Genomic DNA, 57671 nt, shown 5'->3' on the forward strand with positions numbered 1-57671 from the left:
GCCGCAACAGTTTCTTCTACCGCTTGCAGACTGTGAATGAAAAACTGCTGTGCTTTTTCTTTGCCAATAGAAGCTGCAAGCCGGGTTTTGACTGGCGAAAGTGAGGGTGTTTTGACAAAAATAGCAATGGCCGTGTTCATTAGTGGTCACTCCTGTACTTATTGATCAGGTGCTTTATTGTCAGGCATAACCAACGTTTTTGGTAAGTTAAGGTCAGCTTCAGCCATCCTTGTTGTCGGTATTTACGCGCACTGGTGACTAACTTTGAAGGTATACGGTTAAGCCGTATACCTTGTCGCTGAGCACGCCAGACAAAAAAGAGGTCTTCAGCATAGGCGACATCTTCTGCAAAACCGCCGCTTTTTTTGAACTGATCGCGATGAATGCAAAAGCCCTGATCTCCATAAGGGGCTTTGAACAGGCGTGAACGTATGTTGGCACCCCAGGCATTGAGCCGGGGTAGAACACCCTGGTCAAAACGCAGGTCAAAATAATGCAGAGCCTGAGGGAAACGCTGTAACTGTTTTTGAAGCTGAATCAGGTTGTCCTGACTCACCCGGCTGTCTGCGTGCAGAAACCACAAAAACTCTCCCTGTGCCTGCTGCGCACCCCAGTTCAGGCTAAGGGCCCGGGTACCTTCTGAGCAAATAATAATGTCCTTGCTGGCCCCTTGCAGGTCGGGTAACAGATTTTGCACCGACTGCTCGCCTTCGGCGACCGGAATAATAATGCTTAGCTTATTAAGCACGTAAGATATCCAGCCAGGCTTTTTGTGCCGTGCTTAAGCTGTCATCTGCAGTCAGTACTGCGTTGCTCAGCGCCTGTTTTATGTTGTCAGGCGTTTCACTAAATGGATGATTAACCAGTTCAGTCAGTACGGCTTTTGCTTCATTAACAGCTCCGCCATAGACTTCAAAAAACTTTTCCACGCTGACATGCATTGCCGGATCTTCCATCCAGCAGTCGTAATCTGTGACCAGGCAAAGTGTGCAATAAGCCAGCTGGGCTTCGCGGGCAAGAAATGCCTCAGGAACATTGGTCATGCCCACCAGGTCACAGTTTGCAGCATCGCGTAAAAAGAAGCTTTCGGCCTGAGTACCTAAACGAGGGCCTTCTACACAGGCGTAGGTTTTATTTGCATGCAGCGGCTGCTGTATACGTTTTGCTGCCGCTTCAATGTCGTGTTGTAGTGCAGGGCAGGCGGGGTGAGCGGTGGAAACGTGAGCGGCTATGCCGTCGCCGAAGAAGCTATAAGCTCGCTTGCCCCGGGTGTGGTCGAAATACTGCGAGACCAGTGCCAGATCACCGGGTTTTAACTCTTCACGTAAGCTGCCAGCAGCTGAAACGGCAAAAATACGTGTGGCGCCCAGTTTTTTCAGTGCAAAAATATTGGCGCGATAATTTACTTCATGGGGAAGAAACTTGTGACCAGCACCGTGGCGGGCCAGAAAAAGAATACTTTGTCCCTGATAACGCCCCTGAATAATTGGTGCTGAAGTTGCGCCAAAGGGAGTTTCAAGCTGATGTTCCTGTTCTGTTTCCAGACCGTCCAGCTGATATAAGCCGGAACCACCAATAACTGCTAACATGCGGGTTCCTCCTGAGTGCCTACGATTTTTTGGCCTTTTTCGGCGGCCCTTTAATGGTTGTAATTTCAACCCAGTTATTACTAATAGCTTTTGCTAAGTCAGATGCCAGGGCTTCACGTACTTGAGCATAGGGCACGTTAATGCCGAGTACTCCGGTGATTTGATTGCGGCCCTGAGACTTTCCGATATAGAGCGACATATCTGCAATTTGCAGAGCTCTTTCCCAATCCAGTTCAGTTTCGTCTAATCCAGCGAAAGGCAATGTAATAAAGCCACCGGTGGCAGATACTTTAATCTCACGTTGTTGATAGATTATGGGCTCCGAAGCGATAATATCGAGTACACGTCGTGCGAATTCGGGAAGTGCTTCGCAGTTGGTACCGCGTAAGTAAATCAAAAATTCCTCACCACCCCAGCGAATCACCATATCAGTACCACGAGATGTTTTTGTTAGACGCGCAGCTAGTTCAACCAACACAGCATCACCAGCGGCATGCCCTTCACGGTCATTAATTTGTTTGAATAAATCAATATCAAGCAATAAAAGTGCGTCTTGCTCGCCAGGTAAACGTTTACGTTCAGTTAAGGCTTGTTGCAGTGAACGTCGATTCTGTAAGCCAGTTAAGGGATCTTTTAGCGACTGGTCCTGTAATTTTTCATTGGCTTCATTCAGTTTTTGGTTAGTTTTTCGTGCCGCCCGATAGGCGATATATACCAGGCATAACGCCATGATTACGACAATAATGAAAAGTACTACGACACGCTGTTGTAGCTGCTTATTTTCCAGCAAACGGGTTTGTAGTTCTCCCCGCTGTTCAAGCAAGAGTATCTGTTGTTTTTGTTCTTCAGCTTCATAACGAATCTGTAATTCGCTGATCGCCTGATCGCGTTCACTACGAAAAATAGCGTTGCGCAGACTTTGTTGTTCTATCAGAGTCTGCGCCTGCTGCTGGTAATCTTCAGCGATCTCGTAAGCATCGGCGAGGTGACTGAGTACGTGAGCTAATTCAGCATCCCTGGAGTAATTGCGAATATCTTCTACCGCAGCTTCCATCGCTGCCAGGCCTTCGACTTCATTGCCCCGACGAACCTCTATATAGCCAAGATTAAATTCCATAATAGCACGGGGTAAGGCTCGGTTAAGCTCGCGGGCTAATTGCTGGCCTTCCGTAAGCACCATTGATGCCTCAGATAGACGGTCCATTAGTATAAGTACTGAGCCGGTATTATTGCGCCCTATGAGGCGAACTCTGTCATCGTTTACCTCTTCAGCCCAGGCTGTTGCTTCAGCGTAGGTGTCTAAAACTTCCTGTGAAGGTCCTTCCTGGCCCAGGATATAGCCTTTAAGCAGATAAAGATCAGGTAAGCGTGAATGCAAACCGTACTCGAGGGACTCTTTAATAGTTTGTTCTGTTAAGGATAAGGCGGCGCTGTTATTTTCCAGATCTGAGTGCAAACGACCAATGTGTAAATTTACAAACTGGCGGCGACGCTGAGTGTTGAGATCGTCGGTTTTGGAAATTACGTCGTGGGCTGTAAACAGATACTCTAATGCAGATTCGTACTGTGAACTTTCACGTAGAATTCGGCCTATTAAGTGATTGGCATAAAATAAAATACGGGGGTTTCGAGCCTGCTCCATTAAAACTTCAATATCAGGTACCAGCCTGAGAGCTTCAGCAGTGTCGCTGGAGCGTAAAAAAAGTTCCGCGCGGATAGCCAGTGCCTCCAGCTGTCCGTTAGCGGGCGCTTGAGCTTTAGCCAGGTTTATAAGTTCTTCACTTTGGCTAAATGCAAGTTCGAAGTTATCTTTTCTTAGCGCCATATCCAGAATGCGATAACTTTCCGCCCTGATACGCGTAGCTATGGGGGTATTTTCGTCCAGCTCTTGCAATATTTGTTGGAAAGCTTGCTGGTCCCGGGGATAAAAACCAACATCCAGTACATCATCCAGACGCCTTTCAAGGGCGGGATCCAGTTCAGCCACAAAATTATCATTCAGGGCGCTATTTGTATCAGCGTGGGCACTGGAATAGCTTATTAATATAATCAGACACAGGAAAAACCGCTGCAAGTTACCTGTATTCATAAAATCATTAGTGCCCGTATTGTTTAATTATTGTTATTGTTCTAATAATAAACGATTGTTAGCAAAGCTACAATATGGATGTGCTGGACTGTTTACAAAAAGAACAGTTTAAGGGCCTGCGGGCATCAGGGGCAGTGCAGTTACGCAGGAAGTATGCAGGAAAACAGGGTCTAGGGCTTATTAATACGCAGGGCACCTGGCTGAATGCTTATTTGCGCCGGAGTAACCCCGAGGTATTCGCCGTCGGCCTGAATCGGAATGCCGGGAGTGGTGACAGTAATCTCGCTGAGTTGCCCGGTTTGCACATTAACTGCATTCAGATGTTTTTGAAAAACCATACGGGCTAAACGCCAGATGGTGCCCAGCCGATTGCCTTCTTTGAGGTGGCAATAAGCGAGTAAACCGTCGTTCACCCGGGCGTGGGGGGTAATAGGTAAGCCTGCACCAAAGTAACGGCCATTGCCTAAAGTCAGCATAAAGCTGCGCCGTGAGCTACCGCTATTAACCTTGGCACTGGCATCTTCCACCGCTATTTCGCGCGCTTTATATAAAGGGAGTAGGGGCAGGGCTTTTAAGATGTAACTAAAACCCCGCGGCCAGGTTTTGTGGCGCAGGCTTTCTATGAGATGGGCATCAAAACCAATGCCTGCAATATTTAAAAAGTAGCGTTCGTTGACCTTGCCTAAATCAATGCTCATCGGGTTACCATTGAGCGCGGTGTCTATGCGGTCATCGGTGCTTAAACCCGCAACCCAGATACGGGCAAAATCATTGCCGCTGCCAGCAGGTAATACGCCAAGAACCGTCGAAGTACCGGCAATGGCATTCACGGCCAGGTTCAAAGTGCCGTCACCTCCAACTGAGATCAGCAGGTCGGCATCCTTACAGGCCTCTTTTAAGTGCACTAAATCGGCAGCGTAGTCGCCGCTGCTGTCGATAATAAGCGCAGATTTCGGCAATTTTTTCTGCAACCTTTTAAACAACAGCTGACGACGCAGGTGTAATGCTGGATTGTGCAGAACCACGATTTTCCGTTCAGAGTTCATAAATTTAACTTCATATTTGCCTGGTTAGTTAGGATATTTGCATAGTGTGCGGGTTAATGACAAATGAGTAACCGTATTAAAAATGCAAAATAATCCGGTTAACCTTGAAATTGTGCAGCCGACCACCAACATACTTTAGTCGTAAGCGGAAAAATCTCTTTACTTAGCAATGGCTTCAGCCTTGCGGTTGCATATAGGCCTGACAACCGCTGACTGCTATAATCATTACCGATTCAAATTCTAATACGTGCTTTGATAAACAGGAATTATTATGTCTGACCACTCAAAAATTATTTACACCGAAACAGATGAAGCGCCACGACTGGCAACTTATTCGCTACTTCCCATCGTCCAGGCGTTTACTAAAGCGGCCGGTGTCTCTATTGAAACACGTGATATTTCCCTGGCTGGCCGTATCATTGCAAACTTTTCTGAGTACCTGAAAGAAGACCAGCGTCAGTCCGACGCATTAGCCGAACTGGGTGAACTGGCGAAGACTCCTGAAGCCAATATCATTAAGTTACCTAATATTAGCGCTTCTATTCCCCAATTGCAGGCGGCTATCAAAGAATTACAAGCGCAGGGTTTTGCCCTTCCTGATTATCCGCACAATCCGCAAACTGATGAAGAAAAAGATATTCGTGCTCGCTATGATCGGGTCAAAGGCAGTGCAGTAAATCCTGTCTTGCGTGAAGGTAACTCAGATCGTCGTGCACCTGCGGCTGTTAAAAACTTTGTTAAAAAACATCCGCACAAAATGGGCGTCTGGAGCAAAGATTCAAAAACCCATGTTGCGCATATGCAGGATGGCGATTTCTACAGTAGTGAACAATCGAAGACTTTTGGCGGTGAAGACGAGCTTAAAATTGTCTTTAACAGCAACGGTCAGCAAACCGTATTAAAAGAGTCCGTTAAAGTATTGGCAGGCGAAGTGGCTGATGCTGCTGTCATGAGCAAAAACAAGCTGCAGGCGTTCTTCGAAAAAGAAACCAAAGCCGCTAAAGAAGAGGGTGTATTGTTGTCACTGCACCTGAAGGCCACCATGATGAAGGTTTCAGACCCTATTATGTTTGGCCATGCGGTGCGCGTTTATTATAAAGAAGCCCTGGCTAAACATGCTGATGCTTTAAAAGATATCGATTTTGACCCGACTAATGGCATTGGTGATGTTTACAGTAAGCTGGACAAGTTACCCACAGATAAGCGCGAAGCGCTGGAAGCGGATCTGAAAGCGGTTTACAACAGTAATCCGGCACTGGCCATGGTCAATTCAGATAAGGGCATCACTAACTTGCATGTGCCAAGCGACATCATTGTCGATGCCTCTATGCCAGCAATGATCCGTGACTCAGGTAAAATGTGGACTCCTGAGAACACTCAGGATGATACCAAAGCCATGATTCCGGACCGCAGCTATGCGGGCGTTTATCAGGAAACTATTAACTTCTGTAAAGAGCACGGCGCTTTTGATCCAGCCACTATGGGTACAGTACCCAACGTTGGCCTGATGGCACAAAAAGCAGAAGAATACGGTTCACACGATAAAACTTTTGAAATCCCTGCGGACGGCACAGTACAGGTTGTTAATCAGGGCGACGACGTTATTTTTGAGCATAAAGTTGAGAAGGGCGATATCTGGCGCATGTGCCAGGTAAAAGACGCACCTATCCGCGACTGGGTAAAACTGGCGGTTAACCGTTCACGCCTGAGTGGCATGCCTGCGGTATTCTGGCTGGACAACAACCGGGCGCACGACCGTGAGCTGATTGTTAAAGTTAAAGAGTACTTAAAAGAGCATGACACCGATGGCCTGGATATCCAGATCATGAACCCGGTGGATGCCACTCGTCACACTTTGCAGCGCTTGAAAGACGGCAAAGACACCATTTCAGTAACGGGCAATGTGTTACGTGACTATCTGACCGATCTGTTCCCGATTCTGGAACTGAACACCAGTGCTAAAATGCTTTCGATAGTGCCACTGATGAACGGCGGTGGTTTATTTGAAACCGGTGCTGGCGGTTCAGCACCTAAGCACGTGCAGCAGTTTGTGGAAGAAAACCATCTACGTTGGGACTCGTTGGGCGAATTCCTGGCCTTAGCCGCGTCGCTGGAACACCTGGGTCGCGCTACGGACAATGAGCGTGCTCTGATCCTGGCAGAAACCCTGGATAAGGCGACTGCCAAGTTCCTTGAGAACAATAAGTCACCGTCACGTAAAGCTGGTGAACTGGACAACCGTGGCAGCCATTTCTACCTGGGCATGTACTGGGCAGAAGCGCTGGCTAACCAGGATAAAGACAGTGAACTTAAAGCACGCTTTAGTAAGCTGGCCGAAGCACTGACTGGTAACGAAGCGGCTATCGTTAAAGAGCTTAACGAAGTGCAGGGCAAGGCAGTTGAAATTGGTGGCTACTTTGAACCGAACACCGACCTGGTTTCTAAAGCTATGCGTCCAAGCAAGTTACTGAATGATACTTTAGCATCATTGTAAGCGAACCGGATTTTCCCGGTATATAGTAAAAGGCCCGCAACGCGGGCCTTTTTCGTAGGGCAGGCTCGGCCTGCCGTGTAAACCCCAAAAAATCACCAACAGCTCCCGGTGGCAGGAGATTTGGCCTTGCCAGGCCGCCGTGAACCGACTTTCGAGCAGGTCGGTAGGGCAGGCTGGGCCTGCCGTGTAGGCATCCAGATATCCTGCAGGGCCGGCGGCAGGTGAAACCTGCCCTACCAAAACCAGCAACACCGTACCTCTGGTGGAACCTGCTTAATTCCGCGTAGGGCAGGCTCGGCCTGCCATGTAAGCCTTCCGGTTTTCTGCAGGGCCGGCGGCAGGTGAAACCTGCCCTACCAAAACCAGCAACACCGTACCTCTGGTGGAACCTGCTTAATTCCGCGTAGGGCAGGCTCGGCCTGCCGTGTAAGCGTTCCGGTTTTCTGCAGGGCCGGCGGCAGGTGAAACCTGCCCTACCAAAACCAGCAACACCGTACCTCTGGTGGAACCTGCTTAATTCCGCGTAGGGCAGGCTGGGCCTGCCGTGTAAGCGTTCCGGTTTTCTGCAGGGCCGGCGGCAGGTGAAACCTGCCCTACCAAAACCAGCAACACCGTACCTCTGGTGGAACCTGCCCTACAATCCATTCCTGTCATTTATTTTGGGCATTAACGTGAGCCTGGCTCGGCCCAGCGCTCTACCCAATCCTGTACTTCGTTGTACCAGTACACTGAGTTATTAGGTTTTAAGATCCAGTGGTTCTCATCCGGGAAGTAGATCAACTCAGACTCTACACCACGCGACTGCAGCGTGCGGAAGAGTTCGAAGCTCTGACCAACCGGAACACGCAGATCCTGTTGTCCGTGGATCAACAGTGCTGGTGTTTCAAAATCACCGGCAAAATAATGCGGAGAAATATCCTGGTAAATTTCAGGCTGGTCCCAGTAATCGCCGAAGCGTTCTGAGTGCACTGCGAAATCCGCTGACATTTGCGAATACATGTTGTAGACCGGCGCGTGGATTACCAGTGACTTGAACGGATGTTCCCGGCCCAGCAAAATAGTGCTCAGGTAACCACCATAACTGCCACCGCCAGCGACCATGCGTTCACTATCTACCCATGACTGTTCTTTAAACCAGTCAGCGGCAGCAATAGTGTCGGCATAAGGAGCCGTTATCCAGTCTGGATTGATCGCATCAGTGAAGTCCTGACCAAAACCACTGGAACCGTGGAAATTGTGCCATGCGGTCACATAACCCCAGGAAGCAAAAGTCTGCGCGTTCCAGCGATAATGAAAACCGTCCGTGATTGCACTGTGGGGGCCACCATGAATCAGTAGAAACAGCGGGTATTCTTTGCTGTCATCGAAACCAGGAGGGTAATGCACCCACATCTGAATTTCCTGGCCATCATGGCCTTCATAAGTGACCGACTCGTAGGTACCCAGTGACACATCAGCTAACAGCTCATCATTGATGCTATCCAGGCGGGTAACGCTACCTGAATTCGGGTTTATACGAACCAGTCGTGCAGGGTGCAGAAAGCTCTCGTTGGAGGCTATCAGAGTGCCGTTGTCGGCAACGCTCAGCCCTGAAAAGTTAGTCTCTTCAGTAATAGCACTGACATGGCCTTGTTGAGCATCAATATGATAAACCCGGGAGGTACCGGCGTCGTCAATTGCGGCATAAAAACCACTGCTGTCAGGCAACCAGACCAGGCCTCGTGCTGAACGATCCCAGTCGCCGCTGATCTCACGTTGCTCGCGGCTGTCCATGTCCATCAGCACAATATTTGCGGTATCAGCGTAGAAACCAGCGATTTGCTGACGCGTATACGCCAAAGTCTGGCCGTCTGGACTGAATAGCGGGTTGCCATCGGGGGCGGTGTTTTCCGCGGTCAGGTTTTCAGCACTGTCGCTACCAATGCGCGCCAGAAAGATATCAATTTCCGGGTTTACCTGGTTGTCACTGCTGTTGGAGTTAAAAGCAATCCAGCTTTCATCGGGTGACACGTCATAACTGCTAGTGCCTTGTGAAGAGCGTGGCAGCTCTATGCCCATAGGCTGAGTAATAGCTTCGATCGCATCGGTGCTGTCGCCATCTTCGACTGGAATGCGAAATACATGGGCCTGACGGTTTTCATCCAGATAATGGTCAAACTGAGAATAGGGCAGGGCCGTCCATTTCATGGCTGAAACGTTAGAGTCTTTTTCGTGTTGTCTGCGCTCCTTAATTTCATCCCAGTCTTTATCTGGCCAGACCCGGCTGATGAAATAAAAGTGCTCGCCGACCCATTTCATGCCGTACGCCTCCGTAGGTACATCACTGACACGGTAAGCTTCGCCCGGCTCGTCGATAGGCAGGACATAGATTTGTCCCTCTTCGTCCTTGTGGCGTTGGCTGATAAAAGCCAGCTTGCTGCCATCAGGCGAAAATACGGCGTTGCTCACCCGCTGACCTTCAGCGGTTAACGGACGTTGTACTTCACCATCTTCAGAAAATAACCAAAGGCGTGTTGCGCCTTCATCGCTATCCATATCGTAACTAGTGACAGGAGCTACAATATGACCACCCTGAGGGGAAATCAGCGGCGAACCTATGCGTTCAATTTCCCAGATGAGTTCCTGGGTTAATAATTTTTCTTCCGCCTGTACTGCACTAAAAGGCAGCAACAGAAGGCAGAACATAATGCTGAGTCTTTTCATAGTTTATCTCATTACATTTGGGTTAAGAGTTCATAAATATCATAGAGAAAAATATTGTTACTGTATAACAATAAATGAAATCCGCGATATTCTCGGGCAGCATCTTTGCAAAGGTCAAACAATTAACATATTTTTGACATTGTTCTGACATGATACAGAACTAAGCTTCAGTTTTGTATACAAGCCAGGAGCAGAAGAATATGAAAATCTTTCTCGCCGTATTAATGCTATTAACTGCGGCGCCCGTATGGGCGCAGCAACCTATTGCCTACTGGGCACAGAACGACAATCAGCTTGCCGATGGCAGTGCTGGTTTTGAGCCTGCCTCTTTTCCGCAGTATGCGGACCTGGGTTATGGCGAACTTTATGTGCAGGATTTCAATGACGAACTGGACGCTGACGGTGCATACCGCTGGTTACAAAGCTTTGCCGGAAGCACGGCCAACGCGGTCTCCGGTTTCCCCGCGGGGGGTTCTCTTTCTATTCAGGGGGCGACGAACAACACAAACAATGGCGTTTCTGTTGTATTGCGCGTAGACACCCGTGAATATCAGGATATTCAGGTCAGCTGGGCGCAGCGCGGTACGGGCACCGGATTTGATAGTCGTCAATTCTCCTGGTCGACCGATGGTGCCAGTTACAACTTAGTGGATGTAGATGAAGGCAGCCTGGGGTCCTCCTGGCAAGTGCAGTCCTATGATTTGTCGTCAGTAAGCGCGATTAATGACAATCCCGTGGTGTACTTTCGCATAACACTGGATGGTGCCAGCAGTGCAAATGGTAACAACCGACTAGATAATATTCGGGTGCAGGGTGTACGAATAGCGGATGCGTCGCGTGTTGGTGTTTATGACAATGACTTCCCAAGCAATCCTTTTTACCGGGGCTGGAGTCAGTTTGTTGTCAGTGGTGAATCAAGCTGGGAGTGGGATGAATCCTTCAATAACATTAGTTATACACCTTTCCTTGATGGCAATTGTCAGCCAGGCGAGAGCTGGCTGGTTTCACCTGGATTTGACCTGGATTCACAGCAGGACGAGCGGGTTGCTTTTGAAATTGCCCGCGGTTTCGCTGGAGATAATGACCTTGAGGTGCTGTATTCGACGGATTACCAGGGTGGGGACGTTTCATCGGCAAGCTGGTCTCTGCTGAGTGTGATTACCAGCGCTGATTTTGATAACAACAATGTGCCGCAGCGTTTTGACGGCTTTGAGCAATTACAGAACGAACAGGGGCATGCGCATATTGCCTTTCGTTTTGTTTATTCTTCGGGTGAATGCGGTACCTGGCGGCTCAACAAACTGCAGCTAACTGCCGAGCTGGCGGAGTCAGACCCCGTTGATTTTGCATGTGGTGCTCCGACAACCCCTGTTCACAGAGTACAGGGAAGCAACTTTCAAAGCCCCATGCAGGGCGCTGAAGTGCAACTGGAAGCTATAGTGACCACAGCTTTTTTAGCCACTGACGAGAGCCAGATTGGCGGTTTTTATATGCAGGCAGCCGATCATGAACATGATTCGGATCCCTATACTTCAGAAGGTATATTTGTGGATGCTTCGGGACAATACCTGAGCCTGAACGAGGGGGACCGGGTCCGTGTTCAGGGTGAGGTAGAAGAGTCTTTTGAGCAGACTCAGATAAGTAACCTGAGTGATTTTGAAGTCTGTACCACGGGTCAGTCAGATCAAGTCACTGCATTGCCTCTGGAATTACCGATAAGCGATTTTCTTCAGTTTGAGGCAGTCGAGGGAATGTTAGTCGAGCTGCCACAGGAGTTGACCGTCACCGACGTTTTTAATGCAGTTCGGTTCGCTGAAATTCAGGTATCAAAGGGTCCTTTATTTATCCCGACTCAGGTCGCAACCCCAGGCCCTGAAGCCCAGGCTGTAAAGCGTGCTAATCAGCATAATAGACTCGTTCTGGATGATGGTCGTACAGGCTCCAACCGCACTCCATTTTTAATCGGCGAGGATGGAGTATCGCCGTTATCGGCGCACAACCCAATACGTAACGGATACCGAATTGAGCAGGGCCATCAGGGCGTTATGGGTTACAGTTTTGCTGAATACCGGGTACGTTCGCAGCAGCTGCCTGACTATTTAAGCCAGGCCAATCCAAGAACCGCTCAACCTGGAATCGCCTCCGGAGGCAACCTGCGAGTGGCCAGTTATAATCTGGAAAACCTGTTTGCGACCTTAGGCGATTCAGGTGAAACCTGCGGCCCGAATCAGTTGTCCTGTCGAGGTGCTGCAGATGAAGAGGAACTGCAACGTCAGCTGCAGAAAATTGTCTCTGCCATTATCGCACTGGACGCGCAGGTAGTGGCCCTGGCTGAAGTTGAAAATGATGCCGACGACGCCACTTTGCAAATGCTGGTAGATGCTTTAAATCAAGCGGACAGACTGGGTCGCTGGGACTACATTGCAACCGGCTGGTTAGGCACTGACGCGATAAAGCCTGGCTTTATATACCAGTCATTGCGGGCACGACCTATAGGTGACTATGCGGTGCTGGATTCGAGTGTGGATCCTGATTTTGATACGTCCCGTCAACGGCCTGCGCTGGCACAAAGCTTTCGTGCCAATAACAGTGGTCGTTTCACTGCGGTAGCCCTGCATTTAAGAGCTAAGGCGTCATGCCCTGACAGTGGTCCGGACTCTGACCAGGGCGATGGACAGGGCTGTTGGAATGACTGGCGAACCCGCTCAACAGGTGCTCTGGCGCGCTGGTTAGAAGAGGATCCTACCGGTAATGGTGTGGCTGCGGTTCTGTTGCTGGGCGATTTTAATGCCTATGCACAGGAAGATCCGATGCGTTTGCTGGAGAGCGAGGGCTACAGCAACCTGGCGATTGCAGCCAATAATGGTAACCCGGAAGTTTACAGTTATACCTTCTTCGGTGAGTCAGGAAGCCTGGACCATGGTCTGGCAAACCCGGTACTGGCAGAACAGGTGGTAGATGCAGGTTACTGGCCAATTAATGCGGATGAGCTTCCCGTATTTAACTACAATACCGGGACGCTGCCAGGCGGTTTCTTAGAAAAGCCGGATAACTTTTACAGTACGCAACCGTTTCGTTCTTCCGATCATGATCCCATGGTTATCGAACTGAACCTGCGGCGCTGTACTCCAGGATTACGTAATTTACCCAGACATTCTTTAGGTAAAGAGCTAAACAGCCCTGAGTGTTAGAATGGCAAAAGAAAACAGGCACCGTGAGGTGCCTGTTTTTATGGCTTTACGAGTTTATTCAGTTTCGGGTTTGTTTTTAGCAGTGGCCAGGCGCTCGACGTTGAGGGCAATAGAAAGCAGTAAAATAAGGCTTTCTTTAAAAAATGACATCAGTATCACAGCGAAATAGCTGTATACAAGCACACCAATGGCGGCAGCTATCCCTGAAAATAAACCGAGATTAAAAATACCGCCGAGTAGCGTTATGACGGCGATCAAGGCACCGACAAACCAGGATAAAAAGATGACGCCGTCCCAGGCGGCACGAAACCAATCGAAAACCGGGAATTCAGTGGTAGTCGACTTGTCAGTTTCACTGCCAGCGTGCTCCCGCATAGTTGCCAGCCGGTAGGCTGCACCTTTCCAGATTCGCCATGGTATGGTGAAGAAGCGAACTATGCACAGAATAAGCGCCTGAATTACTGCTGGGCCAATTTGACTTTGTATTTGTGACATTTCTAATTCCTTGTTTTAGTTATTTTTCCTACGCATGTGTTGCGTACCAGCCGAATATAACAATAATCTCACAAAAGAATCTAGCGGAGTCTGAATCTCTGTTTCAGATCAATAATGTTTCAGATCAATAGCTTTTCTGGCGTAGCTGCTACTCTAATAGGCAAACAAACAGGGATTTTTTATGTTTAAGGTTCTTCTCGGTGTCGCTCGGGTTAACTTCTTAACTCTGAGCCTGGTCTGCGTGGCGCTTGCTGCGGCATTAGGCTGGCTGCAACAGGGTATTTTGTTGTGGTCAAATCTGCTACTCGTGCTGGTGATGGCATTAGCGGCTCATATCAGTGTGAATGCATTTAATGAATACTTTGATTTTCGTTCAGGGCTCGACTTTCTCACTCCAAAAACACCATTTAGCGGTGGCAGCGGCAGCCTGGTTGCGAATCCGGAAGGAGCCTATCCTGCTCTGACTCTGGCTATACTGACATTGGTTATGGTGACACTTATCGGTCTTTGGCTGGCTGCGCAGGTAAGCTGGCTGTTGCTGTTACTAGGTATCCCCGGTGTGTTTATTATTTACGCCTATACCAATCATATTAATCGTTTTCCCTTTCTTTGCCTGTTGGCTCCGGGCGTTGGTTTTGGTTTGTTAATGACCCTGGGCGCCAGTTGGGTGTTATCGGTGGGCGTAACCCCAGGTGCTGTGGTACTGGCTGTGATTATGACGCTGCTGGTAAGTAATCTGTTATTACTGAATCAGTTTCCGGACGTAGAAGCCGACCGTCAAGTTGGGCGAAGGCATCTGCCTATTTTGTGGGGGCGCCGTAAAAGCGCGGTTGTTTTTATGGCTATTCATATACTTAGCTATCTAACGCTGCTACTGGGCGTCATGGCAGGCTGGTTGCCTGAGCATACCTTGCTGGGCTTATTTAGCGGCTTATTACTCATTAAGTTGCTGCCCGGCGTGTGGCGTTATGCGGACGAGCCGCAGCTTCTGCCTCCTTATCTTGGGCTGAATGTAATGCTCATTCATTTTTTTCCTTTATTGATCATAGCGGGTTTATTATGGGCAGCAGCATGAAACAACTGGATTTTGATCTGGTAGTTATTGGCGGTGGCGGCGCCGGTTTGCGCGCTGCTATTGCCGCGGCCGAAAGCGCTGCGGACAATTTCAGTATTGCCTTAGTTTCTAAAGTCTATCCCATGCGTTCGCATACCGTTGCTGCCGAAGGTGGAGCGGCCGCAGTGACCCGTGAAGATGACAGTCTTGAAGCTCACTTTGACGACACCGTAGCGGGCGGAGACTGGCTGGCTGAACAATCCGTAGTGGATTATTTTGTCCGTCATGCGCATCAGGAGCTGGTGCAAATGGAGCACTGGGGTTGCCCATGGAGCCGCGACAAAGAAGGTAATGTGCAAGTGCGGCGCTTTGGTGGCATGCGCACAGAACGAACCTGGTTTGCCGCCGATAAAACCGGTTTTCATATGTTACACACCTTATTTCAGACCTCATTGAAATATGCCCAGATTCAGCGCCTGGACGAGTATTTTGTACTGGATATAGTGGTGCACGAGGGCCAGGTGGCGGGGGTGATCGCGCTTGAAGTAGCAACGGGCGAATTGACCCTGCTGCGGGCTAAGACGGTCATTATGGCAACGGGCGGTGCAGGGCGTCTATTTCGTTTTAATACCAACGGCGGCATAGTTACTGGCGACGGCATGGCCATCGCGTTTCGCCAGGGCGTAGCGTTGCGCGATATGGAATTTGTCCAGTACCACCCAACCGGGCTGCCAGGTTCGGGTATTTTAATTACGGAAGCCTGCCGCGGTGAAGGTGGTATCCTGCTCAATAACCAGGGCTATCGATATTTACAGGACTACGGGCTGGGTCCGGAAACCGAACTGGGCAAGCCGCAAAATAAATACATGGAGCTGGGGCCAAGGGATAAACTCTCGCAGGCTTTCTGGCACGAGCAACAGGCGGGCAGAACTGCAAAATATGGCGACAGCGATGTGGTCTATCTGGACTTACGTCACTTGGGTAAAGACTACCTGCACGAACGACTGCCTTTTATCTGCGAACTGGCCAAATCTTACGTCAATATAGATCCTGTCAAAGAACCCATTCCCATACGACCCGCGGTGCATTACACCATGGGTGGCATTGAAACCGATGCCCATTGTGAAACCTCAGTTACCGGGTTATATGCCGTTGGTGAGTGCGCTTCAGTAGGTCTGCACGGAGCCAACCGATTAGGTTCTAATTCATTGACTGAATTGCTGGTGTTTGGGCGCCTGGCGGGAGAAACCGCGGTCAGGCAGGCTGCGCACTGTACTTTCATAGAAAGCGAACAGCTCAGTTTGCAGGCACAGCAACATGCACAGCGTTTAGATAAGTTACGTCAGGGCAAAGGCAGTGAAAACTGGGTGGTGCTGAAGCGGGAACTGGTTTGCGTAATGGAGCAGGGCTGTGGCATTTACCGTACAGAGCAGGGCATGCAGGAGGCGCTTAACAGCATCCATCAGCTGCAACAGGCCTATACACAGGTGGGCCTGGGCGATACCAGCAAAGCTTATAATACCGACCTGCTGCAATGCCTTGAGTTTGGTTTCGCTTTGGATGTGGCTGAAGCCATCTGCCTTGCGGCGCTGGAGCGGCGTGAATCCAGAGGCGCTCATCAGCGCCTCGACGAAGGCTTTACCGAGCGCAATGATGAGAAGTATTTAAAACACAGCCTGGTGCATTATATGGGTCCGGATCAGGTGGCCCGTCTGTCCTGGCAGTCGGTAGATACCAGTCTTTCAAAGCCTGCTGCACGTCTGTACGGCGATGCGGGCAAGGAGGCTAAGTCATGAGCACTCAAGAACTAATTACCCAGGAACTAATTACCCAGGTAAAGATTCAGCGCTATTTGCCCGAGCAGCATAACGAGCCTTACTGGCAGACTTTTACCGTGCCCATGGATGAAAGCACGTCGATTCTGGATGCTTTAAACCACATCAAGGAAGAGCAGGACCCCAGCTTAAGTTACCGCTGGTCCTGTCGTATGGCGATTTGCGGCTCCTGCGGCGTGATGGTCAATGGCATTCCTAAGCTAGGCTGTAAAACTTTTCTACGTGATTACAGTGGCCCCTTGAAAATAGAGCCCTTGGCTCATTTTCCTATAGAAAAAGATCTCATGGTCGACATGGATACTTTTCTGCAGCATCTGACCGCGGTCCAACCTTATCTTATCCCTGATTTTATCAACGAACAGCCAGCATCCACGGAACCCTATAAACAAACACCGGCTCAGCTAGCTAAATATCGCCAGTTCGCTAACTGCATTAACTGTGGTTTATGTTATTCGGCCTGCCCTCAGTTTGGCCTGAATGCGGAATTTTTAGGACCGGCCGCTTTGACCCTGGCGCACCGATATAATCTGGACAGCCGGGATACAGGAAAAGACCAGCGTATGGCGCAATTAAACAGCCATGAAGGCGTCTGGGGCTGCACTTTTGTGGGGTTTTGTTCTGAAGTCTGCCCTAAAGGCGTGGATCCGGCGGCGGCAGTCAATCAGGGTAAAGTCGAGGCGGCTAAAAGCACGCTCATCGCTTTATTTAAAGGGTAACCTTATGCATAACAAAGCCGGTTTCGAGAAGCCACTAAATGCTCTCTGGTGGTTAAAACACCGTTTTTTTAAAGCTTACATGCTGCGTGAAGCGACCGTCATCCCGCTGCTCTTTTTTATTGGCTGCATGCTGGCGGGCATCTACAGCCTGCTGCAGGGGGAAAACCAATGGCTGGCCTGGTTGGGTTTTATGCAACAGAGCTGGGTGGTAGGGCTGAATATACTGGCATTGCTTGCCAGTCTTTATCATGCATTGACCTTCTTTGTGTTATTTCCACGGGTTATGCCCTTAAGCCTGGGTGATTATAGGATACCTGCATGGGCCATAGTGGCCGGGCAGTGGATGGCCGTGGTAGCAGTACTGTTGTTTTTTGGATGGTTATTCTTATGAAAAAATTCAAACTGAATGCTGAACCCTTATGGTGGGTGCTTTTCAGTGCCGGAGGTGTATGTTTTGCAGTGGTGGTGCCTGCCGCTATTTTGTTTATAGCTATCCTGCAGCCCTTAGGCCTGCTACCTCAGGGCGCCCTGGACGCAAATCGGGCAGATGTTTTGCTGTTCAGTCTGGGCGGTTTTGTGTTTATTGGCGCTGTTATTTGTCTGCCGTTATTTCATGCCGCACACCGGCTACGACATGGGCTTTATGATTTAAAGCTAGGTCGGGATAACATTAATAAATATATTTGTTATGGCAGTGCCGCTTTGCTTAGCGCGTTGGCTCTTTATTGGTTTATTTCTGGCCTGCTCTGATTTCTCCTATTGGCCTCATGCTCGGGCAGCTGGCTGTGTTATGATTTGCTTATAGAAAGTTGAATGTTAAAAATTAACGGAGAAAAACAGAAATGCGTGTGTGTGGAGTAGAGATAAAAGGTAGCGAGGCGATGATATGCCTGATGGAACTGGAAGAAGGTCTGTTTCAGCTGCCTGACTGTCGCCAGATTCGCTTTCAATTAAGTAAAGATCAGGAAACTGAAAACATGCGTAAGTTTCAGTTTGCTTTTGCTAAATTCCTGGAAGACTACCAGGTAGAGCAGGTTGTTATTAAAGAGCGCCCACAGAAAGGAAAATTTGCCGGTGGCGCTGTGGGTTTTAAAATGGAAGCGGCTATGCAGCTGATTGAAGATCGCGAAGTTAGTATCATGACGGGCACTGAGCTGAAAGAAAAGCTCAAGCGAAACCCTATGCCGGTAGAGTTTGAGGATACCGGTTTAAAAGCTTTTCAGAAAACAGCATTCACTGTGGCCTATGCGTTCTTAGCACATTAAATAGCACATTAAAGCGGACAGAAACCAAAAAGGGTGGCTATTCATTAAGCCACCCTTTTTGGTTGCAGCGAAGTCAGTTACATCAGGTAACTAATATGCTGATAGAAGCGTACCACGACGTCGTCTTTTTCTTCGCGCAGTGCCAGCTTTTTAGCAAAGGTATGCAGCGCAGATTCAACCCGGTTCATAAATAGGCCATAACCTACTTCAGTTTTATCCTGCTGGCTGGCGACAATAATAAAGTGAGCGGCTTCAACCAGATTATCAGGCTGCCAGAAGCTGAGTAACTGGGGATCAGATGCTGCGGGGTCAAAGCTTATTTTTTGCAGTTCACTGTTTTCTTCTGAAACATCAACCTGACTGTTACGCACTAAGGGTGTTTTGCCATTGGCGACCATTGCCAGCCGATCTAATTCTTTGCCTTCACAAGCCTTACTGAAGGCGTCCTGCAGTGATTGGTAAAGGTCAGCAGTGGAATGATGGACTTTAAGGTTATGCTTCAATCTGCGGGTTAACGGCAGCGTCACCGTCACGTAGGTGATTTCGCTGTGTTTCTCCGGCATATCACACTTACGTGCCTGATAACGTGGGTACAGTGCTCTGAGCTTGTAGGCATAGGTCTCTTTATGCCCTTTGCTTTTAGCAAAGAGATCATAGGACAGGTGCTGGTGGTCACGTACTTTTATATCCAGTTTAATATTAGGCAGTTCAGCTTTGAACTTGACTAAGAAACGTCTGACCCGGGAATGGAACGTGGCGGCATTAGCACGTAGCTCAGAACCGGTAGCCAGAAACAGCATGCGGATTTTACGGGCTTTGTAGTCCGGCTTAATAAAAGCATTTTGTGCTTCATGGAAGTTGGGATTGTAGAAAAACAGAATCTGTTTATCGGTCTGGAAAGTCAGGGCTTCGGTATGAAAACGCACTACGGGCAGTTTATCATTCGCTATGAAATGCACATTCGTCAGTTGTTCATCTTCGGCTAGACGGAAAAACAATCGACTTAGCTTGTCGTAACAATGGTCGCTGCTGTTGAAAGCCTCATAGAACTCATCGCTGGGTTTGATTTCAGCCAGAAGATACTGATTAGAATGGGCATTGGTAGGTAAATAGGCGCGATGTTTACTACTCATTGTGAGCTCCCTGTTAACTTAAAAAACTAAGTCTAGGACATCGGCGCCTGTTTTATATTGTTCTGGGATAAATAATTAAGCAGTAGTAGGGGGCTTTTTCGGTTTAGCCGTCTTCTTGGCGTTTAAAGCAATAAGCAGCTCCTCACGTTCACGGGCCAGAAACAGCGCCAGATCTTCAACTTCTTTCTCTGATTGTAAAGCTCCGCTTTTTTGCAGCAGTGGAAACAGCTTCTCAGCCATATCCAGCATCTTGTCATGGGCGTCAGCTTCGGCTTTTGAGGTAAAGGTCATTTTCTCTTCTCCGTCGCGAACAACTACGTACTGAGTGATCACAGTCATGGTGATGTCCTTGTTTTGATAAGTTTAAACACTGTGATTTTATACAGTATTGAGATTTTGTTTGCAATCAAGGATTTATAACTGACCAGTGTAAATAAATAATTCCATACTACTGCGTCGGGTATAACCCTCTCTTTACAAGGGACATAGCAATAATTGAGTTCTCATTTTTTGAACTATGTAAGGGGGATTATACGCAAAAATCGAACATGAATAGAAAGGTACGGTTGAATGTGATGCCAACTGTACTAATGTTTATTAGGTATGTGTAGAACAACGGCGAGCGACTATGCAAACTGACAAGGTATCAGAATTAATGAATATTAAGCTGAAAATACCGGACCCGGAAGACGGTCTGGCACTTAACGAACTCGTCGAACAGAACCCTCCTCTTGACCCCAATTCTCTCTATTGCAACTTATTGCAGACCAGTCATTTTGCGAAGACCGCAGTAGCAGCTGAACATGAGGGGAGTTTAGTAGGTTTTGTTTCCGGCTACATCAAACCCGAGCAGCCAGATACTTATTTTCTCTGGCAGGTGGTAGTTGGCGAGGCAGCCCGGGGGCAGGGGCTGGCAAAGAGAATGGTGCAGCATCTGTTTGACCGCGATTTTTTTAAAAGCGTTAAATGGCTGGAAACTACCATTACTCCTGACAACGAGGCCTCGCAAAAACTATTTAAGTCATTAGCAAGAGACTGGGATGCAGGGATAGAAACCAAGGTTATGTTTGACCGGGAGCGACATTTTGGTGGTCACCATAACAGTGAAGAGTTGTATCGGATTGGCCCAATAAATAACTAGTCCGATAAGCAGCAGAATTTATTAGCAAGACAGATTTTTAATTGTTGAAACGGAGTACCGAATGAATATTTTTGAGCAGGTAGAGTCTCAAGTACGTTCTTATTCACGTTCATTTCCGACTGTTTTCAGTACGGCGAAAAACGCACGTTTGCAAAGCCGTGATGGCCGCAGCTATATCGACTTTCTGGCTGGCGCCGGTACCCTGAACTATGGCCACAATAACGATCTATTGAAGCAGCCATTGCTGGACTATATTCAGGCGGATGGCATTACCCATGGCCTGGATATGTATACCGAAGCAAAAGAAGGTTTTCTGCAAGCTTTTCAGAAGATCATTATGAAGCCACGCGACATGAACTATAAAGTTCAGTTCACCGGCCCAACTGGCACCAACGCGGTGGAAGTGGCACTGAAAATAGCCCGTAAAGCGAAAGAGCGTACCGGCATTGTGTCTTTTACCAATGGTTATCATGGTTGCACCCTGGGTTCTCAGGCGGTGACAGGTAACAAGGGTCAGCGTAAAGGCGCAGTGGTGTCTTTGGGTGATGTGACACGCATTCCCTATGACGACTATGGCGATGAAGACGATGATTTTATGGGTCTTAAATTACTCGATCAGATGCTGAGCGATCCGGGTAGTGGTGTTGAAGTACCTGCAGGCGTTATTGCGGAAACTGTGCAGGGCGAAGGTGGCATGACAGCCGCTCGTATGAGCTGGTTACAACAGCTGGAAAGCTTATGCCGCAAACACGACATGCTGCTTATCATCGATGATATTCAGGCAGGTTGTGGCCGTACCGGAACCTTCTTTAGTTTTGAACCGGCTGGCATCAAGCCGGACATTGTAACCCTGTCTAAATCGTTAAGCGGTTACGGTTTGCCGTTTGCGGTGACCCTGCTACGCCCTGATCTGGATCTATGGGACCCGGCCGAGCACAACGGTACTTTCCGTGGTAATAACCTGGCTTTTGTTACAGCCCGGGTTGCCCTGGAAGAGTACTGGCAGGATGACAAGTTTGCCCAGCAGATTAAGCAAAAAGCAGAGATCCTGGAAAAACGCTTTAGCGGTATCGTTGATCGTTTTGATGCGGATATGAAATTAAAAGGCCGCGGCATGATGCGCGGTATTGCAACGCCAAGCGGTGAAATTGCAGGGCAAATTTGTAAAGAAGCCTTTGCCAATGGCCTGGCGGTAGAAACCAGCGGTTCCTGGAGCGAGGTGGTCAAATGCTTGTGTCCATTGACCATCCCGGAAGAAGATCTGAACGAAGGCCTGGATATACTTGAAAATGCCTTTGCCAGTGTATTGTCTGAAAAAGAAGCGAAAGCTAGTTAATAACAGGAGATAATAAATGATAGTTCGTACTCTTGATGATTGCCGTAAATCAGGTCGTAAAGTAGATGGTGAGACCTGGAATAGCGTTCGCTTGTCACTGAAAGACGACAACATGGGGTATTCGTTTCACATCACTACGATTTATGCGAATACGGAAACCCCTATTCATTATAAGAATCATCTGGAAACCGTGTACTGCGTATACGGTGAAGGTTCCATTTTAGACAAAGCTACGGGTATCGAGCATCCGATAAAACCGGGTACTGTTTATATGCTGAACAAACATGATGATCATATTTTAAAAGCTAAATCAGAAATGCAGATGGCCTGTGTGTTTAATCCACCGTTGAACGGTAAAGAAACACATGGGCCGGACGGCGCTTATCCGCTGGAAGCGGAAGCGGTAACTGATTAAAGCTTAACATTAAGGGGGTACCCGTTATGCAGGGCCATACGGTCGAAAAAATTGGTGGTACTTCGATGAGTGATTACGCCGCAGTGCGCGATAACATCATCAAGTGCGATGGATCCAAAGAAGAGATCTATAATCGCATCTTTGTAGTGTCTGCGTACTCGGGTATCACCAATGGCTTGCTGGAAGATGCCAGCAACAATAAACCAGGCGTGTATGCGCTCTTTGCCAATAATGATTCAGACTGGCAATGGAGCGAGCGCCTGAGCGAAGTTGCAGAAGAAATGATGCAACACAACGCTAAACTTTTTGACCGCGAGCATACTCGCAAGCAAGCCGACCATCTGGTGACAGAAAGGGTGGAAGGCATTCGTAACTGTTTGCATGATTTGCAGCGTGTCTGTTCTTACGGTCATTTTCAGATTGGCGAACACTTGTCCACAGTGCGCGAGATGATTGCCGGGTTGGGTGAGGCCAATAGTGCCTTTAACCTGGCCCTGCTTTTACAGTCGGAAGGGATCAACGCGCGGTTTGTTGACCTGACCGGTTGGCGTGAAGCCGACGATTTACCGATTGATGAAAAGATTAAGAACATTTTCAGCAAATATGACTTTAGTGAAGAACTGCTGATCGTGACTGGATATATTCAGTGTAAAGAAGCCATGATGAGTACCTTCGGGCGAGGTTACAGCGAAATTACCTTTAGTAAAATCGCTGAAATCACCGGCGCTCGTGAAGCGGTTATACATAAGGAATATCATTTATCCAGTGCCGACCCTAAAGTGGTAGGTGACGATAAGGTGCGGCCCATAGGGCGTACCAATTATGATGTTGCTGACCAGCTGTCGCTGATGGGGATGGAAGCTATTCATCCTAAAGCGGCACGGGGTCTGCGCCAGAAAGAAATTCCTTTACGCGTTAAAAACACCTTCCAGCCTGATCATGATGGCACTTTGATTACTAATGACTATATTAGTGAAGAGCCTTGTGTAGAAATAGTGGCTGGCAAGCGTCGCGTTTTTGCTTTGGATGTGTTCGACCAGGACATGACGGGTGAACAGGTCCATTTTCTGAATATCCAGAAAACGGTACAGGACTGTGATGTCTCGCTGGTGGCCAGAGAGCACAATGCCAATACAGTCACTCTGTACACAAACAGTGGTTTGAAAGGCATTAACCGACTCAAAACACGGCTCAAAGAAGAGTATCCCAATGCAGATATATCCAGCCGTAAGGTGGCTATCATTTCGGTGATTGGCAGCGATATGAACGTACCGGGCATTCTGGCCGATGTCAGCAACGCGCTGGCTGAGCATGATATCAGTATCCTGGCGACCCAGCAGGGCATGCGCCAGGTTGATATTCGTGTCGTAGTTGACGATGAAAACTACGAAGAAGCCACACGAGCTCTACATGCGAAATTCTTCGAAACGGAGGCTACAGAAAGCAGTAAAGAAGACGTAGCCTGATTAAGGAGGAAGTAATCATGAAACGTTTTTTGCTTTGTTCAGTCTTATCGGGGCTGGCAATAACGCCAGCCTTAGCTGACCCGGGGGATCGCGTCCGTGTGGCTGAAAGCGTTGTAAGTTCCGGAATTGAGAGCGAAAAGGCGCATTTTCGGGTGGTGCAGGTGGTGGAAGCGTTAGAGCACCCCTGGGCCATGGCCTGGTTGCCGGATGGCCGTATGTTAATTACAGAACGAGGCGGTAACCTGGTCCTGGCAGGCCCTGATGACGTAACCTCTATTGGCGGATTACCTGAAATCGATGCTGAAGAAGACCAATTATCGGCTCCGGATGGCGGCAATCAGGGCGGCTTAATGGATTTGGTTTTGCACCCTGATTACGATCAGAATGGCTGGATTTATTTTACGTATTCAAGCCCTGGTGATGATGACGGGGTGGCTGAAGAAGACCGTGGTACCGGCACTGCTTTAGCCCGCGCTCGTTTAAGTGATGACGGCTCAGAGTTAGTCGACCTGGAAACCATATACGCACAAACACCCCGTCACGTACCTGGCCGCCATTATGGTTCCCGCATTGTATTTCCTGATGACGGTAGTGTTATTTTCTCCATAGGTGACCGTGGTTTGCGGTGGCCGTCGCAGGACCTGACCGACCCGGGTGGTTCCATGATCCGCTTGTATGAAAGTGGCGGTGCTCATGAAGAAAATCCTTTTGTACGCCAGGCTCCGGGCAATTTACGCCCAGAGATTTATTCCTATGGTCATCGTAATAATCAGAGCATGGCGCTACATCCTGATACCGGTGAGTTATGGACTGCAGAACATGGTCCTTATGGTGGTGACATATTACATAGGGTCGAAAAAGGTAAAAACTACGGCTGGCCGCAGGTTGCCTTTGGCGTCGAATATTCGACCAAAGAAAAAATAGGCATTGGTGAGTCCGCACCTGGTGTTCAGGCTCCTTTGCATGTATGGGAAGACTCTATGGCGCCTTCGGGTATGGCTTTTTACACAGCCGCTCATTTCCCTGGGTGGCAGAACAGCCTTTTTGTCGGTTCACTCTATCGTGAAGAACTGCATCGCCTGGAAATTACAGATGGCGAGGTGACGCACCGGGAAGAGCTACTGGATGAAACGGTAGGTCGAATCCGTGACGTAAGGCAGGGGCCGGATGGCTATCTGTACTTGCTTACGGACGAAGGTGAAGCGGGCGTTTATCGTCTGGAACCTGTCGAATAAGTTTTTATTTTTCAACTCTGATTTATGAGTATTGTCGACAATATAGCGGTTGCCACCCTTGGCAACCGCTATATTTTTCTTTAAAATGCTTATTCTTTCTATTTATGTCGACAATCTATGACGTTGCCTATGACAACGAACAATCCGATTTTACGCAGCCCAGTGACCGCTTCTGACCGCTTATTGCTGGAGATTCAGCGCGCGATAGTCGAAGGCGATATTGCTGCGGGCAGTAAAATCAGTGAACCTGAGCTGGCACGACGTTTTAATGTCAGCCGGGCACCTTTGCGTGAAGCGTTGGCACGATTGGAACGTTGTCATCTGATTGAACGAATCCCGAATGCGGGAGCCCGGGTAGTGACCCTCTCAGCTCAGGGTTTGCTGTCGCTTTATCAGTTACGTGAAGAGCTGGAAGGGCTCGCCTGCAGGCTGGCTGCCGAAAACATGGCTGAGCAGGAAATTGAAGAACTGCGCGGTCTGCTGGATCAGCATTTGTCGTCACAACGAGTGCGTGAAGGGGAAAGTTACTATCAGGAAGCCGGTGACCTGGATTTCCATTACCGCATTATTCTGGGCAGCAAGAATTCATATTTGATCAATATACTCTGTGACGAGCTCTACTTTCTGGTACGTATGTACCGGGTGCAACTGGGTATGAACGGGCCGCGTGTGTCGCGGGCCTTTGATGAACACAAAGCTATTATCAGTGCTATTGCCAGTCGCGATGGTGAACTGGCCGATTTATTGATGCGCCGTCATATCAGTGCATCACGTCGAAATATCGAATTACAACTTCAACAGATGGGGAACTAACATGACTCAAGTACAGAGTGCAGGCGCTAAACTGCGTCAGGCTATCGCCGCGGAAAATCCATTGCAAATCGTGGGTACTATTAACGCCTACACAGCCATGATGGCTGAGCGTGTGGGGCATAAGGCCCTGTACCTGTCCGGCGCTGGTGTGGCAAATGCCTCTTTTGGTTTACCGGATCTGGGCATGACCTCTTTGAACGATGTCTGTGAAGATATCCGTCGCATTACCGGTGCTACTGATGTGCCTTTGCTGGTCGACGCAGACACCGGTTGGGGCGGTGCTTTTAATATCTCACGTACAGTGAAAGAAATGACTCGCGCGGGCGCTGCAGGTTTCCATATTGAAGATCAGGTCGCGCAAAAACGCTGTGGCCACCGTCCGAATAAAGAAATTGTTTCCCAGGAAGAAATGGTGGATCGCGTAAAGGCTTCAGTAGACGCCCGTACCGACGACCAGTTCTTAATCATGGCGCGTACCGACGCGCTGCAGCAGGAAGGCCTGCAATCTGCTATCGAACGTTCTCAGGCTTGCGTAGAAGCTGGCGCCGATGCGATTTTTGCTGAAGCGGTAACTACACTGGAAGAGTACAAGGCATTTACGGACGCGCTGAATGTACCAGTACTGGCCAACATTACTGAGTTCGGTGCCACGCCGTTGTTTAATAAAGAAGAGCTGGCCGGCGTAGGCGTCGACCTGGTGCTCTATCCGTTAAGCGCATTCCGGGCGATGAATAAAGCAGCGCTGAATGTATATCAGAATATTCTGCAGGACGGCGATCAGAAAGCGGTAGTGGACAGCATGCAGACTCGTGCCGAGCTGTATGACTTCCTGAACTACCACGATTTTGAAGAAAAGCTGGATGCACTATTTAAGAAGTAAAACTGAAAGCAGTCTGCCTTCCCGGGTAAACAAATAGCCGGGCACATAAACAGGCAGGCAAATAAACTGAATACGACACGAGGAATAGTATTATGGCTGAGAAAGCATTAGGCGGCGCAGGTTTGCGCGGACAGGTAGCTGGCGAAACAGCATTATGCACAGTGGGCCAGAGCGGTTCAGGATTAACGTACTGTGGTTATGACATTAAAGAGCTGGCTGACAAAGTAAGCTTTGAAGAAGTGGCTTATCTGCTGGCGCACAATGAATTGCCCAACCAGAGTCAGTTAAGCGAATATAAAGCACGCCTTAAATCCATGCGTGCGTTACCACAGGAACTGAAAGATGTACTGGAACGCATTCCGGCTGAAGCCCATCCAATGGATGTTATGCGTACTGGTTGTTCGTTCCTGGGTAACCTGGAAACTGAGCAGAGTTTTGACGAAGCAGACAGCCACATTGAGCGCTTGCTAGCGGTATTCCCAAGCATTGTACTGTACTGGTATCGCTTCAGTCATGACGGCGTACGCATTGAAACCGAAACTGACGACGATTCTATTGGCGCGCATTTCCTGCACATGCTGCATGACAAAGCGCCTTCAGAACTGCATACCGCAGTGATGAATACCTCACTGATCCTGTATGCCGAGCATGAATTCAATGCCTCTACGTTCACGGCCCGTGTATGTGCTTCAACACTGTCTGATATTCATTCTTGTGTAACCGGTGCTATCGGTTCCCTGCGTGGACCTCTGCACGGCGGTGCCAACGAAGCGGCGATGGATTTGATTGAAAATATGGAATCGCCAGCCGCTGCAGAAGAAACCCTGCTTGGCATGCTGGCGCGTAAAGATAAAATTATGGGTTTTGGCCACGCTATTTACCGTGAATTTGATCCGCGCAATGACATCATCAAAGAATGGTCGAAAAAGCTGTCTGAAGAAGTCGGCGACAGCCGTTTGTATGACGTCTCTGTACGTTGTGAAGAAGTTATGTGGAACGAGAAAAAACTCTTCCCGAATGCGGATTTCTTCCATGCGTCGGCATACCACTACATGGGCATACCGACTAAATTGTTTACCCCGATTTTCGTGATGTCACGGGTCAGCGGCTGGACAGCTCATGTGAAAGAGCAACGCGCGAACAACCGCATTATTCGCCCAAGTGCAGATTACACCGGTCCAGAACCGCGTCCGGTACCCGCACTTTCTGAACGCAAGTAACGGGTGGCTTTAATGAATAGCGATTATCGCAAAATATTACCGGGCACCACTTTATTGTATTTTGATGCCCGTGAAGCCGTAGAAGACATAAAACCGGGAAGCTACGACGGCCTGCCATACACCTCGAAGGTGTTGGCTGAGCAGTTGGTACGTCGTTGCGATCCGGCGATGTTAAAAGACTCATTAATTCAGTTGATTGAGCGCAAGCGTGATCTGGATTTCCCCTGGTATCCGGCGCGTGTAGTGTGCCATGACATTCTCGGACAAACCGCGCTGGTGGATTTAGCCGGTTTACGGGATGCCATAGCCGACAAGGGCGGAGATCCGGCGAAAGTGAATCCGGTAGTGCCGACTCAGCTGATTGTTGATCATTCACTGGCAGTGGAACATGCCGGTTTTGATAAAGACGCTTTTGAAAAAAACCGTGCTATTGAAGATCGCCGTAACGATGACCGTTTCCACTTTATTAACTGGACCAAAACGGCCTTTAAAAACGTTGATGTGATCCCACCGGGCAACGGCATTATGCACCAGATTAATCTGGAGAAAATGTCGCCGGTAGTGCAGGTACGGGACGGCGTAGCTTTCCCGGATACCTGTGTTGGCACCGACAGCCATACTCCTATGGTTGATGCTTTAGGTGTTATTTCGGTAGGTGTTGGCGGTCTGGAAGCGGAAAGCGTGATGCTGGGCCGTGCTTCTTACATGCGTCTGCCGGATATTGTAGGTGTTGAGCTGACCGGTAAACTGCAGCCAGGCATTACCAGTACCGATCTGGTGTTGGAAATCACTGAGTTTTTACGTCGTGAACGTGTGGTTGGCGCTTATCTTGAGTTTTACGGTGAAGGCGCGGATAAATTAACCGTGGGGGATCGGGCAACGATCTCCAATATGACGCCGGAATACGGTGCGACGGCCGCTATGTTCTATATCGATGAACAGACAACGGACTATCTGAAAATTACCGGACGCGAGGATGATCAGGTGAAACTGGTCGAGACCTTCGCCAAGGAAACCGGTCTGTGGGCAGATCAAATGAAAGGCGCTGAGTATGAACGTGTGCTGCATTTTGATTTGTCGAAAGTACAGCGTAACTTAGCCGGACCTTCTAATCCGCATGCCTTGTTGCCGTCTTCTGAACTGGCCGCCCGTGGCGTGTCCGGTCCGGTCGAAATGGTCGATGGCAAAATGCCGGACGGCGCCGTTATTATTGCGGCTATTACCAGCTGTACCAATACCAGTAACCCGCGCAATATGGTGGCTGCCGGTCTGATTGCCCGTAACGCCAATAAACTGGGTTTAACCCGTAAGCCCTGGGTTAAGTCGTCGTTAGCACCAGGCTCTAAAACGGTGAAAATGTACCTGGAAGAGTCTAACCTGCTACCGGAACTCGAAGATCTTGGTTTTGGTGTCGTAGGTTTTGCCTGTACCACCTGCAACGGCATGAGTGGCTCTCTGGACCCGGCGATTCAGGAAGAAATCATTGAACGTGATTTGTATTCCACCGCCGTGTTATCGGGCAACCGTAACTTTGATGGCCGTATTCATCCGCATGCCAAGCAAGCCTTTCTGGCGTCGCCGCCACTGGTGGTGGCTTATGCGATTGCCGGTACTATTCGTTTTGATATCGAAAAAGATGCACTGGGTTATGACGCCGAAGGCAACCCCATCACCTTAAAAGATATCTGGCCAACGGATGAAGAAATCGACGCTATTGTGAAGCAGTCAGTGAAACCTGAGCAGTTCCGCAAAGTCTATGACCCTATGTTTAACCTGTCGGTAGACTACGGTGAGAAGAACAACCCACTGTATGACTGGCGTGCGCAAAGTACTTATATTCGCCGTCCACCTTACTGGGAAGGGTCGTTTGCCTCAGAACCTTCGCTTACTGGCATGCGCCCACTGGCTGTGTTGGGTGACAACATCACCACCGATCACCTGTCGCCTTCTAATGCCATTATGGCAGCGAGTGCCGCAGGCGAGTATCTGACCAGCATGGGTGTGCCTGAAGAGGACTTTAACTCCTACGCAACGCACCGCGGCGATCATCTGACCGCGCAGCGGGCGACTTTTGCTAATCCTAAGCTGTTCAACGAAATGGTTACCGACAAAGACGGTAAGGTGAAGCAGGGGTCGTATGCGCGCATCGAGCCGGAAGGCAAAGAAAGCCGTATGTGGGAAGCGATCGAAACCTATATGGAGCGCAAGCAGCCGTTGATCATTATCGCCGGTGCTGACTATGGTCAGGGCTCGTCCCGGGACTGGGCGGCCAAAGGGGTTCGTCTGGCGGGTGTTGAAGCCATTGCCGCAGAAGGTTTTGAGCGTATTCACCGCACTAACCTGATTGGCATGGGCGTATTACCGCTGCAGTTTGCAGAAGGCACCACGCGCAAGACGCTGCAGATTGACGGTACTGAAACCTTTGACGTGAAAGGCTCGCCTTCGCCAGGTTCAGCACTGACGCTGGTGATAAATCGCAAAGACGGAGATCAACTGGAAGTGCCCGTAACCTGTCGTATAGATACCGCTGAAGAGCTTAGTATCTACGAAGCGGGTGGGGTATTACAGCGTTTTGCCCAGGACTTCTTAGAGTCCACAGTCGCTTAACAAGAAGCAGATAAAAGGGCTCGTTTTTAGCGGGCCCTTTTTTATGGTTGGAGATAACAGATGACACACCCGGCACAGATTAAAATACCCGCGACCTATATGCGTGGCGGTACCAGCAAGGGCGTATTTTTTCGCCTCGATGACCTGCCTGAAGCGGCACAGCAACCTGGCAAAGCTCGGGATAACTTATTGCTGCGCGTTATTGGCAGTCCGGATCCTTATGCCAAACATACCGATGGCATGGGCGGGGCGACCTCGAGCACCAGTAAAAGCGTAATCCTGTCCAAAAGCAGCAAAGCAGATCATGATGTGGACTACCTTTTTGGTCAGGTCTCTATTGATAAACCTTTTGTAGACTGGAGTGGTAACTGTGGCAACCTGTCGGCGGCGGTAGGGCCCTTTGCCATTAGCTGTGGTCTGATTGACAGCAGCAAACTAGTGCAGAATGGCATGGCCGAGATTCGTATCTGGCAGGCCAATATCGAGAAAACTATCATCGCCCGGGTCCCTATAGTCAACGGTGAAGTACAGGAAACCGGTGACTTTGAGCTGGACGGCGTGACTTTCCCCGCTGCCGAAGTGCCGGTTGAGTTTCTCGACCCGGCTTCCGACAAAGACGGCCAGGGCGGTTCTATGTTCCCCACCGGCAATCTGATTGATGAACTGGAAGTACCAGGCATCGGGACCATTCAGGCGACTATGATAGACGCCGGTATTCCGACGGTATTTATCAATGCAGAAGACGTCAACTACACAGGTATTGAACTGCAGGAAGCCATCAACGGTGATCCGGATGCATTGATGATGTTTGAACGCATCCGTGCCCATGGCGCTTTAAAAATGGGTTTAATCAGTGAACTGGGCGAAGCAGAAAACCGTCAGCACACGCCCAAAGTGGCTTTTGTGGCCAAACCTCAGGACTATATTGCGTCCAGCGGTAAAAAGGTCACAGCGGGCGGAACTGACTTGCTGGTACGAGCCTTATCCATGGGCAAGTTACATCATGCCATGATGGGCACGGCAGCTGTAGCCATTGGCACAGCGGCGGCCATACCAGGCACGCTGGTGAACCTTGCTGCTGGCGGTGGTGAGCCTAAGTTTGTTACCTTCGGCCATCCTTCAGGAACGCTTAAAGTAGGTGCTGAAGCGACGCGGGTAAACGGCGAATGGACGGTGAAAAAAGCTATTATGAGCCGCAGTGCGCGTATCCTGATGGAAGGCGTTGTGCGTGTTCCTGGTGACAGTTTCTAAGACACCGGTGAGCTGTCTTTATTAAAAAAAGCCGTCAGCCCCTGTGGTTGGCGGCTTTCGCCTATCTAATCCCAGCCCCATGTTTACCAAAGTTTTGCATTCATCTGCTTTTAAAGCCCCTTGCTTTTGGCCACCATGTTGAGCGACTAAAACAGTTTAACCTGGAGCCAGATAATAATGAGCAATGCTCCTGTTCTAAAAGGAAGTAGCTTCACATTTTCAATTCTGCAGTTGTTCGACAACAACGTCGAGCAAGCGATTGAATACCTGCAGGCCAAGATTTCTCAGGCCCCTGCATTTTTTGCCCAAGCCCCTTTAATTATCAATATTGAACAGGTCACAGAACAACAGGTCCCGTTCGAACAGTTAAAAGCAGGAATTGAAACTCTGGGCATGCGCCCGGTGGCCGTGGTGGGCTGTGAAACTGAGAGCAGCCGCCAGGCCGTGTTTAATTCCGGCATGGCGGCCCTGCGTTCAGCGGGGAACCATTCAGAAATCAATATCCCGCAAGAGAGCGAGCAGAACACGAAAGGCAAAACCACCCAGGTGGTTAAAGTGCCGGTGCGTTCAGGGCAACAGGTTTATGCACAGGGCTGCGATCTTGTGGTGCTGGGGCCTGTCAGTAATGGCGCGGAAGTGATAGCCGACGGTTCTATCCAAATCTATGGAACCCTGCGCGGGCGAGCTATTGCCGGTGCTTCAGGTCAGTTGGGCGCTCATATTATATGTCAGAACCTGCAGGCGGAACTGATTTCTATAGCCGGTGATTACTGGTTAAGCGAGCAGATAGAGAGTGAATACTGGAAGCAGTCTGTAATGATCAGCAAAGTGAATGACAGTCTACAGATTGAATCGATAAAAATTTAAAACAAGGAAATATCATGGCACGCATTATTGTAGTGACGTCAGGAAAAGGCGGAGTCGGTAAAACCACCTCCAGTGCCGCTATTGCCTCAGGGTTGGCGCTGAAGGGCAAAAAAACTGCAGTGATTGATTTTGATATAGGTTTGCGCAATCTGGATTTGATTCTGGGTTGCGAACGGCGGGTTGTGTACGATTTTGTCAATGTACTGAACGGTGAAGCCACCCTGAATCAGGCATTGATCAAAGACAAACGCAGTGAAAACCTGTTTATTCTGCCCGCCTCGCAAACCCGCGATAAAGACGCACTCACCTTTGAAGGCGTCGACAAAGTTTTAAAGGAGCTCGGTGACATGGGTTTTGACTACGTCATTTGTGACTCACCAGCCGGTATTGAGCAGGGCGCCTTAATGGCGCTGTATTTCGCGGATGAGGCCATTATTACCACCAATCCCGAGGTCTCCTCGGTACGTGATTCAGACCGCATTCTGGGTATTCTGGACGCTAAATCAAAGCGCGCAGAAGAGGGGCTGGAACCTGTGCAGCAAAAATTATTGCTGACCCGCTATAACCCTCAGCGTGTGCAGGAAGGTGAAATGCTAAGTGTTGATGATGTGCTCGAGATACTGAACATCCCATTGCTCGGCGTTATTCCTGAAAGCATGGCGGTATTGAACGCCTCAAATAAAGGGGTGCCCGTTGTTTTTGATGAGCAGGCTGACGCAGGAGCGGCTTATCAGGATGCAGTATGCCGATTACTGGGTGAAGAAGTGCCATTGCGCTTTGTCAAAATTGAAAAGAAAAGTCTGTTAAAACGCTTATTTGGGGGGTAATTACGATGTCTTTGCTCGATTTTTTTCGCACCAGCAAACCGTCCACCGCTTCAACGGCAAAAGAACGCCTGCAGATTATAGTGGCGGAACGGCGTAACCAGGGCGACGCATTGCCCGCTTATTTGCCCCAGCTCAAAAAAGAGATACTTCAGGTATTAAGTAAATATGTAAATATTGATGCCGATATGGTTAATATATCACTAGAGCATAGCGACGATAACCTGTCGGTACTTGAGCTGAATGTAACTTTACCGGACGATGATGATTAAGATGAAAAAGAAAAAATATGGCCTGGCGAGCGCAGCTGCGCTTTACTTAATGAGCAGCAGTGCGCTGGCTATAGAATGCGAGTTATCCGCCTATCTGGTGGATGATGAGGGCGAGCTGGGGAGCAGCGCTATTATCAATCCAGCGGATGTTAAAAACATGAGCTGGAGCCAGGATGATGAGAGCTTAGCTACCTGGCGCATTGAGTTAACAGAAGAGGCTGGTGAACAATTACTGGAACATAGCAAAGCGCATATTGGACAGTCGATGGCGTTATTCTGTGATGCCGAGGAAATCGAACGTATGCGAATTATGGCGCCTCTGGGAGCTAAATTTATGATCAAAGGTTTACCACAGGATGTGATTCACCCAGATCGCCTGAGCAACCTGATTCAGATTAAGTAAAGAACTAAGTGCCAGATAACAAAAGGGCCTGAATAATATTCAGGCCCTTTTTAGTTTTCTCTCAGCTTTCGCGCTTAATCATCAACACGCATGGCTTTCAAACGCCGGCCAGCTGCTGATTCATTCACGTTTAACATGTGGTCGCCAATACGCTCCAGGCGGTTCAGCATGTCCATAAAGGTCACGCCAGCCCGTGCTGGATAGTTACCGCTCTCCAGCCTTGTGTAATGCGTATCGCGGTACATGTCACGAGTGCGGTCAATGGCGTTTTCAGTTTCAATAGCGGCGTCCAGGTCTACCTGTTCAGGAGACAGGGCTACATTACGCGTCATGGTTTCAATAGCGGCGGCTACCGCATTCATCATCTCAGCCATTTCTGTAGCCGCATCTTCTGGCCAGGTTGAGCGAGACTCTGTCATACGTTCGGCCAGTTTTGAAATCTGATAATAAATATCCGCAATGCGTTCTAAATCGTTGATCATAGTCTGCATAAAGCGAATACGTTCGCTGGTGGAGTGTTCCAGGTTGGTATGTTCGCTCACTCTTACCAGGTAATCTGAAATCTCCATTTCCATTTCGTCAGTCGCTTCTTCGGCCTTCTGAATTTTGTCTAACAGCGCCTCGCGATTGGCTTTAGGATCAAAAAGCAGTTCATTAACAGAGACGTGCATTTTGCCGACAATATCAACAAAGTGTTGAATTTCTTTGTTGGCCTGCTCGACGGAAAATCCTGGTGACGACATGGGACCACCGCTGATGTAACGCAGATGAAACTGGTCATCTTGTCCGCGGTCGGGCTGAATGTATTCAACAAAACGTACCAGATAAGGCACAAAAGCAAACATAATGAGTACGTTGGCAATATTAAATGTGGTATGGAACAGGGAGAGCGCCAGGGTTGAATTCTGCCTCGCCAGCACATCGTCGCCCATAACAGATAAAGTGCTGCCAGTCGTATACTGAATAATGCTGTCCATCAGGTGCAGTACCGGATAGATAAGGGCCAGCATCCAGAGCACGCCAATCACGTTAAAGAAGAAGTGGAACCTGGCCGCCCTTTTAGCGTGCACATTGCCCACCAAAGCGGCAATGTTGGCGGTCACCGTGGTCCCTATGTTTTCACCCAGAATCATGGCAGCGGCAATAGGAAAGGAAATCCAGCCTTCAAACAGCATCACTAAGGTAATAGCCGTGGCAGCGGACGATGACTGTGTCAGCAACGTTAAAATTGCACCGACGAATACAAAGAGTATTAACGAGAAGTAACCATAACCGGACAAGACGGTAAGAAATTCAAACATCTCCGGGTTGGCGTTGATGTCGGGTACCGCGCCTTTGATAAACTCCAGACCAATGAAAATAATACCAAAACCAACCATAGCCTCGGCAATATTGCGCAGGCGGTTGTTACTGGAGAACAGGAAGGCGAAGAAAATACCGATAACGGCCAAAGCAATGGGCGTTATTTCAAACTTAAAACCAAAGAGTGAAACCATCCAGGCGGTGATGGTGGTGCCTATGTTAGCACCCATAATAACGCCAGTGGATTGTACAAAGGTCAGTAGCCCTGCGTTTACAAAACTGACGGCCATAACGGTGGTGGTGGTTGACGATTGGGTGATGGCGGTGGTGCCAAAGCCTGTTATTACCCCAGTGACCCGGTTCCGGGTCATGCCGCTTAAAATACCTTTTAAACGACTCCCTGCAATCTTTTGTAACCCTTCACTAAAAATTTTCATTCCGAAGATGAAAATACCAAGCGAGCCAATTAACTGTAAAAAGTCAAAAATTGAATAAGTCATTCGCTAAGCCTTTGCCATTCGGACAGGGCTGAAGGGTCGGGTACCTTCGACACTTCAATATCATCCGTTTGCATGGGTGCATATATGAGTGTTTTGAAGCGCGCATTATATCTGTCATTTGGTTGTAATGAAACGGCAGAACGCAATAACTCGGCATGGTCGTTTTGTGTGCAATAGAGCGGCTAACTATACGGTTAATTGAACAGTCAATTAACAAAGATTGATTTAAATTGAATGTTCAATTAACATTAACCCCGTTGTCATATTCCTCCTCTACACTGGAAATCTTCTAAACAACAGCGAAACAGGAAAAATCATGCACACATATCTACCAATGAAGCGAAGCTTAATTGCTCTTTCGATAATTTCAGCTTTCTCATTTACATCTTTATCTGCCACAGCACAGGAAGCTGCAGATCAGGAAAATGCCAGCGAAGAAGAAAGCGAGCAGTATGAATCCATTCGGGTTATGGGACGCAGTGTTTCCTACGCCAATACCACGTCGTCTGAAGAGATGCAGTTGCAGCAAACCTCAATGACCAGTGCTTTATCAAGCATTAATAACCTGCCAGGTGTACTGGTCAACGAAGGTGACCCCTTCGGCTCTGATGAATGGTCTACCAGTGTGTCTATTCGTGGTTTTCAGCTTGACCTTGAGTCACAGCAGATAGGCATGACGGTTGACGGAATAGCAAACGGAAATTCCAACTACGGTGGCGGTACTAAAGCCAATCGCTTTATTGATACCGAGAACTTGCGTGCCAGTGAGGTATCTCAGGGGACAGCTGATATAAGCTCACGCTCGCACGAAGCTCTCGGTGGTACTCTTAACTTCACCAGTATCGACCCGACCTTTGAAGAAAAGTTCACCGTCAGCACAACCTGGGGTGAACACAATGCGCAAAAACTCTATGCTCGCTACGACACCGGCGAAATAGCACGGGACACTTTTGCCTGGGTTAGCGTATCAACTCAACAAAATGATGATTACATGGACGGTGCGGTCACCAACACTCGCGATCATTTTGCAGGTAAAATTATCAGTCGTGTCAATGACGTCGACTTGACGGGTTACTTTAGCTACGACGATGCGCAGGAATATACGTACCAGCGCCTGTACGGCTTAGAGCAATATCAACAGAATCCTGAGTGGGATGGTCTGACAAGTGACTGGTCAGGCATTCCTCACCAGGATCAGGCTTGGCGTGAAGGCTGGGTGACTGAGCGGGAAAACATATTCGGTTATCTTCAAGCTGAGTTTTTTGTGGGTGACGTAGAAGTCAGTACAAACGCTTATTATCATGAAAATGAAGGTACTGGTAAGTGGATTCCACCTTATGTTGCTGATGTAACTGATGACGGTGAAGGCAATCCGCATTCTGAACTGGATCCTTCGACCACCGTTTATGGTGGCGAGGAGCAAGGCCTTATTTATTTCGTCAATAGAGACGGCGAATCAGTGTCTCCTATTGCAGGCTGTGAAAGTTCCATTACTTCTCCTTATGGCGGTGGCGGTCCTGAGGTTGATCCTGGCTGTTATGAGCAGGGCGCAACGCCAGTCAGCTCGCACCGTCATACCCACTACAACAAGCAGCGCTATGGCTTTAACGCTGATTTAACCTGGGAAACCAGCCTTGCCGGTATGCCAAACGTAGTTCGTGGTGGTATCTGGTATGAAGATTATCAGCGTGAAGAATATCGTGACTGGCATCAGACGATTGATGCTTCAAACGGTCCACGTGCAGAGCATAACCCTTACTGGGTCCAGTACAGCCGCGAGTTTCCGGTTGAAACCTTCATGTATTACGCGGAAAACGAATTGGATGCAGGCTTTGCTAAATTCCGTTTTGGCGTGAAAAAATACGATGTAGACGTAGCAAAAGAAGACCAGTTTGACGCTAGCAATGATTTGCAGGTTTCTTCTGATTCTGATGTTCTGGTATCTGCGGGTGTAGTGGCTCCGGTTACTGCCGTTCCTGGTTTGGAAGTCTTTGCTGGTTTTGCTGAAAACTATGCAGCTATTAAAGATACTGTGCTGGAAGCAGATGACAGTGACGTCAGCATGGTAGAACCAGAAACCGCTGATAACCTTGACCTTGGTCTGCGTTATTCATCGCCTGGTTTTAATGCCAGCCTGACGTATTACAACATTAAGTTTGAGAACCGTATCACTTTCATTACGCTTGAAGACATCAGCGGTATCGACTTTTTAGAGTCTGCAGCCGGTGCTTACATTAATGAAGGGGGGGTCGACTCTGAAGGTATTGAGGCCTCTGTTGATTATCGTTTAACCGATAATCTGGGCGTCTATGCGTCTTATACTTACAACGACTCTACCTATACGGATGAAAGCTTTGCCGGTAACCGGGTGCTGGGCAGTGCCAAAGACATGGCCGTACTTAGCTTTAATTATCGCAATGACGGTTTCTTTGCTGGTTTCAGCACTAAGTATGTAGGTTCGCGTTTTATGGACCAGGCAAATACTCAGCAAACCGATTCTTATGTCATCAGCGACCTGTATTTGGGTAAAGCAGTTTATGACGTAGGTCCTGGTGTTGATAACCTGGAATTTCGTTTCACTATTAACAACCTCTTTAATGAGCGTTATCTGGGCACCTTAGCCCCGAGCGCTGGTTGGATTGGTGCACCACGCATCGCCGCTCTTAATATGAAGTTCGTGTTTTAATAGTGCTTAGTACTCCACATGCAGCCCTTGCTGCATGTGGTTTTTTTACTAACCCAAGTACGATCCTGTAGTATTAATAAGTTTTTATGATGTAACGGTGGCGTAGTGACAGAATATCACTTTCGTCTTTCTGCTTTAAAAGCTTATTAATCACTTATGGAATAGAGATAGCAATGCCAAAAGTTGGAATGGAATTGGTTCGTCGGCAGCAGTTAATTGATGCCACGATCGAAGTTGTAGCCGAGGTGGGTTTACGCGGTGCCACTATTAATTTAATCAGCCGTAAAGCTGGCATGTCATCGGGAATTATCAGCCATTACTTTGGCGGTAAACAAGCGCTGATCGAAGCCTCCGTGCGTTACTTGCTGTCCAGGCTACGAATGGAAGAGTCGCCGGACACACCGCTGGAACGACTGATGAAGATTGTTGATCTGAACTTTTCAAAAGTTCAGCAGGCCGACCCCAGCACCAAAACCTGGCTGAGCTTCTGGGGACAGTCGATGCATGACGTCGACTTGTATCGCCTGCAGGAAGTGAATAAACGACGTTTGGTAAGCAATTTAAGATACAGCTTTAAACAGTTAATGGAACCCGAACGGGCCGCTGAAGAAGCTGAAATCACGGCCGCTTTGATTGACGGTTTCTGGCTACGCTGTGCGTTAAGCCGGGCCAATGAAGCCAAATTCGAAGCCGCTAGAAAGCATATAAAAAATTACATTATTGCGGTATTAGAAAACCAGGAAAAATTAACCAATTAGCGAGTTAAAACGGGAGTTTGTGTTGTCTACTGAGTTACTTAAAAACTATGTCCACGGCCAGTTTGCCAGTACGCAAAGTGGTGTTACTTTCGACGTAATCAACCCCGCCACCGGCGCGATGATTTACCCAGTAGAGCAGGCCGATGAGCCACTGATGGAAGCTGCCTTAAGCAGTGCGGCCGAAGGTTTTAAACTCTGGTCAGCCACTCCCGCTATTGAACGTGCCCGTATTTTGCAACGCGCAGCAGCTTTGTTGCGTGAACATAACGACGAGCTGGCCCGCCTGGAAGTGCTGGATACCGGCAAACCCTGGCAGGAAGCCTGCGAAGTAGATGTGCAAACCGGCGCCGACGCCATTGAGTACTTTGCTAATTTGTGTCCTTCGTTAATGGGCGAACAGCAAAGCGTGGGCGACGACTTCTTTTACACCCGTGAAGAACCTCTGGGCATTTGTCTGGGCATTGGTGCCTGGAACTATCCTTTACAAATTGCCTGTTGGAAATCCGCCGCAGCTCTGGCGGCTGGCAACAGCATGATCTTCAAACCGTCTGAAGAAACCCCACGTGGCGCCGCTATGCTGGCTCAGATATTCAGCGAAGCTGGAGTGCCTGATGGCGTTTTCAACGTCGTACAGGGCGATGCCGATGTGGGTAAATACCTGGTTAATCATTCAGCCATTGCCAAAGTGTCCTTAACCGGCGAAGTTGGCACCGGTAAAAAAGTCATGGCCGCTGCCGCCGGCAGCTTAAAAGCCGTGACCATGGAGCTGGGTGGTAAGTCGCCGATGATTATTTTTGACGATGCGGATCTGGATGAAGCCGTGACCGGCGCCATGATGGGCAACTTTTACACCCAGGGCGAAGTCTGCACCAATGGCACCCGGGTGTTTGTGCATGAGTCTATGTATGACGCCTTTGTTGAGCGATTGGTGCAGCGCACTGAAAGCAATATTATCGCCGCCGATCCTATGGATCCTAAGACCAACCTGGGCGCCTTAATCTCCAGAAAACACATGCAAAGCGTGCTGGATTATATTGAAACCGGTAAGCAGGAAGGAGCGACCTTGTTGACCGGTGGTACTCAGCTGCATCCCGAGGGTTGTGAGAACGGCTTTTTTGTAGCGCCTACGGTATTTACCAACTGCAGCGATGAGATGACCATCTGCCGCGAAGAAATATTCGGTCCTGTGATGTCTGTATTGACCTTCACCGATGAAGATGACGTCATTCAACGGGCGAATAACACCGAGTTTGGCCTGGCCGCTGGGGTGTTCACTAAAGATATCCGCCGGGCGCACCGGGTCATCGCTCAGATGCAAGCCGGTATCTGCTGGATCAACGCCTGGGGCAATTCACCTGCAGAAATGCCGGTGGGTGGTTACAAGCAATCCGGTATTGGCCGCGAAAACGGCGTGCAAACGCTGAAATCCTACACCCAGACCAAGTCCGTCTATGTCGGCATGCAGCCACTGGAAGGTCCGTTTTAATGCTGCAGTTCAGTGATTACGATTACATTATTGTCGGCGCCGGCTCGGCCGGCTGTGTGCTGGCCAATCGGCTGACTGAAGATGCCAATTGCGAAGTCCTCTTGCTGGAAACCGGAGGCTCTGATCGCAGTATCTTTATTCAGATGCCAACAGCCTTGTCGATTCCGATGAACACTAAAAAGTACGCCTGGCAGTATCACAGCGAACCCGAACCTTATTTAAACAACCGCCAGATGCACTGCCCACGGGGCAAAGTGCTGGGCGGGTCCTCGTCTATTAACGGCATGGTTTATGTGCGCGGTCATGCTAAAGACTTTGACGAGTGGGAGGCCAGCGGCGCGGAAGGCTGGAATTATCAGCAGTGCCTGCCGTATTTCAAAAAAGCCGAAGACTGGGCTTTTACTCCCGATGCATACCGCAATCAGGGCGGTCCTTTAGCGGTGAATAACGGCAATAATATGCAGAACCCTTTGTATAAAGCCTTTATCAAGGCAGGGGTGGAAGCCGGTTATATGGAAACCGCGGATTATAATGGCAAGCAGCAGGAGGGTTTCGGCCCCATGCACATGACCATTAAAAAAGGTGTCCGTTGGTCTGCCGCCAACGCTTACCTGAAACCCGCCATGCAACGACCCAATCTGCACGTGCAAACCGGCGTGCAGGTAGATCAGGTGTTATTAGAAGGCAATCAGGCCACCGGCGTGCGTTTTCAGCATGACAAAGAGCAATACAGCGTAAAGGCCCGCCGTGAAGTCATTCTGAGCGCAGGCCCCATAGGTTCGCCACAGATATTGCAACTCTCCGGCATTGGCGACAAAGAGACCCTGGACCAAGCCGGCGTCGAGCTGCGCCACCAGCTGCCTGGAGTAGGGCAGAACCTGCAGGATCATCTGGAATTTTACTTCCAGTACAAGTGCCGTCAGCCGCTGACCTTAAACAGCAAGCTGGGGCCTTTCAGCAAACTGGCCATAGGCGTGCGCTGGTTGTTATTTAAAACCGGTCTCGGCGCCACCAATCATTTTGAATCCTGTGGTTTTATTCGCTCCAAAGCCGGTATTGAATGGCCGGATCTGCAATACCACTTTTTGCCTGCGGCCATGCGTTATGACGGCCGTTCAGCCTTTGCCGGGCACGGTTTTCAGTTGCATATCGGGCACAACAAACCGAAAAGCCGCGGTTGGGTGAAAATCAAATCCAACCAGGCCACCACAGCCCCGCAAATTCAGTTTAACTATTTACAGCATCCGGACGACATTGAAGCCTTTCGAGCGTGCGTGCGTTTGTCCCGGGAAATCATTGCTCAGCCTGCGATGGACCCGTATCGCGGCGAAGAAATTCAGCCCGGCGCCAAAGTAGTTAGCGACGAAGAAATCGATGCCTTTGTGCGAGAGTCGGTAGAAAGCGCTTATCATCCCTGTGGCAGCTGCAAAATGGGCTCAGTAGAGGATGAGTGGGCGGTAGTCGATAACCAGACCCGGGTGCATGGTATTAAGGGCTTACGGGTTGTGGATTCGTCGATTTTCCCGACCATACCCAACGGTAACCTGAATGCACCCACTATTATGCTGGCTGAACGAGCCGCCGATATGATTAAAGAGCAGACACCAGCAGCCACCAATGAAGTTGAAGTCGCGCTGGATGCTCAGTGGCAACACAGCCAGCGGCCCAATGCTCCGGCGCGTGGGTAACTGATATGCTGACTCTGGTAGGCGTGGGCATGATCTGCTCTTTAACCATAGTAGTGATTATTCTGCTGCGTTGGGGCCAATTGCCACTGCAGGGCAAAATACCGGTGTCCACCTGGGTGTTTGTGGCTATCTTGTTTACCTCAGGTTTGGATGTGGGTTTGATCATGTTCCCGCTCACCGAATTCCCGGTGTATGACAACCTTGAGGAAAACGGCGAATACGCCTTTGCCAATCCCTTAGCTATTGAGTTTGGCTTCTGGGGCTTTATGATCTGGGCGATTTATTTTCTGACCTGTTTCTACTTTTGCGCACTGGAACCTAAGCTGCAGTTCTTTCAGATCACCTGGGTAAAATGGCTCAATAACATTGTCATTATCGGCACCTGTGCTTTCACCGCGCACTTACTGTTTGCCAACTTAAGCTGGTATCTGCCAGCCCTGGCAGGGGACAACGACTTTTCCTACATCTATTTAGCCATTGTTGGACTGACCATACTGGCTGCGGTGTATTCAAGTACTGAGCTTAAGTTTGTCAAAATTCTCAGCATAAGCTCCGGCGGTTTGTTTTTCATTCTGACCATCAGCCTTGGCACCTACGCCATGATGCAGCCAGGCATAGACGCCGGCGATTACTTAAATACATTGCCGTTGTTAACCGATTATTTCGCCCACTTACATGAGTTTGTATTGCCCATTAACGACTACCACGCTTTTTACCTGTTCTGGTGGTTCGCCTGGAGCATCATGATAGGGCAGTTTACCGCACGTTTTGTCGGCAATATGCGCACCATCACGCTGTTCCTGCACATGCTGATTTGGCCGTCCATTTCATTAGCGCTCTGGTTTAGCGTGCTCTATCTGTTTTACACTAACGGCATCGACACCTCAGGCGCTATCAACCTGGCCATGGTCGCCGTCGGCATAGTGTTCGTGCTTAACTCGCTCGACTCATTGATACGTTTATATTCAGACAACCTCAACCTGACCGTAGCCCGCTACGGCAAACCCAGGTACATACTGCTGCATGCAACACTCATGATGAGCCTGACCACCTTATTCGGTCTGCAGTTCATACGTATCCAATGGGTAGGTGCCATAGTGATAGGCATCGGCTTCTGCTGCGCCATCTACCTGGCAAAATCAGACAAACGAGCACAATTACCCGCCGCCGATGTTCTTATGAAACTAAAGAGGTAGCCACAAGGCTACTTCTTTAGTTTATCCACACCCCGTAATACCCATATCTGAATAAAGACCGCCAGCACGCTTTGCTATTGCGACCACGAGTTAAGTCTAGTAAGGTCAATAACATAATAACAACATCGCCAGGGATATCAGGCATAGTGAATGGATAAAATGAGTAAGCTCATTTTGTTTCTCAAGGGATACAGTCTCGCCATCAGAAATCTTTCGCTATTTCAATTATCTGGAGTCGTTTTAGCCTTATATGCGAGGCAGGGGAAGCGTGCTGGCACACTATTAAAATGTTATGCCTTATAGAAAATAGAATGCTCGAGCTTAAATTAAAAAATTAAGGAAAATTGCAGTCCATTGAGCAATTTTTCAAGCCAAGTTTTAGGAGCTTGAACCTTTTGACTCAGTCATACCGCTTTGTGAGCCTGTATCTAACATTGCAAAGAGAAATTTAGATTCGATAATTTTTCAGTTTGTTGATCAAGGTTAATACATTGACACAAAGCTTTGGTCGGAAACTCGCAATTTAAAAACAGATAGAGAAGGCTACGAAAATACCAAGCAACGAATAGCAGCAACCTCTGTTTTTTTCTCCTGCAGTGGAATGTAGTATCTCATAGAGGTCACTAGGCTTTAACAAATTTATATGAATGTAGGATCGATAAAAATGGAACCTGTCACAATAGCAGTTGGCGGAGTAACTTATTACGTTGCCACAAAATTCATAGACCAATTCATAACACAAGAGGGATATGGTTATGTTCGCAATCTTTTTTTTCCAAAGCACAGGTATGTAGACGGGCTTTATCAGCTTATTGAGGAAACAACTTTAGAGTTTGAAGCTGAATACCCAATAGATTCAGACAAGGTTCCATTTTATCACTCTCAGCCGTTATTTGACGTCCTGAATGAATATGTCTTATTTAGAGGGTTACCTGACAAATCGGAATTGATTGATAAGTTTAATGAATACCCAAATGTATTGCCTCCAACGCAACAGCAACTTGAGCGTTTTTATGCGATTTTAACGCTTAAGATAAATAACTGTGAAAAGTTGAAAAAACTTTATTTTGAAGAGGTTTATAAAGAAAAAATATTCGATATCAGTAATGAAATATTACAGGTAAAGCTCATACTGCAATCATTAGATGAGAAGTTAACATTTCAGTTGAGCAATGATTGGTTAAATGAAAAAAACGCACTGGCAATTGCCGATCTAGGAGGGCGATATACACCTGAGCTAAATTTAAAACTTGAGATTGCCAAGGTATTTGAGGGCCTTGGACGGACCCAGGCATTTTCTGATATGTTTTATTCACATATCGATAGTTTTCTTATAAAAGGTAATAAACTTCGCCAATGTGATGAAATTGCAACACAATTATCCGCAATAGCTGAGTCGTTAAACAACATTTCTAACCTCTATAAAGAAATGGATATTCCTAAATTAAGTGAAGTTCCAACGAATGAGTTTATAGATAGTGTTTCCAGATGCCATGAAGCCATTAATGAGTCGGAATCAGTACTGTGGGAGTTGCGGGAAAAGGCCAAAAAAGAAGATAAAACTAATCACTACAGCGATAAGTATTCATCTACTTTGAGAGAGCTGCGGGAGCTTGATTATGCGTGCAATAATCTACTTTCATTTATTAACTCATTAACAGTCAAGTTAGCTAACAACCCCTTCTTACTTCTCGAAGGAAAAGCTGGAATAGGTAAATCTCATTTACTTGCTGACGTTATTAAAAATCGAATTGCCTCGGGTCACCCTTCTCTATTTATTCTAGGTCAACAGCTTACTTTAGATGAATCGCCTTGGTCACAAATCTTTAAGAGGTTACAGCTTAAAGTTACTTCTCGTGAGTTCCTAGAAAAGTTGAATTTATTGGGTCAAAAAGCAGGGAATAGAGTCTTAATCTTTATTGATGCTATAAATGAAGGAAATGGCAACAAATTCTGGAATGATAACATCAACAGTTTTGTGGATGAAATCAAGGAGTTTGAATGGCTAGGTCTGACCTTGTCAATCAGAACAACATATAAAAATGTGACAATTTCAGATGAGAACTTGGAACGCAATAATTTTGAAGTTCATGAGCATATTGGATTTCAAAATGTCGAGTTGGAGGCAGTTAATTTATTTTATGACTACTACAACATAGAGAGACCTTCGTCACCAAATCTTAACCCAGAGTTTAAAAACCCTCTATTTCTTAAATTGTTGTGTGAGGGGGTTAAGAAAAATGGCTTAACTAGAGTGCCTGTTGGATTTAATGGTATTTCAAATATTCTGAATTTTTTAGTGGAAGGAGTAAATAAGTCATTAGCATCACCCAAAAAATACGCGTTCGACCCCGGCTTCCCCCTTGTAAGAGACGCCCTCAACGAAATAGTAAAAGTTAAATTGAGTATTGGTAGTAGCAATATTTCACTTAAAGATGCTCATGCGGCGGTTCAATCTGTTGTTAATGATTATGTTACTGGTAAAACTTTTCTTAGCGCCTTAATTGATGAAGGATTGCTGACTAAAGGCATAGTTAGACATGATGATAACTCTACCGAGGAAGTGGTGTATGTGGCTTTTGAAAGGTTTGATGATCACTTAACAGTCAAGTTCTTATTAGACGATGTTGAAAATATCGAAAATGAATTTAAAACTGATGGTCGCCTGAAAAGCTATTTTAAAGATGAATCTGACTTTTACAGACACTCGGGGATAGTTGAGGCACTATCCATTCAACTACCAGAAAGGTTTGGGAAAGAGCTATATGAATTATTGCCTGAGTTTAGTGAGAATCATAACTTACTAGAAGCATTTATTGAAAGTTTGCTTTGGCGAGACATCAATGCCATTGATTTCGAAAAAATAAAACCTTTTATCAATGAGCAAGTATTTAAGTTTAACAATAGCTTTGATCATTTTCTAGAAGCAATTATCTCAATCTCAGGGTTAGTTGATCACCCCTTCAATGCTAATTTCTTGCATAGTTGGTTAATGCAGTACTCTTTAGCCGATCGAGATGCATTTTGGACGACAAAACTCAAATATAAATATAGTGAAGACTCTGCATTTAGGCATCTAATAGATTGGGCGTGGGCTAGGACAGATAAAAGCTACATTTCAGACGAGTCAATCGAGTTGGTGGCCACTAGTTTATGTTGGTTTTTAACGTCGAGTAATAGAGAGCTTCGCGATTGTTCTACCAAGGCTTTAGTGAGTTTACTAGAAAATAGAATCTATGTTTTGACAAAAGTAATCGATAAGTTTGATGGGGTAAATGACCCTTATGTTTGGGAAAGAATATTTGCAGTTGCGTTAGGCTGTACATTGCGAACTGATAATGTTCAGGAATTAAAATGTTTAGCCGAAACTGTTTATCACAAAGTATTTTGTACTGAATATGTGTATCCAAATATTTTACTCAGAGATTATGCGAGAGAAATCATCGAATTTGCTATTCACTCCGGGCTGGTTCTTGACGATATTGAACTGGCTAAAACTAAACCTCCATATAATAGTAGTTGGCCTGATGAAATTCCTTCAAAAGAAGAATTAAAGTCCCTTTATGACAGAGACCCCTATTGGACACTTTGGGGCTCGATTATGGGAGGCGGTGACTTCTCTCGATATACGATTGGAACAAATCACAATCACTCGGATTGGTCAGGTTGCAAGTTTGGTGAAATACCTGTCGACCGTAAGCAAATATTTAAAACATTCCAAAGTAAATTATCTGATACCCAGAAAGAGCTTTATGCAGCCACTGATCCAATCATTTATGATGACAAGGCCGAAGAAATTACATTTGGTGACACTACAATTAGGTTTGGTAGCGCAATAGGCAGAAAAGAGCAGGATGAAATAAACGCGAACAAGCAATTGTTTAAGAAGTCTTTGCCAGACGACTTATTAAATGTTTTTGAGAAAGATATAGAGCCGTACCTTGATCACAATAATAATTTACTGGATACGGATAAACACTTTGATCTTAGAATAGCAGAGCGTTTTATATTCAATCGTGTTTTAGAGCTAGGTTGGGATCCCGACAAACATGGTGATTTTGACCGACAAATAGGATCTGGCCGTGGTCGTCGAGAATCATTTCAAGAGCGAATTGGTAAGAAGTATCAATGGATTGCTTATTATGAATATATGGCAAAGCTAGCTGATAATTTCATTCGATTTGAGGGCTATGGTGATGAAAGAAAGGTAAGCCCATATCAAGGCCCATGGGAGCCTTACGTAAGAGATATAGATCCTACGATCTTACTCAAGGAAACAGGAACCAATGTGGTAAGCAATCAAGACATGTGGTGGCTTAATGATGAAGTATTTGATTGGGATTGTTCTTATGAAGAATGGGTTAAAAGCCCTACTACAATAACTAATCCACATGGTTTGATTGAAGTTAAAGACAACACTGGTGATGAATGGTTAATATTAGAAAGCTATCCATCTTGGAAAGAACCCAAAATTATTGGCAATGAAGATTGGGGGCATCCAAGAAAAGAGGTTTGGAGTCATATCAGAAGTTATATTGTTAAAGTAGAAGAATTTGAAAATTTTAAGGACTGGGCCTCAAATCAACATTTCATGGGCAGATGGATGCCTGAAGGCAGTGACAGATACCAATTATTTAATAGAGAGTTCTATTGGTCCGAAGCATTTCAGTTTTTCAAATCAGACTATTACGGTGGTTCAGATTGGACCTCTGTATCGGATCAAGATTCCAGAGCAAAGATAGCTGACGTAAGTATTACTTCTGTTAATTATTTGTGGGAAGAAGAGTTCGATAAATCAAAAATAGAAACTTTGAGTTTTCTAAAACCTAGCAATTTAATTTTCGAAAAGATGGGCTTAACAAATGGAGAAATGGAAGGTAGTTTCAAGAATCAAAACGGAACTATAGTTTGTTTTGCGGTCGAAGCTTTACACGCGTCAAAGGCTCATTTACTTGTAAAAAAAGAACCATTTTTAACGATGTTAAAGGAAAATGACCTCGAAATAGTTTGGACATTATTGGGTGAGAAAGGTGTTATAGGTGGCTCACTCACCTCCAATCATCATTATGGCCGACAGGAGTTTAGTGGAGCGTTTTATTTTTACAACAATCAGCTAAAAGGGAGTCATAAAAATTACTCAACGCGATAAAAATAATGTAAGAACTGAATGATAGATAGCATATATAATTGGTAATAAAAAGGGGTGATACTTAAGAACCACCAACTTGAGCTGGCTGCAGAAAGACAGCAGTAATTTTTTAATATGCACATTAAACAAGCATAACAAGGCCAAGCACAATCGCCCGCAAAAAGACGCGGGCTGGACCTCGCTATCGCTCGGCCTGTGTTGGCGGGCGTTAAATAGGAATAAGTAGATGGCTGAGCGTAGCTTGGAAGCATGGAAAAGCTGGAAGGATGCCCAACTAAAATATGATTACTATATTGTCGGCTTGGTTGCTGCGTTGTTCGCATACGTTGGAAGTAGCTATGTCCCGGAAGAAATCGCTTTTTCACAGAATACATTTGAACTCATTTCAATAATTTGTCTGGTTGTATCGTTGATTGTCGGAATCAAGCGGCTTGAAATTGATTTATCTTTGCAGACAATAACGTTAAAACAATGTGAAGCAAAGGAAATGAAGAATGTAGCGAGCAGAATTGTATCGCTTGGTCGATCAAACGATCAGGATAACGGCGGAATAATCACCGCTGAGGATGCAAAAATTAGGGTGGAAAACATGCAGTCGGTACTTAGCATGCTTGATCAAGCGTTTAGTTCAGAATCAAAGTTGGCACAACGACTTTTCAAAGCTAGAAATTGGGCCTTAATGCTTGGTTTCCTCACACTAGCTTTTTCTAAAGTGGTTGGTGTGTTTAATATTTAACAAGGCCAGTCAGCAACGGCTACTGCGTGGCCTGGACCTCAAGTCCGCTGCTGGCTGCGTTAGGCCAAAGGTGTAACTGTTCAAATATGGATAAAATATGTGCAAACTGTCACTTTTTGGGCAAGCAGCATTCTCACCAATCCCATGGTGAAGGAGTGCCGTTTTTCATCGGAAGCAAAGAACGTTATGAGCTCAAGAAGGGCAATTTTTCATGTATTTCAGACATGTATTCGCTTAGGTGCCTAAAAGAAGTTTGGGACGAACGCTTCAATGATAATGGTATACCGCTGCAGGATATAGTTTGCCAAAAGAATCGTGAAAACCGTTGTTTTTTCTATCCCTACGATGAGGGTATATCCTTCAAAGCGGCGGAGGAGCTCCAGAGGCGACTTCAAGAACATCGTCAGATGAAAAAGTCCAACAAGTACACCGTCATAGGTTTATTGATAGCGTCGATGGGGTTGTTAATCAATGCAGGTGTTGAGCTCTTTCGCTTATTACGCGAAGGGGCTTAACCAGGCCAGTCGCGGCGACGTCTACTACATGGCGGCTGCGCCTCCATTCCGAAGCCGCGCGTGCTGAGCGGCGATAGAAAAAAAAGATATATCGTGTTCGGAAATATAGCTCGAATTCAAAACTGTAGTTGCCTCCGCTAAAACGGAATTTATAACCAGCTTTTTCCTGACGGAGAGAGCACTTAAGAAATTGCGTCGGTTTGACGCCCCTGAGAAAGCGCTGTTTTGCTCAGTTCGATGACACAAGGAAGGTTATTTATGTGGAAAAAAGGTATTTTTATATGTTTGATGCTGGTGTTGTCTGGATGTGCCAGTATTCACCTGGATGAGTCTATGCTCATCCGGCCGACTCATACGCAACCTATTGAAGAATCTATTCCTGAAGGATACACCTTCGAGGAATTTGAAGTTAAAAGACGTGATGATTCGCTGAGTTATGGGGTGTCAGTGACAAACCCCGAAAACTCGGTGACCATCCTTTATTTTGGTGGGAACCAGTTTGATATTCCATCTCAGGGTGGCGGGCTCATTGAACGCCTGACTGAATCGAATGTGAATCTAGTGATGTTCGATCGGCGTGGGTATGGTAAGAGTCCGGGCAATCCGACAGTGTCACTTTTAATGGACGATGCTGTAGAAGTTTATGACCACGTAAGATCCTCAGTGCAGGGCACTTTAATTGTGCATGGACTCTCTTTAGGAAGCTTTGAGGCGAGTCATGTAGCAAGTCAGAGAACACTGGATGGCCTGGTGCTCGAAGGGTCGGCGACCAACGTAGAACAATGGTCCTCGCTGCTAATACCCTGGTATGCAAAGCCTTTTGTTAAGGTAACGATTGCTGATGAGCTAAAACAGGTCGATAACCTGGCTGTTGTGAAAAACCAGACTGCTCCGTTGCTGGTTATAGTCGGCGACAATGACAATCAAACCCCTAGCCGCTTATCTAAGAGATTGTTTGATAACTCGAAGTCCGATGTTAAGACGCTTCATATTTTTGAAGGCGGACGGCACGGTAACATAACAGCGCATCCAGAGTTCAACGCAGTGTACCGCCAATTTGTCGAGCAAGTCGTGGCGCTGTAACGACGTAAGGCTTTAATCAGCGACACAGTTACTTACAATAATCGCGCACTGAATGCATGCCAGGCGAGGGGAGTTTTGCTAGTTTATTGCTAGTTAAAACATTCACAGGTGCCATGCATGCACACTCTTACCTTCGCTACCTCAGCACTTTTAATGTCGCTGGCCTCAGAGGCCGCGGTTGCTAACGATGATCTCACCACCACTTTAAGCAAAGCCAGCGATGGCAACTGGAGTGTGCGTTATGACATGACTCAGCCGGTGTCGCAGATTGAGCTTCATCGCAGTCCTGATCAGAGTCGGGCGCAACGTTGGGAGCTCAATGACGCATTTCAAATCCTGTATGAGAATGATCGCGAGTATTTAAGACGTGAAGACGGTGCTTATTTTACTCAGGTAAAAGCTGAACTGACGCCTACCTACATTGCACTGGATAAAGAATATGCGCCATTCTCGCCGTTTTCTGATGGCGGCATGCTGGTGCATAGCGGGCGGTTTTTTGCTTGCACAGAGCACTGCACAGAAGACCACACAAAATGGAAAATTCGCATTGAGCTGGCTGCCGATGAATACGTTATTGTGAACGGGCAACGTTATCAAGGCTCGGCCAGTTGGATGGATTCTGATAGCGGCCAGAAAATCTATGTGGGAGATGCCAAGCCTCAAGATGACGGGCCTTTCATCAGTATGGTTGACCCTGAATTACCTCAAGCACTGCGTAATTTAATGGCGGAGCATTTGCCAGAGCTGATGACGTTTTTCGCCGAGCATTTACCCCAACCTGAAACCACACCTCAGCTTTATGCGTCTTTCAGTCCAACCACCGATGGTCGTTATGGCCACCAGGGCGGAGTGTTACCGAACCAGGTGTTTATGCATTGGTACGGTTTTGTTGATGAGTCGATGGCCGAGTCCACGCTGTGGTTCTTTGCTCATGAAGCCGCGCATCTGTATCAAAAGCAAGCCTATAGCAGCCAGCCGCACGAGGCATGGTTGCATGAAGGCTCTGCCGAGCTCTTTGCTGGCCTTGCCATGCAGCATTTTGAACAGGGCCATGACATGCTGAAGCAAACCCTGAAAAGCGCCACAGCGGCCTGCACAGAAGGTGTCAGTGAGGGCATGAGCTTTCATCAGGCGGCAGCAGCCAATTCACGCCTGCATTACAGCTGTGGTCTTGTATTGTTTGAGGCTATGCATCGCGATCTGGTTAACCAGGACAAGGATATATTCGCATTGTGGCGGGATTATAGCGACGCGGTTGATAATGGTGGTGAAGCATCAGAAGACCTGTTTTTAGAAATCGCGGCAGGGCATTTAACCCCGGAGGCACATGCTAAGCTGGTTGAGCTTTTAGGGGCAGAGCAGCAAGCTTTACGTAGCCTTGTTGAATAGCTATAAATAGTTTTAAGTTAAAAGGTAAGGATATTCACGTGGTCACAGAATACGTCGTTATTGGCAACCAGTTTTATGTCGGGTGGGGTACCTTGATGCTTATCAATGCGGTACTTGCGCAAAGTAAGAACCGTAGTGGGCTCGCCTGGTTTTTCATTTCACTGTTGCTGGGGCCTATCGCAACTTTGATCATCGCCTTGCTGGGTAAATTACCCGAGCGGCGCTAGGGAGCTTTCGTTGAAAACAATAGGTCTTATCGGAGGTATGAGCTGGGAATCCACTCAGACCTATTACCGACTGATCAATCAAAAGGTACGCGACCAGCTTGGCGGCTTCCATTCGGCTAAGCTTGTGCTTTACAGCGTCGATTTTGCTGAGATGGAGGCATTACAGCACCAGGGCGACTGGCAGGCCACCGCACAGATCTTGAATGCAGCTGGTCAGGCCCTTGAACAAGCCGGTGCTGAGTTTTTAGTACTGTGTACTAACACCATGCATAAGGTCGCCGACGAACTCCAGCAAGCCGTCAGTATTCCACTGCTGCATATCGCAGACGCCACCGCCCAGACACTCAAAAAAGATGACGTAACCTGCGTCGGTTTGCTCGGCACCCGGTTCACCATGGAACAAAGATTCTATATCGACCGCCTCCAGGCGCACGGCATTCAGGTGGTAGTCCCCGATGAGCCACAAAGAGAACTTATCCATTCGGTGATTTTCAACGAACTCTGTCAGGGCGTAATAAACACCAATTCAAAAGCCGCTTACCTGGATATCATAAGCTCACTGGCAGAACGCGGCGCTCAAGGTGTGATTCTAGGCTGTACCGAAATTAGCTTATTGATCCAAGCCTCAGATACCGAAATCCAACTCTATGACACCACTGAAATACATGCAGAGCAGGCAGTGCAGTATGCTTTGGGTAAAACTTAGAACAGGACGGCGACTTGAAATATTACTGATGGCTCGTTTATCAAAAACCAAGTGATGATTTGCTATTGCAGAGATAGGTTAAATTCAGTAAGGTCAATAACATAATAATAACAGTGCCAGGGATATCAGGCGTAGCGAAAAAACAAAACGAGCCTGCTCAATTTGTATTCCAAAGGAATGAGCCCCCTCAATTAAAACCATTCGCTATTTCAACTACCTTACACTTCGTTTGTCCGAAAACCACGGCTGACAAACTGTGCTGGCACACTATACACATGTTATGTGAACTATTTATCGTATACAGGTTAAATAATGACAGAAGAGTTTGAACTTGAAATGAGCCCTTTGTCGCAGCCAATCACCGTGGATGGCAAAACTATCCAGGTTGATATTTATCGTGGAGATAAAGGTGGCTGGATGTTGGAAGTTATCGACGAGTCAAATAGCTCGTTGGTTTGGGACGACGAATTTGATACCGATTCAGCCGCGCTAGAAGAAGTTAAGCGAACTATTGAAGTTGATGGCATCGACAGTTTAATAGGATGAGGCGGGTTCATTTGAGTCGTTCACATAACCAGTCGCATCAGCACGCGCCTGCGGCGCTGGACACTCACTTTGTTCGTGCCGCTGTGCTCGGGCGTTATGTGCTCATGAGGTTTTATCGTGACTGATAAGCAACTTGCGAATAAGGTTGATCCATTTGATGCATCACTTCGGTATATGCTCGTTCTTGTGTTTCCGAAGAGCACATCAAAGAATTTTTCTCTGGTCCTAAATATTGCGGAAGGGGCAGAGCGATACGCAATTGCAGAGATCAGCGGAAAACCAACGTACTTTGTCTGCTTTGGCGCGAACCAAGCTGATGCTGGTAGAGCAGTTGCAATATTGGATTACGTGAGAACCTGGAAAGGTGTCCAGATATTCTCGAGAGGTAAGCTTCTACAAAATTCATATCATGTGGCACAGGTGATAAACTGTTACCTTGAGTCGCAATCATGTCGAGACTATCAAGCACACTGCCACAGCGTGATTGATGATCCTTATTCTGACGACCTTGAGCACCAAGGGCTATCGCTATCGATACGGCTAGTAGATAAACCAAGCTTAAAACAGGAAGTTGAGATTGTTCGGTATCTGTTTCCTTGCAGTTTCTTGAAAAATCGGTTTCGGTTCCAAAAAGGTCATCCATCTTCTTCTGCTGATCAGATTCAGGCATCTGCTGTAAAGAACGACTGTGACTGGTGTCCTAATTTCGAGCCTGATAAATGGGAAAAAGTAGGTACACGTACAATTCTGAAGGAATTCTTCGAATGAAAAAGCACATAACCAGCCAAGGCAGCGGGACATATTTTTGCTTCGCTGCGCTCAAAACGCAAAAACATGCCCCTGCTTTGGGCGTTATACGACATGACAAATAGATCAGATTTCAAAGAACCAACAAAACAAGCTTTAGCCAAAAGAGCTGGGAACTCGTGCTCGTTCCCTAATTGCGATGCAGTTACAGAAGGGCCTAGCTCAGAGTCAAAAACGAGCATAAGCAAGACGGGAATGGCTTGCCATATTTATGCAGCGGCGGATGGGCCTAGCGCTAGAAGAGTAAAATTAGATGCCACAGATGAAGAACTCTCTGACATTTCCAATGGTATATGGATGTGTTATACGCATGGAAAATTAATTGACACAGATGAGTCAACATACACTGTTGAACAGTTGAAAACATGGAGAGAGGTTGCAGAAGTCAGGGCTCAATTGTGGCAGCAGCTTGGTAGCCGAATAGAACTTTCTCCAGAGCATTTTATAAACATCCCTCTGCCAGAGACAAAGATAGGTTTTGAATCACTCGGCCAAGAGAATCACTCTATAGGACAAGCCTTGTCGAGGGCGTGCTTGAGCCAGATTTGGGGCAGAAAACCAACCCGGGCAATAAGAGATGCCCTAATTGAAATAGTTAGGAATGCTTTTGAGCATGGTAAAGCTAGCAAAGTAACTTTAGATATTTCTACAAAATCAATTAAGTTAACTGATGATGGTTCTCATTATGAGTCAACAGATCTATTGTATGAAGCTCGAAAAGGCGGAGGATTTCATTCCATTGATGAGATTATAAATCACCACAATAGATCGGTGTACTTCTCGTCGCATAATGATGGATTTAAAAATCATCATATTTTCTCCGTCATATCTTCTCCGGAAGAAATAATAGAATTAACACCTTGTAGTATAGAGATCCCCCAAGAACTATTGTGGGGTCAAGGGATAAACCTATCTGTTGCTGAGTTTTGTAAAACTGTCTATGTTATTTTTCCAAGATACTTTGCACTTAGTGACGCATTCAAGTTGCCCATGATTGCCGCGAATCATTTACCTAAAGACAAAGACTATGTATTTGTAGGGGCGGATTTATCCGATAGGGCGATAGAGCTAATTGAGCAGCAGTTAGGCAATGTGAAAGTCATTAACTATGAGCGGTAATCGTGTAACAAATGCGTCAATTAGGACGCTCGCCAGCTCGCGCCTATTACGCAGGCGTTAAACTTTCAATCGGGTTTAGTGATGAATATTGAGATCGTAGAAAAAGCAGATCACCTTAAGCTGATAGAAGTCTGGGAAGCGTCGGTCAGGGCAACGCATGACTTTCTGGCTGAAGATGACCTACAGGAGTTAAAGCCGTTAATTCTGGAGCAATATTTTGAAGCAGTTGATTTAAGGTGCGCTAAAAACGGTAACGGTGAGATTCAAGGGTTTTGTGGCATACATGACGGTAATATTGAGATGTTGTTCATCTCCCCTGATACACGCGGTAAAGGCATTGGCGCCATGTTAGCGGCCCATGCTATCAAGGAGCAGGGCGCATCAAAGGTCGATGTAAATGAGCAAAACGAGCAGGCGCTGGGCTTTTACCAGCATATTGGCTTTAAAGTGATAGGTCGCTCACCAGTTGATGGACAGGGTAAGCCATATCCACTGTTGCATATGGCGCTATAAAACTTTATCTATAGGGCACTGCTTAATCCTAAATAAACGTAATTAGTCCCATCGTTTGCTTTGCAGTTGCAGTTGCTAAACGACTCTTGTAATGTTGCTAACATAAAAACAAGCTGTATGGATACTAGGCTTAGCGATACACTACATTAATGTCGCTCCATCCGTTGCTCAAGGGAATGGGCTATTGCACTCGCCATAACATCCTCTTGCTTTATTTATCAGTGTATTTCTCCACTGTGGAGTTAATAAATGCTCTTTGCGACACTAAATTGATAGTAACGCCCTACAATAATTAAATTAAGGTTCATCATGAGTGACTTGGGACATAATCAAAATGGAGCAGCTGCTACATCTCGTTTTGATAAGGTTTTATTACTGATTGCATTTTCTATATTTTCAACTGGATTGTTCTTGACGCTATTTGGTGTTAATTGGGCGAGCTATTTAGTTCCTGACTATGAAAGCAGATGGTTAACTAAGGCTTTGTATATTTTTGTTTTTGTGATGGTAGGCTACCATGCAGTTCGAGATATACTCTGGAGTTCAGATGGCCATAAAAGTAGTAAAAATCCCGGTAGAGATAAAAGTGTAGAACTGTCAGAGAAAGATAAGTTAAAGGTAGTAGAAGCTATTCAAGTAAATGCTGAGAGCGGTGAACAACCAACTGAACCATTGCAGGGGCTCATAGGATTAGACCATATCAAAGCAGAGCTCGCTAAGTTGAGAAACTATATAGAAATTACGAAGCGCCGCGAAGAAGCAGGAAATAAAACTAATCCGATTGGATTGCATATGGTGTTTACTGGCAATCCTGGCACAGGAAAAACGGTTGTCGCTCGTGAAGTGGCAGAGCTTTATCATCAATATGGCCTGATTAAAAATAGTCATGTTGTTGAGGTGGACCGAGCGGATCTTGTTGGCGGAT

General features: G+C 47.4%; 49 protein-coding genes (2 of these 49 running past the window's edge). 39 read left to right on the forward strand and 10 right to left on the reverse strand.

Annotated features, from left to right (window positions below; all coding sequences use genetic code 11):
• From CWE09_RS01675 to CWE09_RS01695, 5 genes are all read right to left on the reverse strand, one after another.
• Positions 1–140, reverse strand: partial view of a TIGR04282 family arsenosugar biosynthesis glycosyltransferase gene (locus CWE09_RS01675; RefSeq protein WP_126802172.1) — the 5' portion only. It extends 499 nt beyond the left edge of the window; 140 of the gene's 639 nt are visible here — the first part of the coding sequence; it begins with the start codon at positions 138–140; its stop codon lies off the left edge, out of view.
• Positions 140–748 (reverse strand): glycosyl transferase family 2, encoded by a 609-nt coding sequence (locus CWE09_RS01680; RefSeq protein ID WP_126802173.1) that lies wholly within the window; start codon positions 746–748, stop codon positions 140–142. The genes CWE09_RS01675 and CWE09_RS01680 overlap by 1 nt, the downstream gene beginning before the upstream one ends.
• Positions 741–1589: an S-methyl-5'-thioadenosine phosphorylase gene (mtnP, locus tag CWE09_RS01685; protein WP_126802174.1), complete on the reverse strand. Its 849-nt coding sequence runs from the start codon at positions 1587–1589 to the stop codon at positions 741–743. Before mtnP ends, CWE09_RS01680 begins: the two co-directional genes overlap by 8 nt.
• Before the next feature lie 19 nt (positions 1590–1608).
• A complete protein-coding gene (locus tag CWE09_RS01690) occupies positions 1609–3678 on the reverse strand; it encodes a GGDEF domain-containing protein (protein ID WP_126802175.1) in 2070 nt (689 codons plus the stop codon).
• A gap of 170 nt (positions 3679–3848) precedes the next feature.
• Positions 3849–4724 (reverse strand): diacylglycerol/lipid kinase family protein, encoded by an 876-nt coding sequence (locus CWE09_RS01695; RefSeq protein WP_126802176.1) that lies wholly within the window; start codon positions 4722–4724, stop codon positions 3849–3851.
• 271 nt (positions 4725–4995) lie between these two features.
• Here CWE09_RS01695 and CWE09_RS01700 point away from each other — a divergent pair, with 271 nt between their 5' ends.
• Positions 4996–7218 (forward strand): NADP-dependent isocitrate dehydrogenase, encoded by a 2223-nt coding sequence (locus tag CWE09_RS01700; protein ID WP_241974280.1) that lies wholly within the window; start codon positions 4996–4998, stop codon positions 7216–7218.
• A 666-nt stretch (positions 7219–7884) separates the two neighbouring features.
• Here the strand turns inward: CWE09_RS01700 and CWE09_RS01715 are convergent.
• A complete protein-coding gene (locus CWE09_RS01715; protein WP_126802178.1) occupies positions 7885–9921 on the reverse strand; it encodes an alpha/beta hydrolase family protein in 2037 nt (678 codons plus the stop codon).
• 200 nt (positions 9922–10121) lie between these two features.
• On the opposite strand from CWE09_RS01715, the gene CWE09_RS01720 reads away from it, so the two are divergent.
• On the forward strand, positions 10122–13112 hold the full coding sequence (locus tag CWE09_RS01720) for an ExeM/NucH family extracellular endonuclease (RefSeq protein WP_126802179.1): 2991 nt from the start codon (positions 10122–10124) through the stop codon (positions 13110–13112).
• Positions 13113–13166: 54 nt separating this feature from the next.
• Here the strand turns inward: CWE09_RS01720 and CWE09_RS01725 are convergent, their stop codons facing one another.
• Positions 13167–13607 carry a hypothetical protein gene (locus CWE09_RS01725; RefSeq protein ID WP_126802180.1) on the reverse strand — a complete coding sequence of 147 codons (441 nt, stop codon included), beginning with the start codon at positions 13605–13607 and terminating at the stop codon, positions 13167–13169.
• A gap of 181 nt (positions 13608–13788) precedes the next feature.
• Here CWE09_RS01725 and CWE09_RS01730 point away from each other — a divergent pair, with 181 nt between their 5' ends.
• The 6 genes from CWE09_RS01730 to CWE09_RS01755 all read left to right on the forward strand — a co-directional run bounded on the left by CWE09_RS01730 (position 13789) and on the right by CWE09_RS01755 (position 18477).
• Positions 13789–14682, forward strand: a complete 894-nt coding sequence (locus CWE09_RS01730; RefSeq protein WP_126802181.1) for a prenyltransferase — start codon at positions 13789–13791, stop codon at positions 14680–14682.
• Positions 14679–16457, forward strand: a complete 1779-nt coding sequence (frdA, locus tag CWE09_RS01735) for a fumarate reductase (quinol) flavoprotein subunit (RefSeq protein ID WP_126802182.1) — start codon at positions 14679–14681, stop codon at positions 16455–16457. The genes CWE09_RS01730 and frdA overlap by 4 nt, the downstream gene beginning before the upstream one ends.
• A complete protein-coding gene (locus tag CWE09_RS01740) occupies positions 16454–17212 on the forward strand; it encodes a succinate dehydrogenase/fumarate reductase iron-sulfur subunit (protein ID WP_126802183.1) in 759 nt (252 codons plus the stop codon). Before frdA ends, CWE09_RS01740 begins: the two co-directional genes overlap by 4 nt.
• Positions 17213–17216: 4 nt before the next feature.
• Entirely contained in the window at positions 17217–17603 is a 387-nt protein-coding gene (locus tag CWE09_RS01745; RefSeq protein ID WP_126802184.1) for a fumarate reductase subunit C, read from the forward strand.
• Entirely contained in the window at positions 17600–17962 is a 363-nt protein-coding gene (gene frdD / locus CWE09_RS01750) for a fumarate reductase subunit FrdD (protein WP_126802185.1), read from the forward strand. The genes CWE09_RS01745 and frdD overlap by 4 nt, the downstream gene beginning before the upstream one ends.
• 92 nt (positions 17963–18054) lie before the next feature.
• Positions 18055–18477 carry a DUF3010 family protein gene (locus CWE09_RS01755; protein WP_126802186.1) on the forward strand — a complete coding sequence of 141 codons (423 nt, stop codon included), beginning with the start codon at positions 18055–18057 and terminating at the stop codon, positions 18475–18477.
• A 77-nt stretch (positions 18478–18554) separates the two neighbouring features.
• On the opposite strand, the gene CWE09_RS01760 is transcribed toward CWE09_RS01755, so the two are convergent.
• Both CWE09_RS01760 and CWE09_RS01765 read right to left on the reverse strand, forming a co-directional pair.
• Positions 18555–19610 carry a DUF3083 family protein gene (locus CWE09_RS01760; RefSeq protein WP_126802187.1) on the reverse strand — a complete coding sequence of 352 codons (1056 nt, stop codon included), beginning with the start codon at positions 19608–19610 and terminating at the stop codon, positions 18555–18557.
• Positions 19611–19685: 75 nt separating this feature from the next.
• The gene (locus tag CWE09_RS01765; RefSeq protein ID WP_126802188.1) at positions 19686–19949 is read right to left on the reverse strand and encodes a YebG family protein; all 264 of its coding nucleotides are present in this window, start codon (positions 19947–19949) and stop codon (positions 19686–19688) included.
• A 316-nt stretch (positions 19950–20265) separates the two neighbouring features.
• Between CWE09_RS01765 and ectA the strand changes: the two genes are divergently transcribed.
• From ectA to CWE09_RS01835, 14 genes are all read left to right on the forward strand, one after another.
• A complete protein-coding gene (gene ectA / locus CWE09_RS01770) occupies positions 20266–20751 on the forward strand; it encodes a diaminobutyrate acetyltransferase (RefSeq protein WP_126802189.1) in 486 nt (161 codons plus the stop codon).
• 61 nt (positions 20752–20812) lie between these two features.
• A complete protein-coding gene (gene ectB / locus CWE09_RS01775) occupies positions 20813–22087 on the forward strand; it encodes a diaminobutyrate--2-oxoglutarate transaminase (protein ID WP_126802190.1) in 1275 nt (424 codons plus the stop codon).
• Positions 22088–22103: 16 nt separating this feature from the next.
• A complete protein-coding gene (locus tag CWE09_RS01780; RefSeq protein WP_126802191.1) occupies positions 22104–22502 on the forward strand; it encodes an ectoine synthase in 399 nt (132 codons plus the stop codon).
• A gap of 26 nt (positions 22503–22528) precedes the next feature.
• The gene (locus CWE09_RS01785; protein ID WP_126802192.1) at positions 22529–23968 is read left to right on the forward strand and encodes an aspartate kinase; all 1440 of its coding nucleotides are present in this window, start codon (positions 22529–22531) and stop codon (positions 23966–23968) included.
• Positions 23969–23985: 17 nt separating this feature from the next.
• Positions 23986–25203 carry a PQQ-dependent sugar dehydrogenase gene (locus CWE09_RS01790; RefSeq protein WP_126802193.1) on the forward strand — a complete coding sequence of 406 codons (1218 nt, stop codon included), beginning with the start codon at positions 23986–23988 and terminating at the stop codon, positions 25201–25203.
• Between the two features lie 129 nt (positions 25204–25332).
• On the forward strand, positions 25333–26016 hold the full coding sequence (locus CWE09_RS01795; protein WP_126802194.1) for a GntR family transcriptional regulator: 684 nt from the start codon (positions 25333–25335) through the stop codon (positions 26014–26016).
• A gap of 1 nt (position 26017) precedes the next feature.
• Entirely contained in the window at positions 26018–26896 is an 879-nt protein-coding gene (prpB, locus tag CWE09_RS01800) for a methylisocitrate lyase (RefSeq protein WP_126802195.1), read from the forward strand.
• Between the two features lie 92 nt (positions 26897–26988).
• The gene (prpC, locus tag CWE09_RS01805; RefSeq protein ID WP_126802196.1) at positions 26989–28116 is read left to right on the forward strand and encodes a bifunctional 2-methylcitrate synthase/citrate synthase; all 1128 of its coding nucleotides are present in this window, start codon (positions 26989–26991) and stop codon (positions 28114–28116) included.
• A gap of 12 nt (positions 28117–28128) precedes the next feature.
• Positions 28129–30723 carry a Fe/S-dependent 2-methylisocitrate dehydratase AcnD gene (gene acnD, locus CWE09_RS01810; protein ID WP_126802197.1) on the forward strand — a complete coding sequence of 865 codons (2595 nt, stop codon included), beginning with the start codon at positions 28129–28131 and terminating at the stop codon, positions 30721–30723.
• A gap of 60 nt (positions 30724–30783) precedes the next feature.
• The gene (gene prpF / locus CWE09_RS01815) at positions 30784–31974 is read left to right on the forward strand and encodes a 2-methylaconitate cis-trans isomerase PrpF (RefSeq protein ID WP_126802198.1); all 1191 of its coding nucleotides are present in this window, start codon (positions 30784–30786) and stop codon (positions 31972–31974) included.
• A gap of 177 nt (positions 31975–32151) precedes the next feature.
• Positions 32152–32841 carry a septum site-determining protein MinC gene (minC, locus tag CWE09_RS01820; protein ID WP_126802199.1) on the forward strand — a complete coding sequence of 230 codons (690 nt, stop codon included), beginning with the start codon at positions 32152–32154 and terminating at the stop codon, positions 32839–32841.
• Positions 32842–32855: 14 nt separating this feature from the next.
• Positions 32856–33668 (forward strand): septum site-determining protein MinD, encoded by an 813-nt coding sequence (minD, locus tag CWE09_RS01825; protein ID WP_126802200.1) that lies wholly within the window; start codon positions 32856–32858, stop codon positions 33666–33668.
• A gap of 5 nt (positions 33669–33673) precedes the next feature.
• Positions 33674–33937 carry a cell division topological specificity factor MinE gene (minE, locus tag CWE09_RS01830; protein WP_126802201.1) on the forward strand — a complete coding sequence of 88 codons (264 nt, stop codon included), beginning with the start codon at positions 33674–33676 and terminating at the stop codon, positions 33935–33937.
• 1 nt (position 33938) lies between these two features.
• A complete protein-coding gene (locus CWE09_RS01835; protein ID WP_126802202.1) occupies positions 33939–34340 on the forward strand; it encodes a hypothetical protein in 402 nt (133 codons plus the stop codon).
• Between the two features lie 74 nt (positions 34341–34414).
• Here the strand turns inward: CWE09_RS01835 and CWE09_RS01840 are convergent, their stop codons facing one another.
• Positions 34415–36142, reverse strand: a complete 1728-nt coding sequence (locus CWE09_RS01840) for a Na/Pi cotransporter family protein (protein ID WP_126802203.1) — start codon at positions 36140–36142, stop codon at positions 34415–34417.
• 316 nt (positions 36143–36458) lie between these two features.
• Here CWE09_RS01840 and CWE09_RS01845 point away from each other — a divergent pair, with 316 nt between their 5' ends.
• From CWE09_RS01845 to CWE09_RS01925, 17 genes are all read left to right on the forward strand, one after another.
• On the forward strand, positions 36459–38828 hold the full coding sequence (locus tag CWE09_RS01845; RefSeq protein ID WP_126802204.1) for a TonB-dependent receptor domain-containing protein: 2370 nt from the start codon (positions 36459–36461) through the stop codon (positions 38826–38828).
• A 173-nt stretch (positions 38829–39001) separates the two neighbouring features.
• A complete protein-coding gene (gene betI, locus CWE09_RS01850; protein WP_126802205.1) occupies positions 39002–39586 on the forward strand; it encodes a transcriptional regulator BetI in 585 nt (194 codons plus the stop codon).
• Between the two features lie 22 nt (positions 39587–39608).
• A complete protein-coding gene (gene betB, locus CWE09_RS01855) occupies positions 39609–41072 on the forward strand; it encodes a betaine-aldehyde dehydrogenase (RefSeq protein WP_126802206.1) in 1464 nt (487 codons plus the stop codon).
• On the forward strand, positions 41072–42760 hold the full coding sequence (gene betA, locus CWE09_RS01860; RefSeq protein WP_126802207.1) for a choline dehydrogenase: 1689 nt from the start codon (positions 41072–41074) through the stop codon (positions 42758–42760). The genes betB and betA overlap by 1 nt, the downstream gene beginning before the upstream one ends.
• Positions 42718–43956 (forward strand): BCCT family transporter, encoded by a 1239-nt coding sequence (locus CWE09_RS01865; protein ID WP_241974281.1) that lies wholly within the window; start codon positions 42718–42720, stop codon positions 43954–43956. The genes betA and CWE09_RS01865 overlap by 43 nt, the downstream gene beginning before the upstream one ends.
• 664 nt (positions 43957–44620) lie before the next feature.
• A complete protein-coding gene (avs2, locus tag CWE09_RS01870; protein WP_126802208.1) occupies positions 44621–49105 on the forward strand; it encodes an AVAST type 2 anti-phage system protein Avs2 in 4485 nt (1494 codons plus the stop codon).
• 226 nt (positions 49106–49331) lie between these two features.
• On the forward strand, positions 49332–49841 hold the full coding sequence (locus CWE09_RS01875; protein WP_126802209.1) for a hypothetical protein: 510 nt from the start codon (positions 49332–49334) through the stop codon (positions 49839–49841).
• Between the two features lie 86 nt (positions 49842–49927).
• Positions 49928–50356, forward strand: coding sequence for a hypothetical protein (locus CWE09_RS01880; protein ID WP_126802210.1), 429 nt, complete (start codon positions 49928–49930; stop codon positions 50354–50356).
• 258 nt (positions 50357–50614) lie between these two features.
• A complete protein-coding gene (locus CWE09_RS01885; RefSeq protein ID WP_157982786.1) occupies positions 50615–51439 on the forward strand; it encodes an alpha/beta hydrolase in 825 nt (274 codons plus the stop codon).
• 117 nt (positions 51440–51556) lie between these two features.
• A complete protein-coding gene (locus tag CWE09_RS01890; RefSeq protein ID WP_126802212.1) occupies positions 51557–52828 on the forward strand; it encodes a hypothetical protein in 1272 nt (423 codons plus the stop codon).
• A gap of 38 nt (positions 52829–52866) precedes the next feature.
• Positions 52867–53055: a hypothetical protein gene (locus tag CWE09_RS01895; RefSeq protein ID WP_126802213.1), complete on the forward strand. Its 189-nt coding sequence runs from the start codon at positions 52867–52869 to the stop codon at positions 53053–53055.
• A gap of 10 nt (positions 53056–53065) precedes the next feature.
• Positions 53066–53761, forward strand: a complete 696-nt coding sequence (locus CWE09_RS01900) for an aspartate/glutamate racemase family protein (protein WP_126802214.1) — start codon at positions 53066–53068, stop codon at positions 53759–53761.
• A 312-nt stretch (positions 53762–54073) separates the two neighbouring features.
• On the forward strand, positions 54074–54307 hold the full coding sequence (locus CWE09_RS01905) for a hypothetical protein (protein ID WP_126802215.1): 234 nt from the start codon (positions 54074–54076) through the stop codon (positions 54305–54307).
• Between the two features lie 117 nt (positions 54308–54424).
• Positions 54425–55075 (forward strand): hypothetical protein, encoded by a 651-nt coding sequence (locus CWE09_RS01910; RefSeq protein WP_126802216.1) that lies wholly within the window; start codon positions 54425–54427, stop codon positions 55073–55075.
• A gap of 93 nt (positions 55076–55168) precedes the next feature.
• Positions 55169–56233, forward strand: coding sequence for a sensor histidine kinase (locus CWE09_RS01915; RefSeq protein ID WP_126802217.1), 1065 nt, complete (start codon positions 55169–55171; stop codon positions 56231–56233).
• Between the two features lie 81 nt (positions 56234–56314).
• A complete protein-coding gene (locus CWE09_RS01920; RefSeq protein ID WP_126802218.1) occupies positions 56315–56746 on the forward strand; it encodes an acetyltransferase in 432 nt (143 codons plus the stop codon).
• A 309-nt stretch (positions 56747–57055) separates the two neighbouring features.
• Positions 57056–57671, forward strand: partial view of an AAA family ATPase gene (locus CWE09_RS01925; RefSeq protein ID WP_126802219.1) — the 5' portion only. Its footprint extends 530 nt past the window's final position; only the first 616 of its 1146 coding nucleotides appear in the window; it begins with the start codon at positions 57056–57058; the stop codon falls past the right edge of the window.

The sequence above is a fragment of the Aliidiomarina minuta genome (assembly GCF_003987145.1).
Taxonomy (GTDB): domain Bacteria; phylum Pseudomonadota; class Gammaproteobacteria; order Enterobacterales; family Alteromonadaceae; genus Aliidiomarina; species Aliidiomarina minuta.

Bases quoted from the DNA above. Each gene is read 5' to 3' on its own strand.
- mtnP (WP_126802174.1), bottom strand. From the start codon at position 1,589: ATGTTAGCAGTTATTGGTGGTTCCGGCTTATATCAGCTGGACGGTCTG.
- CWE09_RS01690 (WP_126802175.1), bottom strand. From the start codon at position 3,678: ATGAATACAGGTAACTTGCAGCGGTTTTTCCTGTGTCTGATTATATTA.
- CWE09_RS01695 (WP_126802176.1), bottom strand. From the start codon at position 4,724: ATGAACTCTGAACGGAAAATCGTGGTTCTGCACAATCCAGCATTACAC.
- CWE09_RS01700 (WP_241974280.1), top strand. From the start codon at position 4,996: ATGTCTGACCACTCAAAAATTATTTACACCGAAACAGATGAAGCGCCA.
- CWE09_RS01715 (WP_126802178.1), bottom strand. From the start codon at position 9,921: ATGAAAAGACTCAGCATTATGTTCTGCCTTCTGTTGCTGCCTTTTAGT.
- CWE09_RS01720 (WP_126802179.1), top strand. From the start codon at position 10,122: ATGAAAATCTTTCTCGCCGTATTAATGCTATTAACTGCGGCGCCCGTA.
- CWE09_RS01725 (WP_126802180.1), bottom strand. From the start codon at position 13,607: ATGTCACAAATACAAAGTCAAATTGGCCCAGCAGTAATTCAGGCGCTT.
- CWE09_RS01730 (WP_126802181.1), top strand. From the start codon at position 13,789: ATGTTTAAGGTTCTTCTCGGTGTCGCTCGGGTTAACTTCTTAACTCTG.
- frdA (WP_126802182.1), top strand. From the start codon at position 14,679: ATGAAACAACTGGATTTTGATCTGGTAGTTATTGGCGGTGGCGGCGCC.
- CWE09_RS01740 (WP_126802183.1), top strand. From the start codon at position 16,454: ATGAGCACTCAAGAACTAATTACCCAGGAACTAATTACCCAGGTAAAG.
- CWE09_RS01745 (WP_126802184.1), top strand. From the start codon at position 17,217: ATGCATAACAAAGCCGGTTTCGAGAAGCCACTAAATGCTCTCTGGTGG.
- frdD (WP_126802185.1), top strand. From the start codon at position 17,600: ATGAAAAAATTCAAACTGAATGCTGAACCCTTATGGTGGGTGCTTTTC.
- CWE09_RS01755 (WP_126802186.1), top strand. From the start codon at position 18,055: ATGCGTGTGTGTGGAGTAGAGATAAAAGGTAGCGAGGCGATGATATGC.
- CWE09_RS01760 (WP_126802187.1), bottom strand. From the start codon at position 19,610: ATGAGTAGTAAACATCGCGCCTATTTACCTACCAATGCCCATTCTAAT.
- CWE09_RS01765 (WP_126802188.1), bottom strand. From the start codon at position 19,949: ATGACTGTGATCACTCAGTACGTAGTTGTTCGCGACGGAGAAGAGAAA.
- ectA (WP_126802189.1), top strand. From the start codon at position 20,266: ATGAATATTAAGCTGAAAATACCGGACCCGGAAGACGGTCTGGCACTT.
- ectB (WP_126802190.1), top strand. From the start codon at position 20,813: ATGAATATTTTTGAGCAGGTAGAGTCTCAAGTACGTTCTTATTCACGT.
- CWE09_RS01780 (WP_126802191.1), top strand. From the start codon at position 22,104: ATGATAGTTCGTACTCTTGATGATTGCCGTAAATCAGGTCGTAAAGTA.
- CWE09_RS01785 (WP_126802192.1), top strand. From the start codon at position 22,529: ATGCAGGGCCATACGGTCGAAAAAATTGGTGGTACTTCGATGAGTGAT.
- CWE09_RS01790 (WP_126802193.1), top strand. From the start codon at position 23,986: ATGAAACGTTTTTTGCTTTGTTCAGTCTTATCGGGGCTGGCAATAACG.
- CWE09_RS01795 (WP_126802194.1), top strand. From the start codon at position 25,333: ATGACAACGAACAATCCGATTTTACGCAGCCCAGTGACCGCTTCTGAC.
- prpB (WP_126802195.1), top strand. From the start codon at position 26,018: ATGACTCAAGTACAGAGTGCAGGCGCTAAACTGCGTCAGGCTATCGCC.
- prpC (WP_126802196.1), top strand. From the start codon at position 26,989: ATGGCTGAGAAAGCATTAGGCGGCGCAGGTTTGCGCGGACAGGTAGCT.
- acnD (WP_126802197.1), top strand. From the start codon at position 28,129: ATGAATAGCGATTATCGCAAAATATTACCGGGCACCACTTTATTGTAT.
- prpF (WP_126802198.1), top strand. From the start codon at position 30,784: ATGACACACCCGGCACAGATTAAAATACCCGCGACCTATATGCGTGGC.
- minC (WP_126802199.1), top strand. From the start codon at position 32,152: ATGAGCAATGCTCCTGTTCTAAAAGGAAGTAGCTTCACATTTTCAATT.
- minD (WP_126802200.1), top strand. From the start codon at position 32,856: ATGGCACGCATTATTGTAGTGACGTCAGGAAAAGGCGGAGTCGGTAAA.
- minE (WP_126802201.1), top strand. From the start codon at position 33,674: ATGTCTTTGCTCGATTTTTTTCGCACCAGCAAACCGTCCACCGCTTCA.
- CWE09_RS01835 (WP_126802202.1), top strand. From the start codon at position 33,939: ATGAAAAAGAAAAAATATGGCCTGGCGAGCGCAGCTGCGCTTTACTTA.
- CWE09_RS01840 (WP_126802203.1), bottom strand. From the start codon at position 36,142: ATGACTTATTCAATTTTTGACTTTTTACAGTTAATTGGCTCGCTTGGT.
- CWE09_RS01845 (WP_126802204.1), top strand. From the start codon at position 36,459: ATGCACACATATCTACCAATGAAGCGAAGCTTAATTGCTCTTTCGATA.
- betI (WP_126802205.1), top strand. From the start codon at position 39,002: ATGCCAAAAGTTGGAATGGAATTGGTTCGTCGGCAGCAGTTAATTGAT.
- betA (WP_126802207.1), top strand. From the start codon at position 41,072: ATGCTGCAGTTCAGTGATTACGATTACATTATTGTCGGCGCCGGCTCG.
- avs2 (WP_126802208.1), top strand. From the start codon at position 44,621: ATGGAACCTGTCACAATAGCAGTTGGCGGAGTAACTTATTACGTTGCC.
- CWE09_RS01875 (WP_126802209.1), top strand. From the start codon at position 49,332: ATGGCTGAGCGTAGCTTGGAAGCATGGAAAAGCTGGAAGGATGCCCAA.
- CWE09_RS01880 (WP_126802210.1), top strand. From the start codon at position 49,928: ATGGATAAAATATGTGCAAACTGTCACTTTTTGGGCAAGCAGCATTCT.
- CWE09_RS01885 (WP_157982786.1), top strand. From the start codon at position 50,615: ATGTGGAAAAAAGGTATTTTTATATGTTTGATGCTGGTGTTGTCTGGA.
- CWE09_RS01890 (WP_126802212.1), top strand. From the start codon at position 51,557: ATGCACACTCTTACCTTCGCTACCTCAGCACTTTTAATGTCGCTGGCC.
- CWE09_RS01905 (WP_126802215.1), top strand. From the start codon at position 54,074: ATGACAGAAGAGTTTGAACTTGAAATGAGCCCTTTGTCGCAGCCAATC.
- CWE09_RS01915 (WP_126802217.1), top strand. From the start codon at position 55,169: ATGACAAATAGATCAGATTTCAAAGAACCAACAAAACAAGCTTTAGCC.
- CWE09_RS01920 (WP_126802218.1), top strand. From the start codon at position 56,315: ATGAATATTGAGATCGTAGAAAAAGCAGATCACCTTAAGCTGATAGAA.